This is a genomic window from Acinetobacter sp. Swhac1, from assembly GCF_013390985.1.
GTDB lineage: Bacteria > Pseudomonadota > Gammaproteobacteria > Pseudomonadales > Moraxellaceae > Acinetobacter > Acinetobacter towneri.
Window position 1 is genome coordinate 57,672 of sequence record NZ_JACASN010000008.1, and the last position, 57,671, is coordinate 115,342.

At 42.5% G+C, this 57,671-nt stretch carries 55 protein-coding genes and 1 pseudogene (1 of these 56 only partly in view); 47 read left to right on the forward strand and 9 right to left on the reverse strand.

The features are described from left to right. Window positions 1-139 precede the first annotated feature (139 nt). The 20 genes from HX743_RS05790 (at window position 140) to der (ending at window position 21,679) form a co-directional block, all read left to right on the forward strand. Window positions 140-946, forward strand: a complete 807-nt coding sequence (locus tag HX743_RS05790; RefSeq protein WP_178318742.1) for an enoyl-ACP reductase — start codon at window positions 140-142, stop codon at window positions 944-946. A 176-nt stretch (window positions 947-1,122) separates the two neighbouring features. Then, window positions 1,123-3,867, forward strand: coding sequence for a bifunctional [glutamate--ammonia ligase]-adenylyl-L-tyrosine phosphorylase/[glutamate--ammonia-ligase] adenylyltransferase (glnE, locus tag HX743_RS05795; RefSeq protein ID WP_178318743.1), 2,745 nt, complete (start codon window positions 1,123-1,125; stop codon window positions 3,865-3,867). Between the two features lie 34 nt (window positions 3,868-3,901). After that, entirely contained in the window at window positions 3,902-4,828 is a 927-nt protein-coding gene (locus tag HX743_RS05800; protein ID WP_004975074.1) for a branched-chain amino acid transaminase, read from the forward strand. A 731-nt stretch (window positions 4,829-5,559) separates the two neighbouring features. Beyond that, window positions 5,560-6,090 carry a hypothetical protein gene (locus HX743_RS05805; protein ID WP_104852478.1) on the forward strand — a complete coding sequence of 177 codons (531 nt, stop codon included), beginning with the start codon at window positions 5,560-5,562 and terminating at the stop codon, window positions 6,088-6,090. Between the two features lie 98 nt (window positions 6,091-6,188). After that, window positions 6,189-6,905 (forward strand): molecular chaperone, encoded by a 717-nt coding sequence (locus HX743_RS05810; RefSeq protein WP_104852477.1) that lies wholly within the window; start codon window positions 6,189-6,191, stop codon window positions 6,903-6,905. A gap of 3 nt (window positions 6,906-6,908) precedes the next feature. Next, on the forward strand, window positions 6,909-7,418 hold the full coding sequence (locus tag HX743_RS16350; protein WP_250316204.1) for a hypothetical protein: 510 nt from the start codon (window positions 6,909-6,911) through the stop codon (window positions 7,416-7,418). A gap of 21 nt (window positions 7,419-7,439) precedes the next feature. Then, window positions 7,440-9,218: a fimbria/pilus outer membrane usher protein gene (locus HX743_RS05815; RefSeq protein WP_250316205.1), complete on the forward strand. Its 1,779-nt coding sequence runs from the start codon at window positions 7,440-7,442 to the stop codon at window positions 9,216-9,218. A 31-nt stretch (window positions 9,219-9,249) separates the two neighbouring features. Then, window positions 9,250-9,675: a hypothetical protein gene (locus tag HX743_RS05820; protein WP_131260763.1), complete on the forward strand. Its 426-nt coding sequence runs from the start codon at window positions 9,250-9,252 to the stop codon at window positions 9,673-9,675. A gap of 261 nt (window positions 9,676-9,936) precedes the next feature. After that, window positions 9,937-11,220, forward strand: coding sequence for a glycosyltransferase family 1 protein (locus HX743_RS05825; protein ID WP_178318744.1), 1,284 nt, complete (start codon window positions 9,937-9,939; stop codon window positions 11,218-11,220). Window positions 11,221-11,245: 25 nt separating this feature from the next. Further along, on the forward strand, window positions 11,246-11,797 hold the full coding sequence (locus HX743_RS05830) for a phosphatase PAP2 family protein (RefSeq protein ID WP_004975087.1): 552 nt from the start codon (window positions 11,246-11,248) through the stop codon (window positions 11,795-11,797). Between the two features lie 101 nt (window positions 11,798-11,898). Beyond that, on the forward strand, window positions 11,899-12,099 hold the full coding sequence (gene iscX / locus HX743_RS05835) for a Fe-S cluster assembly protein IscX (protein WP_019836293.1): 201 nt from the start codon (window positions 11,899-11,901) through the stop codon (window positions 12,097-12,099). A gap of 161 nt (window positions 12,100-12,260) precedes the next feature. Continuing rightward, the gene (gene ndk / locus HX743_RS05840; protein WP_004975092.1) at window positions 12,261-12,692 is read left to right on the forward strand and encodes a nucleoside-diphosphate kinase; all 432 of its coding nucleotides are present in this window, start codon (window positions 12,261-12,263) and stop codon (window positions 12,690-12,692) included. Between the two features lie 136 nt (window positions 12,693-12,828). Further along, window positions 12,829-14,061 carry a 23S rRNA (adenine(2503)-C(2))-methyltransferase RlmN gene (rlmN, locus tag HX743_RS05845; protein ID WP_178318745.1) on the forward strand — a complete coding sequence of 411 codons (1,233 nt, stop codon included), beginning with the start codon at window positions 12,829-12,831 and terminating at the stop codon, window positions 14,059-14,061. A gap of 75 nt (window positions 14,062-14,136) precedes the next feature. Then, on the forward strand, window positions 14,137-14,925 hold the full coding sequence (gene pilW, locus HX743_RS05850; RefSeq protein WP_371971077.1) for a type IV pilus biogenesis/stability protein PilW: 789 nt from the start codon (window positions 14,137-14,139) through the stop codon (window positions 14,923-14,925). Then, window positions 14,916-15,725, forward strand: coding sequence for a RodZ domain-containing protein (locus HX743_RS05855; protein ID WP_004975098.1), 810 nt, complete (start codon window positions 14,916-14,918; stop codon window positions 15,723-15,725). The genes pilW and HX743_RS05855 overlap by 10 nt, the downstream gene beginning before the upstream one ends. 22 nt (window positions 15,726-15,747) lie before the next feature. Continuing rightward, on the forward strand, window positions 15,748-16,869 hold the full coding sequence (ispG, locus tag HX743_RS05860; protein ID WP_004975100.1) for a flavodoxin-dependent (E)-4-hydroxy-3-methylbut-2-enyl-diphosphate synthase: 1,122 nt from the start codon (window positions 15,748-15,750) through the stop codon (window positions 16,867-16,869). Window positions 16,870-16,872: 3 nt separating this feature from the next. Further along, on the forward strand, window positions 16,873-18,168 hold the full coding sequence (gene hisS / locus HX743_RS05865) for a histidine--tRNA ligase (RefSeq protein ID WP_178318746.1): 1,296 nt from the start codon (window positions 16,873-16,875) through the stop codon (window positions 18,166-18,168). Window positions 18,169-18,198: 30 nt separating this feature from the next. Beyond that, the gene (locus HX743_RS05870; RefSeq protein WP_178318747.1) at window positions 18,199-18,900 is read left to right on the forward strand and encodes a tetratricopeptide repeat protein; all 702 of its coding nucleotides are present in this window, start codon (window positions 18,199-18,201) and stop codon (window positions 18,898-18,900) included. Further along, the gene (gene bamB / locus HX743_RS05875) at window positions 18,900-20,048 is read left to right on the forward strand and encodes an outer membrane protein assembly factor BamB (RefSeq protein ID WP_178318748.1); all 1,149 of its coding nucleotides are present in this window, start codon (window positions 18,900-18,902) and stop codon (window positions 20,046-20,048) included. The genes HX743_RS05870 and bamB overlap by 1 nt, the downstream gene beginning before the upstream one ends. Window positions 20,049-20,266: 218 nt before the next feature. Further along, complete coding sequence (gene der / locus HX743_RS05880; protein ID WP_019836301.1) at window positions 20,267-21,679, forward strand: ribosome biogenesis GTPase Der; 1,413 nt, start codon at window positions 20,267-20,269, stop codon at window positions 21,677-21,679. A 91-nt stretch (window positions 21,680-21,770) separates the two neighbouring features. Here der and HX743_RS05885 read toward each other — a convergent pair whose 3' ends face one another. Then, window positions 21,771-22,544: an SDR family oxidoreductase gene (locus tag HX743_RS05885; RefSeq protein WP_178318749.1), complete on the reverse strand. Its 774-nt coding sequence runs from the start codon at window positions 22,542-22,544 to the stop codon at window positions 21,771-21,773. 107 nt (window positions 22,545-22,651) lie between these two features. Here HX743_RS05885 and mazG point away from each other — a divergent pair, with 107 nt between their 5' ends. The 9 genes from mazG (at window position 22,652) to yjgA (ending at window position 29,359) form a co-directional block, all read left to right on the forward strand. Further along, entirely contained in the window at window positions 22,652-23,413 is a 762-nt protein-coding gene (gene mazG, locus HX743_RS05890; protein WP_178318750.1) for a nucleoside triphosphate pyrophosphohydrolase, read from the forward strand. A 16-nt stretch (window positions 23,414-23,429) separates the two neighbouring features. Beyond that, complete coding sequence (locus tag HX743_RS05895) at window positions 23,430-23,897, forward strand: ComEA family DNA-binding protein (RefSeq protein WP_019836304.1); 468 nt, start codon at window positions 23,430-23,432, stop codon at window positions 23,895-23,897. A gap of 129 nt (window positions 23,898-24,026) precedes the next feature. Then, complete coding sequence (gene pcnB / locus HX743_RS05900; RefSeq protein WP_178318751.1) at window positions 24,027-25,490, forward strand: polynucleotide adenylyltransferase PcnB; 1,464 nt, start codon at window positions 24,027-24,029, stop codon at window positions 25,488-25,490. Then, the gene (folK, locus tag HX743_RS05905) at window positions 25,487-25,975 is read left to right on the forward strand and encodes a 2-amino-4-hydroxy-6-hydroxymethyldihydropteridine diphosphokinase (protein ID WP_178318752.1); all 489 of its coding nucleotides are present in this window, start codon (window positions 25,487-25,489) and stop codon (window positions 25,973-25,975) included. The genes pcnB and folK overlap by 4 nt, the downstream gene beginning before the upstream one ends. Window positions 25,976-26,024: 49 nt before the next feature. Beyond that, complete coding sequence (gene panB / locus HX743_RS05910) at window positions 26,025-26,834, forward strand: 3-methyl-2-oxobutanoate hydroxymethyltransferase (protein ID WP_178318753.1); 810 nt, start codon at window positions 26,025-26,027, stop codon at window positions 26,832-26,834. Window position 26,835: 1 nt separating this feature from the next. Then, a complete protein-coding gene (gene panC, locus HX743_RS05915; protein WP_019836308.1) occupies window positions 26,836-27,681 on the forward strand; it encodes a pantoate--beta-alanine ligase in 846 nt (281 codons plus the stop codon). A gap of 24 nt (window positions 27,682-27,705) precedes the next feature. Further along, on the forward strand, window positions 27,706-28,557 hold the full coding sequence (rapZ, locus tag HX743_RS05920) for an RNase adapter RapZ (RefSeq protein WP_178318754.1): 852 nt from the start codon (window positions 27,706-27,708) through the stop codon (window positions 28,555-28,557). Further along, entirely contained in the window at window positions 28,554-28,823 is a 270-nt protein-coding gene (locus HX743_RS05925) for an HPr family phosphocarrier protein (protein ID WP_026438354.1), read from the forward strand. The genes rapZ and HX743_RS05925 overlap by 4 nt, the downstream gene beginning before the upstream one ends. Window positions 28,824-28,825: 2 nt before the next feature. Beyond that, window positions 28,826-29,359 (forward strand): ribosome biogenesis factor YjgA, encoded by a 534-nt coding sequence (gene yjgA / locus HX743_RS05930; RefSeq protein ID WP_178318755.1) that lies wholly within the window; start codon window positions 28,826-28,828, stop codon window positions 29,357-29,359. A gap of 109 nt (window positions 29,360-29,468) precedes the next feature. On the opposite strand, the gene HX743_RS05935 is transcribed toward yjgA, so the two are convergent. Both HX743_RS05935 and HX743_RS05940 read right to left on the reverse strand, forming a co-directional pair. Further along, window positions 29,469-31,115 carry an acyl-CoA synthetase gene (locus tag HX743_RS05935; RefSeq protein ID WP_104852462.1) on the reverse strand — a complete coding sequence of 549 codons (1,647 nt, stop codon included), beginning with the start codon at window positions 31,113-31,115 and terminating at the stop codon, window positions 29,469-29,471. 468 nt (window positions 31,116-31,583) lie between these two features. Further along, entirely contained in the window at window positions 31,584-32,612 is a 1,029-nt protein-coding gene (locus HX743_RS05940; protein ID WP_004975134.1) for an AraC family transcriptional regulator, read from the reverse strand. A gap of 121 nt (window positions 32,613-32,733) precedes the next feature. On the opposite strand from HX743_RS05940, the pseudogene HX743_RS05945 reads away from it, so the two are divergent. From HX743_RS05945 to HX743_RS05980, 8 genes and pseudogenes are all read left to right on the forward strand, one after another. After that, window positions 32,734-34,517, forward strand: a pseudogene (locus HX743_RS05945) (neutral/alkaline non-lysosomal ceramidase N-terminal domain-containing protein). A gap of 125 nt (window positions 34,518-34,642) precedes the next feature. Then, window positions 34,643-35,926 (forward strand): D-arabinono-1,4-lactone oxidase, encoded by a 1,284-nt coding sequence (locus tag HX743_RS05950; RefSeq protein ID WP_178318756.1) that lies wholly within the window; start codon window positions 34,643-34,645, stop codon window positions 35,924-35,926. A 58-nt stretch (window positions 35,927-35,984) separates the two neighbouring features. Next, complete coding sequence (locus HX743_RS05955) at window positions 35,985-37,154, forward strand: alanine racemase (RefSeq protein ID WP_178318757.1); 1,170 nt, start codon at window positions 35,985-35,987, stop codon at window positions 37,152-37,154. Window positions 37,155-37,342: 188 nt separating this feature from the next. Then, window positions 37,343-39,265: a threonine--tRNA ligase gene (thrS, locus tag HX743_RS05960; RefSeq protein WP_178318758.1), complete on the forward strand. Its 1,923-nt coding sequence runs from the start codon at window positions 37,343-37,345 to the stop codon at window positions 39,263-39,265. A 5-nt stretch (window positions 39,266-39,270) separates the two neighbouring features. Then, window positions 39,271-39,819 carry a translation initiation factor IF-3 gene (gene infC / locus HX743_RS05965; RefSeq protein WP_096902435.1) on the forward strand — a complete coding sequence of 183 codons (549 nt, stop codon included), beginning with the start codon at window positions 39,271-39,273 and terminating at the stop codon, window positions 39,817-39,819. 211 nt (window positions 39,820-40,030) lie between these two features. Next, window positions 40,031-40,648: a glutathione S-transferase N-terminal domain-containing protein gene (locus HX743_RS05970; RefSeq protein ID WP_004975146.1), complete on the forward strand. Its 618-nt coding sequence runs from the start codon at window positions 40,031-40,033 to the stop codon at window positions 40,646-40,648. Window positions 40,649-40,720: 72 nt separating this feature from the next. Further along, window positions 40,721-41,005, forward strand: coding sequence for a hypothetical protein (locus tag HX743_RS05975; RefSeq protein ID WP_004975148.1), 285 nt, complete (start codon window positions 40,721-40,723; stop codon window positions 41,003-41,005). Window positions 41,006-41,012: 7 nt separating this feature from the next. Then, entirely contained in the window at window positions 41,013-41,441 is a 429-nt protein-coding gene (locus HX743_RS05980; protein ID WP_004975149.1) for a YqaA family protein, read from the forward strand. Between the two features lie 28 nt (window positions 41,442-41,469). Here HX743_RS05980 and HX743_RS05985 read toward each other — a convergent pair whose 3' ends face one another. Then, a complete protein-coding gene (locus HX743_RS05985; RefSeq protein WP_026438356.1) occupies window positions 41,470-42,228 on the reverse strand; it encodes an energy transducer TonB in 759 nt (252 codons plus the stop codon). 340 nt (window positions 42,229-42,568) lie between these two features. On the opposite strand from HX743_RS05985, the gene rpmI reads away from it, so the two are divergent. Both rpmI and rplT read left to right on the forward strand, forming a co-directional pair. Continuing rightward, a complete protein-coding gene (gene rpmI / locus HX743_RS05990) occupies window positions 42,569-42,763 on the forward strand; it encodes a 50S ribosomal protein L35 (protein ID WP_004975152.1) in 195 nt (64 codons plus the stop codon). An 11-nt stretch (window positions 42,764-42,774) separates the two neighbouring features. Further along, a complete protein-coding gene (gene rplT / locus HX743_RS05995) occupies window positions 42,775-43,134 on the forward strand; it encodes a 50S ribosomal protein L20 (protein ID WP_004975153.1) in 360 nt (119 codons plus the stop codon). A 292-nt stretch (window positions 43,135-43,426) separates the two neighbouring features. Here rplT and HX743_RS06000 read toward each other — a convergent pair whose 3' ends face one another. Next, on the reverse strand, window positions 43,427-44,455 hold the full coding sequence (locus tag HX743_RS06000; RefSeq protein WP_178318759.1) for a hypothetical protein: 1,029 nt from the start codon (window positions 44,453-44,455) through the stop codon (window positions 43,427-43,429). Window positions 44,456-44,614: 159 nt separating this feature from the next. On the opposite strand from HX743_RS06000, the gene pheS reads away from it, so the two are divergent. From pheS to HX743_RS06015, 3 genes are all read left to right on the forward strand, one after another. After that, window positions 44,615-45,595, forward strand: a complete 981-nt coding sequence (pheS, locus tag HX743_RS06005; RefSeq protein WP_004975156.1) for a phenylalanine--tRNA ligase subunit alpha — start codon at window positions 44,615-44,617, stop codon at window positions 45,593-45,595. 129 nt (window positions 45,596-45,724) lie between these two features. After that, the gene (gene pheT, locus HX743_RS06010) at window positions 45,725-48,106 is read left to right on the forward strand and encodes a phenylalanine--tRNA ligase subunit beta (RefSeq protein ID WP_178318760.1); all 2,382 of its coding nucleotides are present in this window, start codon (window positions 45,725-45,727) and stop codon (window positions 48,104-48,106) included. After that, complete coding sequence (locus HX743_RS06015; RefSeq protein WP_004649746.1) at window positions 48,103-48,399, forward strand: integration host factor subunit alpha; 297 nt, start codon at window positions 48,103-48,105, stop codon at window positions 48,397-48,399. Before pheT ends, HX743_RS06015 begins: the two co-directional genes overlap by 4 nt. Before the next feature lie 370 nt (window positions 48,400-48,769). Here the strand turns inward: HX743_RS06015 and HX743_RS06020 are convergent, their stop codons facing one another. The 3 genes from HX743_RS06020 to trxA all read right to left on the reverse strand — a co-directional run bounded on the left by HX743_RS06020 (window position 48,770) and on the right by trxA (window position 51,419). Further along, window positions 48,770-49,069 (reverse strand): hypothetical protein, encoded by a 300-nt coding sequence (locus tag HX743_RS06020; RefSeq protein ID WP_178318761.1) that lies wholly within the window; start codon window positions 49,067-49,069, stop codon window positions 48,770-48,772. A gap of 421 nt (window positions 49,070-49,490) precedes the next feature. Then, the gene (gene rho / locus HX743_RS06025) at window positions 49,491-50,759 is read right to left on the reverse strand and encodes a transcription termination factor Rho (RefSeq protein WP_004975162.1); all 1,269 of its coding nucleotides are present in this window, start codon (window positions 50,757-50,759) and stop codon (window positions 49,491-49,493) included. 333 nt (window positions 50,760-51,092) lie between these two features. Next, window positions 51,093-51,419, reverse strand: a complete 327-nt coding sequence (gene trxA, locus HX743_RS06030) for a thioredoxin (RefSeq protein ID WP_178318762.1) — start codon at window positions 51,417-51,419, stop codon at window positions 51,093-51,095. A 271-nt stretch (window positions 51,420-51,690) separates the two neighbouring features. On the opposite strand from trxA, the gene ppx reads away from it, so the two are divergent. From ppx to HX743_RS06055, 5 genes are read left to right on the forward strand one after another with little or no spacing between them, the layout of a single operon-like run. Beyond that, window positions 51,691-53,211, forward strand: a complete 1,521-nt coding sequence (gene ppx, locus HX743_RS06035; RefSeq protein ID WP_019838190.1) for an exopolyphosphatase — start codon at window positions 51,691-51,693, stop codon at window positions 53,209-53,211. A 32-nt stretch (window positions 53,212-53,243) separates the two neighbouring features. After that, the gene (locus HX743_RS06040) at window positions 53,244-54,065 is read left to right on the forward strand and encodes an acetyl-CoA carboxylase carboxyltransferase subunit alpha (RefSeq protein WP_004975170.1); all 822 of its coding nucleotides are present in this window, start codon (window positions 53,244-53,246) and stop codon (window positions 54,063-54,065) included. Further along, window positions 54,002-55,348: a tRNA lysidine(34) synthetase TilS gene (gene tilS, locus HX743_RS06045; protein ID WP_104852453.1), complete on the forward strand. Its 1,347-nt coding sequence runs from the start codon at window positions 54,002-54,004 to the stop codon at window positions 55,346-55,348. Before HX743_RS06040 ends, tilS begins: the two co-directional genes overlap by 64 nt. Window positions 55,349-55,378: 30 nt before the next feature. Further along, complete coding sequence (gene proC / locus HX743_RS06050) at window positions 55,379-56,206, forward strand: pyrroline-5-carboxylate reductase (RefSeq protein ID WP_096902428.1); 828 nt, start codon at window positions 55,379-55,381, stop codon at window positions 56,204-56,206. A gap of 42 nt (window positions 56,207-56,248) precedes the next feature. Further along, on the forward strand, window positions 56,249-56,818 hold the full coding sequence (locus HX743_RS06055; RefSeq protein WP_004975174.1) for a YggT family protein: 570 nt from the start codon (window positions 56,249-56,251) through the stop codon (window positions 56,816-56,818). 162 nt (window positions 56,819-56,980) lie between these two features. Here HX743_RS06055 and polA read toward each other — a convergent pair whose 3' ends face one another. Next, a protein-coding gene (gene polA / locus HX743_RS06060) for a DNA polymerase I (RefSeq protein ID WP_178318763.1) crosses the window boundary here: on the reverse strand, window positions 56,981-57,671 show its final stretch. The gene runs 2,069 nt beyond the window's last position; 691 of the gene's 2,760 nt are visible here — the last part of the coding sequence; the start codon falls outside the window, past its right edge; it ends in the stop codon at window positions 56,981-56,983.

The window sequence follows — 57,671 nt, forward strand, 5'->3', positions numbered from 1 at the left end:
CAATCCTATAATTTTATCTATCACTCGCTTGAATCGCCATTGAGTTTTTACATAAACGGCAAAAAAAGGCGCATTATGCAATTTCACTATGCGTTCAGAATTGGCATGATATTGCGAAATATATCAAGATGAGTTTCACATGGCACAAGGTCTTTTGGCGGGTAAGCGTTTTTTAATTGCTGGTATTGCAAGTAAATTATCTATCGCATTTGGTATTGCAGAAGCATTGCATCGTGAAGGTGCAGAATTAGCATTTACTTATCCGAATGAAAAACTCAAAAAACGTGTTGATGACTTCGCTGCACAATTTGGCTCAAGCATTGTATTGCCTTGCGATGTAGGCGTAGATGCAGAAATTGAGCAAGCTTTTGCTGACTTGGCAAAGCACTGGGATGGTTTGGATGGTTTGGTTCACTCGATTGGTTTTGCGCCTGCGCATACTTTAGATGGTGACTTTACCGATGTTACAGATCGTGATGGTTTCAAAGTTGCGCATGACATTAGTGCTTATAGCTTTATTGCGATGGCACGTGCTGCAAAACCATTATTACAAGCACGCCAAGGTTGCTTATTGACTTTGACTTATCAAGGTTCTGAGCGTGTGATGCCAAACTACAACGTCATGGGTATGGCGAAAGCATCTTTAGAAGCAGGTGTACGCTACTTGGCTTCAAGCTTGGGTGCTGACGGTATTCGCGTGAATGCAATTTCTGCAGGCCCAATTCGTACGCTTGCCGCATCAGGCATTAAATCATTCCGTAAAATGTTAGACCTCAATGAAAAAGTTGCACCTTTAAAACGCAACGTGACCATTGAAGATGTTGGTAATGCGGCATTATTCCTTTGCTCACCATGGGCGAATGGTATTACTGGTGAAATTCTGTATGTCGATGCAGGTTTTAACACGGTTGGTATGAGCGCAGAATTAATGCCAGATGCTGAATAAGCATTGCATCAAGCAGATAAAACCGAAGTTTAGGCTTCGGTTTTTTTATCGCTGCATTTTAAGTAAGAGGTATTTTGCAGATTGCTGTAATTTTATTTTCTTCTTTGACGCATCTGCTGCTATAAATAGATGGGTTGACAATATTTCAAAATAAAACTGGGTTTTAGGTCTTAAAAATGAATGCGGAACAATTGCAAAAAACGTTACATGCCAGTCAATATGCAGAACAAGTCTTGGCAAATCACGAAAGCCTGTTACAGCAGGATTATGCAATTGACCAATTTCTAAAACCGCTGAGCGCAGACTATATTCATCAATTGGTGATTTCGACTTTACAAGACATTCAAGATGAAACCTTGTGGATGAAAACCCTGCGAATTTTACGCGCGCGTTTAATGTTCCGCTGGATTTGGCAAGATGCCAACCAACTCACCGATGTGGTGACGTTGACGCAGGAACTTTCAGACTTTGCTGATATTTGTGTGCAAGTAGCCAAAGATTTTGCTCGGATTCCGTTGGTCGCCAAGCATGGCGAACCGATGGGGTATAACAGTAAAGTCCAAGACCTGATTGTGGTCGCCATGGGCAAACATGGCGCGCAGGAACTGAATTTATCCAGCGACATCGACCTGATTTTTGCCTTTGATGAACAAGGCGAAACCAATGGACGCAAGTGTATTGAAGTGCAGCAATTCTGCATTTTATGGGGACAAAAACTGATCTATCTATTAGATCATATCACCGCCGATGGTTTTGTTTTTCGTGTCGATATGCGTTTACGCCCGTGGGGCGATGGTTCTGCTTTGGCGATTAGCCATGTCGCACTGGAAAAATATTTAAGCCAGCATGGACGCGAATGGGAACGCTATGCTTGGATTAAGGCACGTATTATCACAGGTGGACAAGAAGGTTATGAACTGCTGGAAATGACCCGACCTTTCGTATTCCGCAAATATGTCGATTACACCGCCTTTGAAGCCATGCGCGAAATGAAAGCCATGATTGAGCGCGAAGTGCAGCGTCGTAATATTGAAGACAATATTAAATTGGGCGCGGGCGGTATTCGTGAAGTTGAATTTATTGTGCAGGTTTTTCAGCTGATTTACGGTGGTTCAAAACTAGAATTACAAGACCGCCAGTGTTTGGTGAGTTTGCGCCATTTGGGCGAAGCTGAATTGCTAGAGCCACAAGCCGTACTGGATTTGGAAGATGCCTATTTATTCCTACGTCGAGTAGAACATGCCATTCAAGCCTTGAATGATCAGCAAAGCCAAGCTTTACCGACTGAACCTGAGTTACGCGCACGCATTAGCGATACTTTGGGCTTTGCCGATTGGGACAGCTTTATGCAGACCCTAAATGAAAAGCGTGTCAAAGTCATTTATCAGTTTGAGCATTTAATTAAAGAAAATGAACCCGATTCTTTGCTGGAAAATTACAGTCAGCTAGAAAAACAGCTCGATGCGGTACTAGACGATCAAGCGAAAAATTTAGTGCATGAGTTCTGGTATGGACATGCCATTAAAAAACTCACCGCCAAAGCTTTACAGCGTTTAAAAACCTTTTGGCCACACTTGATTGAAGCAGTGTTGCAGTCAGAAAATCCACAAATGGCATTGATGCGTTTAATGCCACTGGTCGAATCTGTTCTGCGTCGTACCGTGTATTTGGTCATGCTGATTGAAAGCAAGGGGGCACTGCAACGCTTGGTAAAAATGGCCACAGTCAGCCCGTGGATTTGTGAAGAATTAACGCAATATCCTGTGTTGTTGGATGAATTTTTATCTATGGATTTTGAATTGCCAAAACGCAGTGATTTGGAAGATTCTTTACGCCAACAATTGCTGCGCATTGAACTGGATGAAGTTGAAGACCTCATGCGGGTGCTGCGTTTATTCAAAAAATCCAACGTATTGACAGTTGCGGCCAGCGATGTACTGGCAGAAAGCCACTTAATGAAAGTGTCAGATGCGTTAACTGATATTGCCGAAGTGACTGCAAATGCAGCCCTGCAACTGGCCTATCAAATGATTGTCAAAAAACATGGTTATCCGCTAGACAGTGAAGGACAGCGCTGTGGTTTGGAGCATAACGCTTTTGCCATTATTGGTTATGGCAAAGTAGGTGGCATCGAACTTGGTTACGGCTCAGATTTAGACGTGGTTTTTATTCACAACATGGATGAACAAGCCGATACTGATGGCATTAAACCGATCAGTGGCTTTGAATTTGCTATGCGGGTGGCACGTAAATTTGTATCTTTAATGACCACGCAAACTTTAGATGGTCGCGTTTATGATGTCGATACCCGTTTACGTCCTTCGGGAGATGCGGGTTTATTGGTGACCAGTTTACGGGCCTTTGAGCAATATCAACTGAAAAGTGCGTGGCTGTGGGAGCATCAGGCTTTAGTGCGTGCGCGCAGTATTGCGGGTGAGCAATGTTTACGTGACAAGTTTGAAGTGTTGCGTTGTCAGATTTTAACCCAGCCGCGAGATGAAGCTTATGTCCGCAGTGAAGTGCTGAAAATGCGTCAAAAAATGAAAGATCATTTGGGTTCATCTAAAGAGCAAAAAAAAGATGGAATTTTTCATTTAAAACAGGATGCAGGTGGTATCGTTGATATCGAATTTATGGCACAGTATGCGGTATTAGCCTGGAGTGGGTCGAATCCTGATCTCGCCCATTATTCCGACAACGTAAGAATCCTTGAAGATGCCGCAAAAACAGGTTGCTTATCCAGCGACGATGCGACAGCATTGATTCAAGCTTATCTCCGTGAACGAGCCGAAAGCCACCGCTTAGCCCTTGCAAATCAATCCATGCAAGTCAATGCTGCGGACTGGTACGATACCCGTGAGGTCGTTTGCAAGTTATGGCAAAGATTAATTGATCCGACTGCAATGTCTGCGTTGGATTAAAATGACTATTGTATAAACATTTGGAGTGTGTGCCATGAATTTGGCTGATCGTGATGGTTTTATTTGGCAAGATGGACAATTGGTTGACTGGCGTGATGCAAAAATTCACGTCTTAACGCATACCTTACACTACAGTATGGGTGTGTTTGAGGGTGTCCGCGCTTATGAAACGCCAAACGGAACTGCGATTTTCCGTCTTCAGGACCATACTAAGCGTTTGTTAAACTCTGCAAAAATCTATCAAATGAAAGTACCATTTGATCAAGCAGCTTTAGAACAGGCGCAAATTGATGTGGTACGTGAAAACAAACTTTCATCGTGCTATTTACGTCCATTAATTTGGATTGGTTCTGAAAAACTGGGTATTGCTGCAACCAATAACACCATTCATGCTGCTGTTGCGGCTTGGGGTTGGGGTGCATACTTGGGTGAAGAAGCGATGGCTAAAGGTATTCGCGTTAAAACTTCATCGTTTACGCATCATCATCCAAACGTGACCATGTGTAAAGCTAAAGCTTCTGGTAACTACACTTTGTCTATTCTTGCACACCAAGAAGTAGCGCAAGCAGGCTATGACGAAGCGATGTTGATGGATCCACAAGGTTATGTATGTCAAGGTTCTGGCGAAAACGTATTCTTAATTAAAGATGGCGTTTTACATACACCAGACATCGCAGGCGGTGCTTTAGATGGTATTACGCGTCAAACGGTGATCACCATTGCTAAAGACTTGGGATATGAGGTAGTTGAACGCCGTATTACGCGTGATGAATTCTACATTGCCGATGAAGCCTTCTTTACAGGTACAGCAGCAGAAGTTACCCCAATTCGTGAATACGATGACCGTGTAATTGGCTGTGGTTCACGTGGCCCAATTACTACTGAAATTCAAAAAACTTTCTTTGACGCAGTTCAAGGCAAGAATGACAAATATGCACATTGGTTGACTTACGTTAAATAAGTCACGCGTGTGTACCTGAGTCAACATGATTGACTCAGGTGTGATGACCCCGTTCAGGCAATAGTTTGAATGGGGTTTTATTTTGTCTGCTATTGCGTTATGAGTTAGCTAAACATCTTGCGAGGTTTATCTCTCACGTTACAGATATAGATGAATGATCAACTGTTTCTTCGTTGAGTTGGTGGTGTGCAAATTTGATCTTTTGGATAGATTCAGCCGCCCAAAACATGGCTTTTTTATAGCGAGAGGCAATCCCTGTAATTGGTGAGATTTGATGTTAAAAAACGCTCAGTCTGTTGAATGTGATAGGAGATAGTGAATTAAATACGTGAAAAGTGTAGTAAAAATTAGGCTAAAAACTGAATTTTGACCATTTTTTCAAAAATAAACCTACTTAAAATGTAACAAAAGTTAAAATAAAAACAATGTGTTGGTTTAAATGTAAATAAATATATTTTTTGGGTATCCCTAGAATTGGTATCACAAGTTTTAGGGAGTGGGCTGCTCCCTAGTTTTTTGCGATGTCATTTAAAACAGTACTTTAATCTCCTAATTAGCTGAATTCCAAGGTTTATTTAATATTGTGTGAATTAGGGCGTATAGATGGCTTTTTGTGAGAAATACCTAAAATGAAGAAGCTCGCTAAGGATTGAGTTTCAATAATTCTAACGATATCTCAAGTGAGTGAATGATTAAAAAATGGTTTTTTATAAGAGTTATGGAGAAGTGACATGTCTAAATTTATTAAAACTGCTGCTGCTTTGATTGTTTTCGGAGCTTTTTCAACGGTAACAATGGCGGGTAGTAATCATCATCCTAAACCAGACCCTAAGCCAACCCCAGTATGTAACGAAGGGCCATGTACAGGAAGTATTCCAATTCAAGTGATTGTGCCTAAGCGCTGTGAGCTGAAAGTGAAAACACCAAGTATCTCATTAAAAGATGGTGCACAAGCTTCTGGTCAATTTATGGTTGGGGCGAATGCAAACTACAACTTATTGGTCGATACCGACAACCGTGTTGGTGGAGGCAAAACAACCAAATCTGCAGCCAAATCAGGTAATCATGCAGTGGGCTTAACGGTTGAAACCAAACGTGCGGGTTCACCATCTTTGATTCAGTTAAACGATCAGCAAACCAATATTGCGCCAGGCAACAATGGCTGGAGTACTTACAATGTCTTGGTTAAAAGTGACGGTGTAGGTATTTCTAAACCAGCGGGTACCTATACCGATAAATACAACATTCGAGTGTCATTCTAATTCACTTGAACGCAATCTGAATCAGTTGGCTTTACCGACAGGGTGGAGTCAACTTTTTAGTCTAAAGACAAGCGTAATCAGACATTGTTGGGGGATGCATGAAAAAATTATTGAAATATGTGCTGGTCGCAAGTTGTTTATGTGCAGAGGCAGTTTATGCAAATTTGGTGATTTCACCGACTCAAATGTATTTGGGCGATAAAGCACGACAGCGCAGTGCAACGGTGGTCATGGAAGCCACAGATCTTACTGAACCGAAAAGCTTTGAAATGTCTGCCTACAAATGGTCGCAAAATGCACAGGGTGAAGATGTGCTAGAACCAGAACAAGACATCTTAATTAATCCTAAAAACTTTGTTTTACAACCGAATGCACAACAAGTGATACGCGTAGGTTTTAGCCGACCACTTTCTAAGGAAGAAATGGCGCAAGAAAAAACTTGGCGTATTGTTTTTAAAGAAATTGCCCCTGTGGTGGAAGAAGACGCTCTGCAATTTTTATTTACGATTTCTGTTCCTTTATTTGTGGGTAAGCAAGATGCCATTCAGGTGACTGCAACCCCGCGTTATCAAAACGACCATTTGTTTTTAGAGATAGAAAATCATGCTGCATCGCATGTGCAAATTTCTTCAATCAGCATTTTAAACCAACAAAAACAACCCATCGCAACCACACGTGAAATGAAATATTTGTTAAATCAACAAAAACACAGCTTTGATATGGGGCAAATCAAACTCAGTGATTTGAAAAATTACATACTCAAACTTGAAACAGATAAAAGTGAGCAAGCCATTGAGTTAAAAATGAAGGGCTAAATCATGCATAGAACTCGACTGTTTTTTGCGCTGCAATGTGTCCTGTGGGGGATACCATTACCCGCCAATGCTGCCAATACTGAAATGGCATTGAATAGTGTCTGGCTAAATGGCGTAGATCGTGTCATTGAAAGTCTAGTGTTGCAGCAGGATGGGCAACGCTATATGGAATGCGAGGTTTTGCAACAACTCGGTTTACAGCAAGACCGTTTACAAAAACACAGCGCACAAACTCAGTTCTGTTCTGTAACCACCAATGAAATTCAGTCTGAGCAAGATTTTGCGCTGCAAGCGATTAAATTAACTGTACCTGCCAGCTATTTTATAGATGCACAATTGAGCCAAACCCATGCGATTCCGTCTAAAGCAGAGTTGGGCGGTTTTTTAAATTATGATGTGCTGTATGCACGTTATGATAATTACAATGAATTAAATGGCTTGGCGGAGCTTGGTATTTTTAAAGATTACTGGATTTTTAAAAATGGCATGATGTATCGCAAAGAGGCAGAATAGGATCAAGATAAGCTGCTGCGTTTGAATACCAGTTTTGAAATTGAATTTCCATCACGTTATCAGCGTTTAACTTTGGGTGATAACACCAGCGTTTACAATCCTTTATTAGATACATTCAGATTTGGTGGTGTGTCTTTTGGTTCAAATTTTAGCAGTTATCCAGACTTTATTTATTGGAATGTACCCACTTTAAGAGGCAGTGCTGTACTGCCATCCACCGTCGATTTATACATTAATGGCATCAATCTATATCAGCAACAAGTGACGCCTGGGCACTATACCTTAAATACGGGTGCAAATATTCAGCAGTCGGGCGAGGCGCAAGTGGTCGTGGAAGATGTATTGGGAAATCGTACCGTGCAATCTTTTCCAGTTTATGTCACCACGCAACTACTCAAACCAGGACTGAACGAATACAACTTTTCTGCAGGAAAGCTGCGTTATGACTACGACTACGTGTCGGATGATTATCGGGAGTTTTTTGGCAACCTTTATTTCAGACGTGGAATTACAGACAGCACGACTTTAGGAACCAATTTAAGTTATAGCAAAGATATGCAGAATGTCGGGTTGCTATGGACGCAATCTCTCAGCAAATATGCCTTGTTAGATACGCATGCTGCGTCTAGCCACAGTGATTGGGGCGATGGTTATACCTTTGGCGCTTCGTTAAGCCGTAATGGAAGTCGGCTTGCACTTGGTGCAAGTCATAAATACTACAGTCCTGAATATCGTGGTTTGGGTTATAGCGATATGACACAAACAGTGGAATACGACAACTTAGCTTATGTCAGTATTTTCAATATTCCTTTAATCAATACCTTAAATGTGAACTATCTAGAGCGCCGTTACCATCCCAATGCAAATAATAGCTTTGCAGATAGCCAAATGCTTACAGTTGGTTTTTCTCGTATGTTTGGGCGTCAAACTTCACTGTCGTTTTCTTATGATAAAGATTTGAAAGTGCAGGATAGTGACGGGGCATATTTAACACTGAATTATCAATTTGACCAACGCCGCAGTGCGCAGCTTTCGCATAATTTTGATGAGCAAACCCAGTTGCGTTATGCACAAAGCAGTCTGACGCAAAATGGTGTGGATTACACCCTTGCTGTGCGTCACCAACAAGCAGAAGGGAACATTGGGGTAAATGCTTATACCGCCCTGAAAATGCCGATGGGCAATTTATATTTAAGCCACGATGAAAGTGAGAGCTTTAGCTACAGTCAAGCCAATTATCAGGGTGCAGTAGTGTGGTTAGACCGTAAATGGGCCATGACCAAATACGTAGACAATGCTTTTGCTTTGGTGAATGTTGGTGATATTCCAAATGTGGAAGTACAACGTGCCTTAACACCTGTTGGTAAAACCAATCAACACGGCTATGCGTTTGTGCATGACATTGTGCCTTACGTCAATTACGACGTGTCTTTTGATCAAGACCAGTTAGATATGTATGACAGCTTTGAATATTCAAGCCAAAAAGTGATTGGCATGAATCAACGCGGCTATAAAGTGAATTTCCCTGTTCAGCGTACAGGATTGATCATATTGCGTTTACTCACGCCCGATCAGCAAACATTTGTGCAGGGCAGTGAAGTGTATTTAAGTGATGATACAACTGAATTTGTACCTGTGGGCAGCGATGGAAAAGTACATTTATATGGTGTGAAAGCAGGCAGTTATACGCTGAAAGTTAAAACCAAAGGTGGAAAAATTTGCCATAGTTCGCTTGAAGTCCCTCAACTTAAAGCAGGCACTGTTCCACAAACAAGACAGTTAGACTTGATTTGTCAGTAAGTATATCAGCAGGATGATTGAGGATGAGAACATGAAAAGATTAGGGATGGTAAAAAAATTAAGTCTAGTGCTGTGTGGATGCTGGATTTGTTTTCCTGCACAGGCTTGCACCATTGGTTCGGTCAGTGAATCTTTATTGCAAATGAGCTCACAATACCGTAGCCAGACCGCAACCAGTTTTAATGTGCGCTGTGATCGAGGTTATAGCATTCAGTTCAGTAGTCGTAATTTACGTGACAAACATGGCAGCAGTTTTGTGAATAATGGCACACACCGTTTACGCACCAGTATGAGTATTATGGGAGCAAAAACAAATCTGTGGAACACGCCTATCGCAGGGCATGTTTCTACGACAGGACATAAATACAGTGTCGCGGTACGCTTGGATGAACAACCGAGTTTGACAACGCCAGCAGGTCGTTATACCGATGAGTTGTATATTAATTTACTTTTTTAGCGGGCTTAGATGTGCGGCAGTTCCAGACAAAATGCGCCGCGGATCAGGTATTCAGCAAACAAGATATTCAGCAGGCAGGTAGACAATATCTGCTTTTTTTATCTATTTTTTGCTGAATGACAGCAAAGGATATACATAAAACTAGGTATGAGTGGTCATCTAGTTGTTTAAAAAATGACAAATGTGTCACCAAAGCATCATATTACTGCAATGCTGCTGCTCTATGCTAGCAAGCATAAAATAAGAATTGAGCATAAGGCGATGAGCAATGTATTGGCAAAGCAGAGCAGTAAATTAGAGCGTTACAGCGATGCATTTAAATTTCATTTCAAACAAGATCAAAAACAAAAAAGCAGCCAGCCTACCTCTGAACTCTCAGACCTCGTCCGCCCACGTTTAAAAATTGCCCTTGTAACAGAAACTTGGCCACCTGAAATTAATGGTGTGGCACGTTCACTGTTGCAGCTTTGCAAAGGATTGCAGGAACTTGGACACAAAATTTTATTGATTCGCCCTGAACAAAAACAAGCCTGCACTCAATTCCAACCGTATCAAGAATGTCTGGTAAAAGCACAAGCCATTCCTAAATATCATAATTTACAATTTGGCTGGCCGCAGTGGTCTAAACTTTCGCAGGCTTTAGATGAGTTTCAACCTGATGTGGTGCATATCGTGACTGAAGGCCCTTTAGGGCTTGCCAGTTTACATATTGCAAAATCAAAAAATATTCCAGTATCAAGTGGTTTTCACTCCGCATTTCAAGATTTTAGCCGTTTTTTCGATTTGGCATTTTTACTCAAGCCAATTCAGCACTATCTAAAATGGTTTCATAACAATACCTCGCTGACGTGTGTGCCAAGTAGCCATACTGAAAAATCATTGCGTCAGTTTGGTGTGCAAGGGCCTTTGGTGGTGGTTGGGCGTGGTGTCGATGTTGAATATTTTTCACCAGATTTTCGTTCTACCCAACTGCGAGCCAGCTGGGGTGCCAGTGAAAATACGCGGGTGATGTTGTATGTCGGGCGTCTATCACCTGAAAAAGAAGTCAATCTTATTATTGATGCCTTTCAGCGTATGCCAAAAAATACCGAACAGCCTGTGAAATTGGTGATTGTTGGAGATGGCCCAGACCGTGAGCGTTTAGAAGCCTTGAACACTCAGGGAGATATTGTTTTTACAGGTAGTTTAAGTGGCACAGCACTTGCACAAGCCTATGCCAGTGCCGATGTATTTGCTTTCGCCAGTCAGGTGGAAACCTTTGGTAATGTCGTGTTAGAAGCCATGGCCAGTGGCTTACCTGTCATTGCGTATGATTATGCTTGTGCACGTTTACATCTAAAACCGAATGAAACAGGTTGGTTGAGTCCACTCGGTCAGCCAGAAGATTTGGTCGGTCATATCCACCGACTTCCAGATCTTACAACCCTTAGACAGATGGGCGAACACGCCCGCAAAGCGACTTTAAATATTGGCTGGCAGTATCCAGTCCAACAATTTGAGCAGGCGTTATATCAGGTGGCGAAGGAGCTACACATGCCATCTTAGCTATACGCCAAAGAGGAGAGAACTGATGAAGTTTAAAAATGCAAAAATAAGAATGCTGGATCTCGACTTAAAAGGCTGTTTGTATCTTAACCATTTTTCCCACTCTCAGCGGGTGGCACAATTTTTTAAAGTTATTAGCCGTTTGGGCGATGGTGTGTTCTGGTATGTCATGCTCGCAAGTGCATGGATGATGCAGGGCATTGGTTATAGTTTACAAATTATTTATCTGTTGTTAGGCGGATCTGTCGGCACAGGTATTTATAAATATTTAAAACAAAAAACCGTCCGTCCACGTCCGTATCAGGTACACCAAGTGATCCGTTTGGGTGAACGTCCCTTAGATCATTTTAGCTTCCCATCAGGTCACACTTTGCATGCAGTCATGACCACAACGGTTTTGGGTTATATCCAGCCAGTATTGTTGATGTTGATGTTGCCCTTTACGATTTTGGTGGCCGTTTCCCGTATGATTTTAGGCTTGCACTATCCGAGTGATGTGGCAGTCGGGGCGATGATTGGCGGTTCAGTGGCGAGTGCGATTATTTTGGCTGCACCTTATGTAAATATTGTTTTATAAGCTTGGATAAAACCAAATCGAAAATTCAGTGCAGTAATGGCAGGCAGCCCATGCGAAATTTGTTAAAGTAGTCGCTGTCTTGACTAGAATAGGGAATACACATGGGTTTACGTTGGACGGACAGCATCGACATTGCCATTGAGTTATATGAGGCGCATCCCGATGTCGATCCGCAATGGATTCGTTTTACCGATTTGCACGCTTGGGTCTGTGCTTTGCCAGAGTTTGAAGATGATCCCGAAAAATCGACTGAAGGCATCTTAGAAGCCATTCAAATGGCGTGGATTGACGAAGCACGTTAATCTAGCGGTGTGAAGCAAGATTGATTTGCCGATCAAGGTCCTGCACAATGCGCTTCATATCGAAAAAAGCAATTTTTTTACACATCAAAAGCAGAAAATAGCCCATTATTCGGTATAATGCGGCAAAATTTTCGCGTCAACATTGACTTAAGGAGCCAATCATGGCTATTGAACGTACTTTATCTATCGTAAAACCAGATGCTGTTGCTAAAAACCACATCGGTGACATCTTTGCTCGTTTCGAAAAAGCTGGTCTTAAAATCGTTGCGACTAAAATGAAACATCTTTCTCAAGCTGAAGCTGAAGGCTTCTACGCTGAGCACAAAGAACGTGGTTTCTTTGGTGACCTAGTTGCGTTCATGACTTCTGGTCCAGTCGTTGTTTCAGTTCTTGAAGGTGAAAACGCAGTTCTTGCTCACCGTGAAATTTTAGGTGCAACAAACCCTAAAGAAGCTGCACCTGGTACAATCCGTGCAGATTTCGCTGTAAGCATCGATGAAAACGCTGCTCACGGTTCAGACTCAGTTGCATCTGCAGAGCGTGAAGTAAACTACTTCTTTGCTCAAACTGAAGTTTGCCCACGTACTCGTTAATACGCAGTATTCAAACCAGATAAGTGTTATTATGCTTATCTGGTTTTTTATTCTCCGATTTTTATTTTCTGAATAAACCTTTGCTCACCTCTTGAGCTTCTCCTTTCATCTTTAGACATGGTTTAGGTATACACACATGAGTACAGAAGTCCTCGCTGCATCTGCAACAGATGTTCAGCAAGCATCTGCGTCCGCTCCTGCACAGTCTGCGACTGCAGAGAAAGTGAATCTCCTTGGCATGTCACGTCCACAAATGGAAAAATTCTTTGAAGATTTAGGCGAGAAGAAATTCCGTGCAGGGCAGGTGATGAAATGGATTCACCAGTTTTTTGTTACAGATTTTGCTGAAATGACCAATATTTCAGGCAAGTTACGTGAAAAACTGGAAAAGATTTGTGAAATTAAAGCGCCTGAAGTGGTGCATAAAAATTATTCTAAAGACGGTACTCGTAAGTGGGTATTCCGTGTCGGTGATGGTGAAGGCTCATTGGTCGAAACCGTTCTGATTCCTGCCGAAGACAAAACTGGCTCACGTAAAACCCTGTGTATTTCATCGCAAGTAGGTTGTGCACTGGACTGTTCATTTTGTTCTACGGGTAAACAAGGTTTTCAGCGTGACCTAACCCAAGCCGAAATTATTGGTCAGTTGTGGATGGCAAACTATTCCTATATGGAAGATGTGCCTGTGATTGAACGTGAGCGTTCTGTGACCAACGTGGTGATGATGGGTATGGGCGAACCGTTGTTGAATTACGATGCCGTCTTGAACGCCATGCGCATTATGCTAGATGACTTTGCTTATGGTATGTCTAAGCGTCGTGTGACTTTATCGACTTCAGGTGTTGTACCTAAAATTGACCAATTGGCACAAGATATTGATGTGGCTTTGGCAATTTCTTTGCACGCCACCAATAACGAACTGCGTGATGAACTTGTTCCAATCAATAAAAAATATCCATTGGAACAATTAATCGCAGCTTGTCAGCGTTATATTGGCAAAGGTGGCAACGAAAGTGCGCGTAAACACGTGACCATTGAATATGTCATGTTAGATGGTGTAAATGACCATCCTGAACATGCGCAGCAAATGATTAAGCTACTCAAGAACCTGCCAAGCAAGATTAATTTGATTCCATTTAACCCATTTCCGCACGCGCCGTATGGACGTTCAAGCCGAAATCGAATTATTTCTTTCCAAAAAACTTTGTCTGATGCAGGTTTTGTGTGTACGATTCGTCAGACACGTGGTGATGATATTGATGCTGCCTGTGGGCAATTGGTCGGACAAGTGGCAGACCGAACCCGTCGTGCAGAGCAGTGGAAAAAGAAAGTTGCAGCGCAAAATGAAATTATACGCTCGCAAGGATAATGACTTGTATAGATAACTAACTTGCATCGAACGAAGACGCAAAGGGGATGTCCATTGAATAAGCCTGTATTTAAAATCGCACAAATTACAACTGTTTGTATTTCGGCAATTTTTGCTGCAGCTTGTCAAACCACAGCTCCAACCTTAGGGCAAAAAGACCCTGAAAAAGCGGTGCAAGTACGTACGCAGTTGGCAGCAGAATACTTAAAAAATGGCGATTTAGACTCAGCCAAACGCGCACTTGATCAAGCTTTGGAAAGCGATTCACGTGATTCCACCGCTAATATGATGATGGGCGTGTTGCTGCAACAAGAAGGCAGCAAGCTGAATTTAGAAAAAGCCGATGCGTATTTTAAGCGTGCCATTGCCGCTGACCCAAAAAATGCACAAGCGCGTAACAACTATGGTACGTATTTATATCAAGTAGAACGCTATAATGATGCGATTGAGCAGCTCAGTATTGCAGGTGCAACACTGGGTTATGATCAACGCTTTAGAGCATTGGAAAATGTAGGTCGTATTTACTTGAAATTAGGCGATATAGAGAATGCCGAAAAGTCATTCAAACAAGCCTTGCAAGCCAATCGCGATTCTTATGTTTCAATGTTAGAGTTGTCGGAAATTTTATATTTAAGACAACAATTTGCACCCGCGCGACAATTGTATGAACAATTTGTACGTGCTGTGGGGCAAAAAAATCAGGGTGCGCGTGCCTTATGGATTGGGATTCGTTTAGCACGTGCCAATGGCGATCAATTGGGAACTCAGGTTTTAGTGAACCAGCTGCGTGCATTATTTCCCAATAGCCAAGAATACCAACGTTATTTGCAATTACAGTACAGTACTGAGGCCGTATGGAAGTAAATCCTAATTCACCGCAACCCACACAGGGGACAACGCCTGTACCCCATGCATTAGGAAATGTTCAACGTCCAGGTGAGTACCTTCGTCAAATTCGCGTCAATCAAAAACGCGAACTGGATGATGTTTCAAAAGATTTGAAAATTCCATTAAAAACGCTGATGGCGCTAGAGCAAGACGAATATACCGCTTTGCCTGAAGCGACCTTTATTAAAGGTTATTATCGTACCTATGCCAAATATTTACAGGTCGATGCTTCAGCCATTATTCAGCGTTTTGATGAAATTTATGCCAACGATACAGGGTTGTTGCCAAATCACGCCTTGAACAATTCACCCATCAAAATTATGGGAAAACTGCCAGGCTCTAACCGCGATCGCAATAAAAAGTGGCTCACACGTATCGCTGTGATTGTGGCGGTATTGCTGTTGTTGTGGGCATTGGTCGCGCTAATTCAAAACTGGATGTCGTCTGGTCAAGAGGGTGCAGAACCTGAAATTGCAGTACTGCAATCCGATGTGCAAATCATTTCTGACAATGCGACAGGCAGCACACCTGCACTTGCTTCGGGCGATCAGCTGAATTTGCAATTTGCTCGTCCAACTTCAGTGCATATTGTTGACTCTGCTGGCAATGTTTTAGCGACAGGACGTCAAGCCTCTACTTTAAATTTACAAGGCGAAGCCCCATTTCAAATTCGCTTAGATGATGCGACTGCTGTGTCATTAAGTTTGAACAATGAGTCGATTTCATTATCGCCATATACTGTGAACGGAAAAGCAGAATTCCGTTTATCTCGATAATGCAGCAAGGTAGAGCGATATCATGATTGTAAATCCAATTCAACGCCGTCCGACCCGTAAAATCCGTGTGGGTTCTGTCTATGTGGGTGGTGATGCGCCCATCAGCATCCAAAGTATGACCAATACAGAAACCTGTGATGTTGCTGCAACTGTGGCGCAAATTCAGCGTTGTGTAGATGCGGGCGTAGACATCATGCGTGTTTCTGTACCAACCATGGAAGCCGCAGCTGCATTTGGTGAAATTCGTAAGCAAGTATCTGTGCCGTTGGTGGCAGACATTCACTTTGACTATAAAATTGCATTGGCAGTTGCCGATGCAGGTGCAGACTGTTTGCGGATTAACCCAGGTAATATTGGTTCGGAAGCCAAGATTCGTGAAGTGGTGGCTGCTGCCAAACATCATGATATTTCTATGCGAATTGGTGTGAATGCAGGATCGCTAGAAAAAGATATTCAGAAAAAATATGGCGAGCCGACAGGCGCAGCATTGCTAGAATCTGCCATGCGTCATATTGATATTTTAGACCGTCTAGATTTTCAGGAATTTAAAGTTTCAGTCAAAGCATCGAATGTGTTTTTAACCATGGATGCTTACCGTTTGTTATCACAACAAATTGATAATCCATTACATTTGGGCGTAACTGAAGCAGGTATTTACCGTACAGGTACCGTAAAATCTGCAATTGCTTTGGGCGGTCTGCTCATGGAAGGCATTGGCGATACCATGCGTATTTCACTTGCGGCAGAACCTGAAGATGAAGTTAAAATCGGTTTTGATATTCTAAAATCTTTAGGTTTACGCTCTAACGGGATTAACTTTATTGCCTGCCCAAGCTGTTCACGTCAGGAATTTAACGTCATTTCTGTAATGCAGGCATTGGAGGAGCGTTTGGAAGATATTCGTACTCCAATGGATGTATCGGTCATTGGTTGTAAAGTGAATGGCCCGGGCGAAGCTAAAGAAGCTGATATTGGTGTGGTGGGCGCAAGTCCGCGTTCATTGGTTTATCGTAATGGTGAAAAGAGCCATTTAATTGATACCAATCAACTCGTTGATGAAATCGAAAGCATGGTTCGTCAGCGTGTTACAGAGCTTGAACAAGCTAAATCTAAAGAGATTATTCGTACAAATTTTTCTGAGTAAGTCATGAGTTCAATTGTTGCAATTAAAGGTTTTAATGACATTCTTCCAACGCAAACACCTGCGTGGAGACGTCTAGAGCAACATTTAGCATCTTTAATGGATGCTTATGGTTATCAACAAATTCGTTTGCCAATGGTTGAGCAAACCAATTTGTTTAAGCGTTCAATTGGTGATGCGACCGATATTGTTGAAAAAGAAATGTACACATTCTTAGACAAGGGTAATCCGCCAGAGTCTTTGACTTTGCGTCCTGAAGGTACTGCGGGCTGTGTACGTGCCATGTTAGAGCACAATTTACTACGTGGCGCGACCCCGCGTGTGTGGTATATCGGCCCGATGTTCCGCTATGAAAAGCCGCAAAAAGGCCGTTACCGCCAATTTCATCAGTTTGGTGTAGAAACCTTTGGGGTTGCAACGCCAGACATGGATGCCGAACTGATTTTAATGACCGCACGGTTATGGAAGCGCATGGGCGTTGCCGATAAAGTTCGCTTAGAGTTGAATACTTTGGGTGAGTCGGATGAGCGTGCTGCGTATCGTGCTGCTTTGGTTGAGTTTTTAGAAGCTCACAAGGCCGATTTAGATGAAGATTCTCAGCGTCGTTTAAGTACTAATCCACTGCGTATTTTGGACTCTAAAGATGCTAAAACACAAAGCATCTTAGAAAATGCACCGAAATTACATGATTTTATGGGTGAAGATACCCTAAATCACTTTGCCCAGTTACAGCAATATTTAACAGATGCAGGCATTGATTTTGTAATTAATCAAAAATTGGTACGTGGTCTAGATTATTACAATAAAACCGTTTTTGAATGGACAACCACGCATTTAGGTTCGCAAGGCACAGTTTGTGCAGGCGGGCGCTATGATGGTTTGGTTGGGCAGTTGAAGGGTAAGGCAGATCAGTCCGTACCTGCCGTGGGCTTCGCCATGGGCATTGAGCGTTTATTGTTGTTGCTTGAGCAAGTCGAAGACAATACGCCTGTACGTGATTGTGAAGTATTCTTGTTGGCAGATCCAACAACTCAAGGCAAGGCGTTGGTTTTAGCTGAGCAAATTCGTGACCAATTCGAACAAGCGGGCAGCCAGATTCGCTTAAAAGTTGGTTCACAAGGCTCAATGAAAAGCCAAATGAAAAAAGCCGATCAATCAGGTGCAATCTATGCCTTGATTTTTGGTGAGCGCGAAGCGGAAGCACAGCAATTTGCAGTGAAAACCTTGGCAACTGCTGAGCAAACGACTGTTGCAGTGACCAAAATTGCGCCTTTCATCATTGAAAAATTTTCTTCACAATAAGCCAAATAACATAAGGAAAAGGGTAATCCAATGAGCGCATTGAGTGATGACGAACAACTTGATAGTTTAAAATCGTTTGCGAAAAAATATGGTTCAGCCATGATTAGCGGGATTTTAATTGCGTTGATTGCCTTTTTCGGATGGCAATATTGGCAGAAAAAAACCTTGGCAGAGCAGCAAATGAATACTGCGAAAGTGCAACAATTGATGGATGATGCACGTACAGCAGAAGGCAATCCAGATGCCTTTAGTCAATTGTCTGCCACTGCCGATAAAATTGTGAAAGAAGCCCCCGATTCTGCGCAAGCTATTCAAACCCAATTCTTAATGGCTAAACTCGCTTACGATCAGCAAGATTTTGCTGCTGCAGAAAAAGCTTTAAAGAAAGTTGAAAACTCTAAAGTGAAAGACCAAGGCTTAGTGCAATTGGTTAAGTTGCGTTTGGCTTATGCACAGTTGGCGCAAAAGAAATACGATGAAGCCATTCAAAGTTTGGCAGCGGTGACTGATCCTGCATTTAAAGCGACTGCAGATGAAGCGCGTGGCGATGTTTATGTCGCGAAAAATGACCGTGAAAATGCTAAAAAAGCGTATCAAAGTGCGTGGGATACTTTGGTGGAACGTAAGCAAGAACGTCAAATTTTACAAATAAAACTCGAAAGTGTTGGTGTTTTGGTGGATGATCCTGAAATTGAACGCCCAGTATTAGACACACAAGTGGATGAGAGCTAATGAATAGAAAGTATAAAATACCGTTTGCACTGACCGTTTTAACCCTTGCTTTGGCGGGGTGTTCCACCAATAAAATTAAAGTTGCAGAAGTTAAGCCCAATCCACTGCCAAAACTTGAGCAAGCACAAAGTCTAGTTCCTGTGTTTTCACAAAGCGTTGCATCGACTACAGCAGCCGATCCATTGCGCCTGCAATTGGATGCTGAAAACGGTGTAATTTATACTGTTGATCCTAAAGGTGAGATGGCTGCCTATCAAGGCAAGCAGCGACTTTGGCAAAAACAAGTGTCTAAGCAAGGCTTAACTGCAGGTGTCAATGCTGCTGATGGCATTGTGGTTGCAGGAAACAGTAAAGGACAATTGTTTGCTTTAGATCAGCAAACAGGTGAGCAAAAGTGGGTTGCACAGTTAACAGGTGCAATTCTTGCGCCATCGTTAATTCAGGCGGGTCGTGTGGTGACTGTAAGTAATGACGGCACGGTATATGCACACAATGCCGAAACAGGTCAGTTGGTGTGGACTTACAACTTGCCAAACGTGCAATTTAGTTTGCGTGGTATGGCTGCACCTGTGGCGCTCGATTCACGTACTGTACTGATTGCTTCTGCAAATGCCTATGTCTATGCACTGGATATTGTTACAGGCGTACCACGTATGCAGCGCCGCGTTGCCATTAGTGAAGGCCGTTCAGACATTCAACGCTTAAATGACATTGATGGTGACCCTGTGGTTGCAGGTCAATTCTTGGTGACGACAAGCTACCAAGGTCAGGTCACTGTATTGGATTTGGCTTCACAACAAGTGATTTGGAGTGAAGATGCAAGTAGTACCAAACGCCCAGAAGTCGCGGGGAATGGTGTATTTGTCAGCACTGCAGATGGCAAAATTGCAGCTTATGAAATCACATCTGGGCAAGCACTTTGGGAAAATGACAGTTTACTGAACCGTCGTTTATCTAATCCTGTATTGTTTGGAAAATATTTGGTGGTCGGTGATTTAGATGGTGTCTTACATCTCATTGATCCAAGCTCAGGGCAACTGGTTGGACGTTCAAAAACCAATGGCGAAGTCCGTTCTTTGCGTGTAATAGACAATCAACTCTATGTCGCAACGCAAAAGGGCGCATTAAGCGTTTGGCAGAACCGCTAATTTTGTTCTGACTTTTATGCTAAAATAGTTGTCCGTATTTTTACGCGGGGTAATTGAATCATCAATGCCCCGTGTTTTTATTTAATAGGGTGGTCGATGTTCTCTTTGTCGTTTGCGTGGTCGCAACGCTGAATCCAACATCCATACTCTGTTCTTTCTTCCACAGTTTCGGATGTACAGACCATTGAAACTGACTGATCTTGAATAAAGGTTAATCTATGAAACCCGTAATTGCGCTCATTGGTCGTCCGAATGTCGGAAAATCAACGCTGTTTAACCAGATTACCAAGAGCCGTGATGCACTTGTTGCCGACTTTGCAGGTCTGACACGTGACCGCAAATATGGTGATGCAAGCTATCAAAATAAATCTTTCATTGTGGTCGATACCGGCGGTATTGGCGAAAGTGAAGGTGGCATCGACTCTTATATGGCTGAACAATCTAAAACAGCCATCCACGAAGCCGATATCATCATTTTTGTGGTCGATGCACGTGCAGGCTTGTTAGCATCGGATGAGCAAATTGCGCGTGAATTGCGTACTTTGGGCAAAAAAGTATTCTTGGTGGCGAACAAAGTAGATGGCGTACATGCCGAAGCCGCTTTGGTTGAATTCTTTAAATTGGGAATGGGGGAGCCATTGCAAGTGGCTGCTAGTCATGGTCGAGGCGTTCAGCAAATGCTGGAAGACGTTTTGGCAGATGTTCCTGAAGATGAAAATCCAGATGCACATGATCAAGATACAGGTTTGCGTTTAGCCATTATTGGACGTCCAAACGTGGGTAAATCGACACTAGTTAACCGTTTATTGGGCGAAGAACGTGTGGTGGCATACGATCAGCCAGGAACGACCCGTGACTCTGTCTATATTCCGTTTGAGCGCAATGAACGTAAATACACCTTGATTGATACTGCAGGTGTGCGTCGTAAAGGTAAGGTCGATGAAATGATCGAGAAGTTCTCGATTGTGAAAACCTTGCAAGCCATGAAAGATGCACACGTGGTGGTGATTGTGGTGGATGCACGTGATGGCATTGTCGAGCAAGATTTGCACTTAATTGGTTACGCGCTTGAAGCAGGGCGTGCCATGGTGATTGCGATTAACAAATGGGACAATATGTCCGAATATGATCGCAAACAATGTAAATTAGATGTTGAGCGTCGTTTTGACTTTATTCCATGGGCAAAAATTCACCTAATTTCTGCCTTGCATGGTACAGGTGTGGGCGATTTATATCCTTCTATTCACCGTGCTTATGAATCATCGCACTTAAAAGTGTCACCTGCGAAACTGACCCAGATTTTGAATGATGCAACAGATGCACACCATCCACCTAAGGTTCAAGGTCGTGCCATCAAAATGCGTTATGCACACATGGGTGGACAGAACCCGCCAACCATCGTGATTCATGGGAATAAGGTCGATAAAACCCCTGCAGATTACCGCCGCTATTTAGAAAATGTGTTCCGTAAAGTCTATAAGCTAGAAGGCACACCTGTAAAAATTGAATTTAAAACCTCTGAAAACCCATTTGAAGGACGTAAGTCACAAGTAGATGAGCGCACAGCGGCACGTCGTCGTCGTTATGTGCAGAAGTTTAAGAAAGCCGAGAAGAAGTTTAAGCGAGGTTAAGGCTTAAACTTTGATGAGTTTGATAAAAAATCCCGAATGTGAATTCGGGATTTTTTTTGAGCGACTTAATTTAAATATGATAGATGTAGAATTAATGCCGCTTCGCTAACAAGCTATTCGACAAACGATTTAACCATTGCGGGCTAATACTTGAAAGTTGCATCAGGGTTTTGGCTTTTAAACCGACTGCACGATGCGTATTGGTCAGAATCGAATCTTTAACCGTCGCTTGTTGATATACCACCTGAGCAACATCTTCTGTTGATAAATGCACACCCATGTTTTGAATGGTGGCTGCATCCATATCTTTAACCATTGCGGTTTGTACAAATAGCGGCATGACATCTAAGACCCGAATGCCGTATTTTTGCCACTCTATATCTAAACCTTCCGTAATGCCACGCACTGCAAACTTGGAAGCAGAATAAGAAATTAAATCGGCTTGTCCATAAATCGCAGATGCAGAAGATAGGTTAATCACCCGCGCAAAACTGGCTTGTTTTAAATAAGGCAAAGCCGCATGACAGCCGTTCAACACACCATTTACATTCACCGCCATAGTTCGATGATGCGCTTCTATGGGCGTGTCTTCGAAAGCACCTGAGTAGAGGATTCCAGCATTATGCACCAAAATATTCAATTCACCTGCCCATTGGAGAAAATCAGATAATGCAGCTTGCCAACTGGCATAGTCCGCCACATCAAGTAAACCTGCATGTGCACGCTCACCCAATTGGTCTGCCAATTGCTGCGCTTGTGCGAGATGAATATCATAAATACCAACACGGTAACCTTGTTGATAAAACAATTGTGCGATTGCCGCACCAATGCCTTGTGCAGCGCCACTAATCAAGATACTGTGCATTTGAACTTGCTCCCTGATCTTATTTTTGTTGTGCATATCGTCTTTGCTGTCTGAGCATAACAAAAAATAGCTACATTCGTGCAATAAATTGAAATAAGGAACAACCCATGCAGCAATTGCTTTCAATCATGCAACAGTTACGTCAACAATGCCCGTGGGATCAAAAACAAACCCCAGAAAGTTTGACTCAATATGCGATTGAAGAAGCGTATGAAGTTGAAGCGGCGGTACGCTCAGGCAAGGTGGATGATGTACGTGATGAGCTAGGTGATTTGTTGTTGCAAGTGGTGTTTCAGGCACAAATGTATAGCGAGCAAGGTGCATTTAATTTTCAGGATGTGGTGCAAGCCATTTGCGATAAATTGATCCGTCGGCATCCGCATGTGTTTCAGGCTGAGCAGTTTGCGAAGCTCAGCGCAGAAGATTTGGCTGCCTTATGGAAAACCATCAAACAACAAGAAAAACAGGGTAAAGCAAAGTCCCGTTTAGATGAAGTGAAACACGCACCCGCCTTGGTGCAAGCACAGCAAATTCAACAGCATGCGGCACAATTGGCCTTTGATTTTCATACTGTGCAAGATGCTTTTGGTAAGTTAGAAGAAGAATTGCAAGAATTACAACAGGCGATTCAGCAGCAACAATCCGACGAAATACGGGATGAATTTGGTGATTGTTTGTTTTCTTTAATCAATGTTGGGCGTAAACTTGGCGTGTCCAGTGAGATGGCATTATTGGGTACGATTCATAAATTTAGAACACGCTTTGCTTTCATTGAAGATCAGGCCAAATTACAACAAAAAACAATAGAAGATATGACTTTAGAAGAAATGGATCAACTTTGGGAGCAGGCAAAACAACAATTAAAATGACAGGTTTTGCGGCAACATGAATATATCGCAGCAGTTAAAAGCATCTTTTCGCTTTTTTTCTTTCGGATGGCAGTGCTGGCTTGCATTGCTGTTATGCATTATCAGCGCATGGAGTGCAGCACAAAATGTGCAGTCCAGGCCTGCTCAGGTGAATGGTCACAGCTATGATCAAAATTATTTAAAATGGAAAGCGCAGCAAACCGCGCAAGATCAGCGTTTAAGCGCGACTCAAGCCACATCATCAACCACCGAACATTATTTAGCGCGTCCTACTCAGCAAAGTGCGCATTCAAATCAGGTGCGTTTAAATAGTGCTTCACTAGAACAATTGCAGCAATTGTCTGGGGTGGGTATGAAAAAAGCACAAGCGATTGTGGAATACCGAAAACAAAATGGAAAATTTCAAAGTATTGAAGAACTTCAGCAAGTCAAAGGGATTGGACCTGCCTTATTTGCCAAGAATAAGCATAAGTTGGCATTGTAGCTGCAAGCAGAATTTTAGCACTGCACATTGCAAAATTAGCGTGTGAATCAAATTGCCCTTTGATTGTGTTAGGGATATGATTAGCAACATCTTATCTGTTTTACGTTCAGACGTAGGAGACAGCGTCTTTTGCAAACTTTGCGCGCGTCAAAATGTGGTTTATCTACCGCTCAATTACCTTCTTCCATTTTAGATGTTCTAGATGCTTTAACCAAAGCAGGCTATGAAGCCTATATCGTCGGTGGTGGAGTTCGTGACTTAATGTTAGGGCTAAATCCGAAGGATTTTGATGCCGTAACCAATGCCACACCCTCACAAGTGAAAGAAGTTTTCGGACGACGTTGCCGAATTATAGGACGACGTTTTGAGCTGGCGCATGTCTATGTAGGGCGTGAACTGATTGAGGTGGCCACTTTCCGTGCGCCACCGAAAAAAGCTGTGACGTCTGCGGCGGGGATGATTCTGCGCGATAATAACTGGGGCACAATCGAGCAAGATTCTGCCCGTCGTGACTTTTCAATCAATGCGTTGTATTACCAGCCACGTAAAGGCATCGTGCTCGATTTTTGCAATGCGGTAGATGATATTAAGCACAGAAACTTGCGCTTATTGGGCGATCCAACCATACGTTTTGAAGAAGACCCAGTGCGTATGCTGCGTACTTTGCGTTTTGCTGCTAAATTAAATTTCAATATTGATCCAAAAATTCTTAAAATTTTTACGCCTGAAATGACGCAGTTATTGCGTGATGTTTCGCCACACCGTTTATATGATGAGTCGCAAAAACTCTTTACGATGGGACATTTAAACAAAGTCCTGCCGATGTTGATTGAGTTTGGTATTTGGCGTCAGTTATTTGCTGATATCAAACCAGACATCAACTCATTTATTGAACGTGCAGCAAAAAATACCGATCAACGGATTGCGATTGGTAAAACCATCAACCCTGCATTTTTCTATGCGGTGCTGTTGTGGCAACCATTTTTAGAGCGTTGTGACTTTTATCTGTCTAAAGGTGTAGTGGCCGCCGAAGCGCGAGCACAAGCTGGTTTAGATGTACTAAAACGTCAGGCGACACGTACCATTATTCCGCGCTTTGCTGAAACTTTTATTCGTGAAGTGTGGGAAATGCAAACCCGTTTATTGCAACCGAAACCACAGCAAATTGAAGCATTGTCTGGGCATGCACGTTTCCGTGCAGGATTTGACTTTTTATTACTGCGTGAAAAAGCAGGTGATAGCTCGACTTTAGGGATGGGACAGTGGTGGGATGCCTACCAACTCATGAGCACCGATGAAAAAGAACGTGCGATTGCTCAATACAATCGACTACGAGCCAAGAGCCGCCGTAAAACAGCGCAAGAGCCTGTTGATGTGACACCAGCAACACATGCCACTGATTTAATTGAACCTTTGGTGAATGAGCCTGAGCCTCGTAGTCTTCGGGCCCGTAAAGCCAAACAGTATGAAGAAAATCGAGCACAATTGACTGCTACAGCAAGCAGTTCAGGTATTGGTGCAGATCATCCAATTTTAAAACGTAAACGTGTGCAACGTGATTTAAGCCAAGTGATTTTTGGGCCAACACAATGAGCAACATCACCTATATTGGTTTAGGCAGTAATTTGGGCGATTCGCGTCAAATTTTGACTGAAGCGGTGCAAAAACTGGCAACACTAGGGCAAGTGCAGACATCTAAACTGTATCAAAGCCCACCCATGGGACCGCAAGATCAGCCGAATTATTTGAATGCTGTGGTACGTTTAGATACCGAACTTGAAGCGTTGGCATTGTTAGATGAATTACAGCGTTTTGAACAAGAGTCAGGTCGGGTACGTTTACGCCATTGGGGTGAGCGTACGCTAGATTTAGACTTGTTGATTTATGCTGATGCCAATATTCAAAATGAACGTCTGACTGTACCGCATGTAGGGGTATTAGAACGTGATTTTGTCGTCATCCCGCTGTTAGATTTAGATGCTAACTTAAGTGTCAAAGGACAATTATTAAAACACTCACCATTGCTTGAACATCCGAGCTTAACTGTTGTGGATGCAGGCAATTGGGCAGGGCTATAAAGTTTTAAATTAAGCATGCGTGATGCTTTTTCCATAGAGGAATATTTTCATGATTAGTTTAAGTGACCTCAGAAAATTTAAAGCGGAAGGTCGAAAATTCTCCTGCTTAACTTGCTATGATGCAAGCATGGCGAAAGCAATGGAAATTGCTGAAATTGATACGATTTTAATTGGTGATTCTTTGGGTATGTCTATTCAGGGACGTGACTCAACCTTGCCTGTCAGCGTGGCGGATATGGCTTATCACACTGCGGCGGTGCGTCGTGGTAATCAACACGCTTTTATTTTGACTGACTTACCATTTATGAGTTATGCCACCTTAAATGATGCATTGCAAAGCTCCAAAGAAGTGATGCAGGCGGGTGCGCAAATGGTCAAAATGGAAGGTGGTGCATGGCTCAGTGAAACCGTTGCAACACTGACTTGTAATGGTATTCCTGTCTGTGTGCACTTAGGTTTAACGCCACAATCGGTGCATGTATTTGGGGGTTATAAATTACAGGCACGTACCCGGGAAGCTGCAGACAAACTAATTGCTGACTGTAAAGCTGTTGTAGAAGCTGGTGCGGCGATTCTATTATTAGAATGTGTGCCAGCTCAGCTAGGTCAAGAAATTTCTGCCTTGTTCCCTGAAATTCCAGTAATTGGAATTGGCGCGGGCGCAGACACTGATGGTCAGGTATTGGTGGTGCAAGACATGCTGGGGCTGACTTTTGGTCGTGTCGCAAAATTCGTGCGTAACTTCATGAAAGAACAAGCGGGTGAAAATGCGATTTTAGATGCGTTTAAAGCCTATCATGCTGCAGTTCAAGATGGTTCTTTCCCAGCACGTGAACAAACTTTCCAAGTCGAGTTGTAATATGAAAACTGAAACCACAATTCAAGGCTTAGCGGCTTCATTACAGCCTGCACGCGCTGCACGAAAAACCATTGGTTTTGTTCCGACCATGGGCAATTTGCACGAAGGGCATTTAACCTTAGTGCGCGAAGCGAAAAAAATATGTGATGTGGTGGTGGTCAGTATTTTTGTCAATCCAATTCAATTTGGGCCTAATGAAGATTTTGATAGTTATCCACGAACTTTAGACCAAGACAGTCAATTGTTGGCAGAGGTTGGTTGCGACATTATTTTTGCACCTTCTGTTGAGCAAATGTATGGCAACAAACCACGTTTGACCAATATTTCAGTGAGCGAGATTACGGCAGACTTATGTGGTTTGCAGCGTCCTGGACACTTTGATGGTGTTGCGGTGGTCGTGACCAAATTATTCAATATGGTACAGCCAAACTATGCTTTCTTTGGTGAAAAAGACTATCAACAATTGGCAGTCATTCGCCAGTTTGTACGCGACTTGAATATTCCGCTAGAGGTGATTGGTGTGCCAATTGTTCGTGCGGCAGATGGTTTGGCACTCAGTTCACGCAATGGTTATTTGAGCGCAGAACAGCGTCAAATTGCACCGACAATCTATCAAAGTTTAAAGGCTGCTGCACAAGCATTACAACAAGGTGAAACTTTGTCACAAGTGTTAGCGAATATTAAAGCAACATTGACAGCGGCAGGCTTTGTTGTGGACTATGTAGAGGCGCGTACAACAGAACTGCAGAAAATTGAAGCATTTAGTGAAGATCTGGTGTTGTTCGTTGCGGCAAAATTGGGCAATACACGTTTAATTGATAATTTGCAGGTCAAACATTCTGCATAGCTGGCAATAGAAGGGTTGCATGCCATGAAACGTATTTTGATCGTAACAGGTCAATCGGGTTCAGGAAAATCTTCGGCATTACAAGTGTTGGAAGATTTGGGTTATTACTGTATTGACAATTTACCTTTGGCATTGCTTCCTGAAATTGTGGATAAACTGGATCAGGAAAATAACTTAGAACAGTTGGCATTGGGGGTAGATGTACGCAGTACCCGTGCCGACTTGCAAGAGTTTGATTTGGTATTTGAACAACTGCAAAAGCATGGTTCAGTCGATATTATTTTTCTGACCACGCAAGATCAGGAATTGATTGCCCGTTTTAGCGCATCACGCCGTCCGCATCCACTCTCTAATCGTTTTAAAAGCTTAAATGAATGTATTCAAGAAGAAAAAAACTTGTTGATGCCGATTCAGTTCCGCTCTACGGTTCATATTGATACCACTGACAAAAGTGTGCATGATCTAAAACACGTATTGTTGTCTAAGCTTGGACAAACCGACAATCTTATTGTAATTTTACAATCCTTTGGCTATAAGCACGGAATTCCTTTAGATGCCGATTATGTGTTTGATGTGCGCCATTTGCCTAATCCACATTGGGATTTGGAGCTCAGGAAATATTCAGGCTTAGATGCCCCTGTGCAGGAATTTTTGCAACAAAGTTCACAAACGCATGAAATGTTTCAGGACATTCAGCAGTTTTTAGAAAAATGGTTGCCAGCCTTTGCCGAAGGGCATCGACACTACATTACCATTTCAATTGGCTGTACGGGTGGGCAACACCGTTCCGTTTATATCGTAGATAGACTAAAAAAAGCACTTGAGGCAAAATGGTCTATTCAAGTCTTACACCGAGAAATGAAGCACTGGTCATGATTGACACAACTGTTGACGTAATTAATAAACTAGGTTTACATGCACGGGCATCTGGGAAACTGATTGAAGTGACCACCAAATTTCGTTCGTCAATCCAAATTGGTAAAGGCGACAAATTGGTTGATGCCAAAAATATTATGTCCTTGCTCATGTTAGGTGCAGGCAAGGGAACTACTTTACGCTTGGTGATTGATGGTGCAGATGAAGAAAAAGCTTTATCTGATATTCAAGCACTGTTTGCAGCAAAATTTTACGAGGCAGATTAATCGTGGCACGTCGACCGCAACGTTTTACCGAAGATGACTTTGAATCTTTAGAAGGGCGTGCAAGTAAAACCGAACAGAAAAAAGCCGTACAACGTATGGCCGCGCTTGGCGAACAATTGGCGCAGTTAAGCGCCAAACAAATTCAGAAACTTCCAGTAGAAGAGCGTTTAATTGATGCTTTACTGGAATTGCAAAGCATTACTTCACATGAAGCACGTCGTCGTCAGTGTCAGCGTATTGGTAAATTGTTGCGTAATGAAGATGAAAGCGTAATTTTGTCTTATTTGACACCGCAACAAGGTGCGAAAAAAACCGCACAGTTACAGCGTTGGGTGGAACGAATTATTAAAGACGGCGACCCTGTGATTAATGATTTTGGTAAAACCTATAAAGCGGCTGAACGTCATACACTGCGTCAGCATGTGTTGCGTATCCACCGTGATATGAAACAGGAAGTGTCTGCGGAAGAGCTTGAAGCATCTAAGCTCAAGTTGTTTAACTATGTGCAGCAAGTGGCTTTATTGTCAGAAAGCTAGATTAGCGTACCTTATCTAAGAAGATAGATAGCGTGAGCTGATGATTGCACAAAAAAACGACTCATGACGAGTCGTTTTTATTTGGTCTTAATATAGAGATTTTCAAATTTTAGCCAAACTCACCGACTGAACGCTCTTTGGCCCATTCACGCAGTACAAATTTTTGTAATTTACCTGTCGATGTTTTTGGAATTTCAGTAATCACCACATCCTTTGGTACTTTAAAACGCGCCAAATGTTGACTGCAATAGGCAATAATTTCTTCAGGGCTGACCTGCTTGCCTTCTTTCAGTTCAATAAAGGCACACGGGACTTCCTGCCAACGTGGATCTGGTTTTGCCACCACTGCGGCTGTCAAAACTGCAGGATGTTGATACAGCACCTCCTCCACTTCGAGTGAAGAAATATTTTCACCACCTGAAATAATCACATCTTTAGAGCGGTCAGTAATTTTGGCGTAGCCATCGGGTTGGCAGACAGCTAAATCGCCCGTATGGAACCAGCCACCTGCAAATGCTTCTGCGGTGGCTTCTGGGTTTTTCAAATAACCTTTCATCACGATATTGCCACGGAACATAATTTCGCCCATGGTTTTGCCGTCTTTTGGTACAGGTTGCATGGTTTCTGGGTCTAAAACTTTCATGCCATCTTGCAGCGGATAAGGCACGCCTTGACGCGAATGTAATTGTGCTTGTTCTTGAATGGATAGGTCGCTCCAGCCTGCTTGAGAAGCACACAGCGCAGATGGGCCATAGGTTTCAGTTAAGCCATAAACGTGAGTTACGTTAATGCCAATATTGCGCATACCTTCAATAATTGCTGCTGGCGGTGCAGCACCCGCAACCATCACTTCAACACGGTGATCAAACTGGGTCTTTTTCTCCTCAGGGGTGTTGATGAGCATCGACAAGACAATTGGCGCACCGCAGAAATAATCGACTTTGTGCTCTGCAATTAATTTAAAAATCAGTTCAGGGTCGACTTTACGTAAGCAGATATTGGTGCCACCGTTGGCTGCCATCGTCCATGCAAAGCACCAGCCATTACAGTGGAATAGGGGCAGTGTCCATAGGTAGGTTGCACGTGGGGTCATCCCGCAGGCAATAATATTACTGGCTGCATTAATGTAGGCACCGCGATGATGATAGACCACGCCTTTCGGGTTGCCTGTCGTGCCAGACGTATAGTTCAGGCTAATTGCATCCCATTCATCTTGTGGCAAATGCCATTCAAAATTTGGGTCACCTGCAGCCAGCCAAGTTTCGTATTCAATCTGTCCGATGCTAAGGGCATTGGCAGCATGCTCATATTCTGCATCGTTGACATCAATCACGTAAATTTCATGATTGACCATCGCTAAGGCTTCTTGTGCCAAAGCCGCAAATTCAGGGTCAACCAAAAGCACTTTGGATTCTGCATGATCGAGCATAAACGCCAGTGTTTTGGCATCTAAACGAGTGTTTAGTGTGTTCAGCACTGCACCCGCCATTGGCACAGCAAAGTGTGCTTCTAGCATGGCGGGAACATTCGGAAGCAGCACCGAAACAGTGTCATTTTTGCTGATGCCTAAATTTTGAAGTTGATGTGCAAATTGGCAGCAGCGCAAATAAGTTTCGCGCCAGGTAATTTGACGTGAACCGTGAATAATCGCGTTTTGGTGCGGGTAAATATAAGCTGCCCGTTCTAAGTAACGTAACGGGGACAAGGCGACAAAGTTCGCAGGGGTACGCGGTAATTCATCGTATGCGCTGACCATTGTTATTCTCCATAATATGTGTCGTTATTTTATCCATCAGAGGGTCTGCTGACATTTCATGCATGACTTGCGCTGTAGGCTAAAACTGAGCAGATCAGGCATGAAACGCGGGGAATAGTGGGTCTATTGCCAAGTTTCATAACGCAATCTGGGAAAGTTTTAGCCACAGCCTTTCAGGACGAGCATATTTTTTGCTGTTATTGCGTTATGAGTCAGTCATTTAGAATGCTAAATTTCCAGCCTCATGCCTTATATCAGCTAAAAAATATGCGTTGTCGCAAACATGGATGAATTGTCAACAGACCCTAAAAGATAGGGATTTTATGGCAGCTTTGCAGTTATGCTTTAGTCGAAAATCTGTTGTTTTTGTTTTGAATCGCTTGTAAGTACATTTAAAAAATAGTTTAAGTAAAATTTAGCAGCTATTTTTTATTCAATAAAAATAGTAGCTTATTGGAAAATATTAACTTATTCTGTCATTTGGCTTTTATAGAGTGATGGGCTGAGACCTGTCCAACGCTTAAATGCACGTCGAAATTCGCGTAATTCACTAAAGCCAAGTTGTTGGCTAATTTCAGTCATGCTCAAAGGCTGTTGTAGCAGTTGTTTAGCTTTATTTTCCAAAACGTGTTGGCGCAGGTTTTGGAAGTTGCAGCCTTCGGCAAGTAATTGTCTGCGTAAATGTCTTTCGCTCATTTGAAAATGTTGTGCCGCTTGGTGCATATCAAAGTGCTGAGGTAAATGCTGTTCGATTAGATAACTCAACACGTGTGCATATTGCTGTTGATTAATCGCCTGCATATCCTGATACGCTTGTTGGCAGACACGCAGGGCGGTGCTGTAATTGGCGGCACTAGAGGTTTTAATTTGGCGTCCTAAAATCTCTGGTCGGAACACCAAAGCATTCATGTATGATGAAAAGTGCAGAGGACATTGATAATGCACCTGATAAGCCTCTAAATAGTCGGGTTGGGCAAAACTAAAATGCACTTCGACCAAATCTTGATGATTGCCAAGCATGACGTCTAAGCAGCTAACAATACTGGAGAGGACTTCATCGCAAAAAAAGCGCAGTAAGTTCCCCGTGGGATAACGCTCTTTCATCACCAGTGTAGGAGAGGTCGAGGAAAAATCGTACTCCAAATCCATCACACTGCCTGAAATGGGATGGTACTGCAGTCCTGTCTGTAAGGCTTCTACAACATTTTGACTGGACACCATGGCAAAACCGAGCATGCCCATGGAAATCAGCCCCTTGTCACGTCCAATTTCTAAGCCTAAATGTGCACATTGAGTGTCTTGCAGGGCGCGTGTCACCACTTTGCAAATATCTTGAAATGAAACAAAACCATTGCCTTGGACGATTTGATCAAGATCTTGAGAAATTCCCTGAAACCATGGTTGATAGGGGATCTGTTGTTCTTTGGCGTAATGAATCAGACCTGACAATAAGGCAGGCGGCACGTGCTGCAGCAAGTAGTTTGAAGTTGCTGACATAAGTCCGATTATCCCCCCATGCCATTGTCGCTTTGACCCTTATTTGCCGTGATGCAATTTTGTTTAATGGCGTTGATCAGCGTCATGACTGATTGTATAGATGAAAAGGAATACGATTGCAATGTATTTGGTGGGTTGGGATAAACAGGAAATTCATATTCAGCCAAAAGGGCTTGCCATGTTTGGTTATGGCAACTGGAAACATCGTGCCTATGAACAACGAACAGCTTTATTTGCCCGCAGTATTTGTATTCAAACCTTAGACAATGACTTATTAGTTTTTTGCTGTCTGGATATGGGGTGTGTGACCTATGCCATGCGTCATTTAGCGATACAGCGTTTACAGCGTAAACTGGGGGAGCGTTTTCAGCCGCAGCGTTTGGTATTGATGGCAACGCATACTCATTCTGCACCTGGCGGTTGTGCACATGAAGCGTTGTACAATATGCCCACACCTGGTTTTGTGCCTGAACATTTAAATGCAGTGGTCGATGCGATTGTGGGCAGTGTGCTCAAAGCTTTGGCGACCCAGAAAAAACCGATATTTATATGAGCAATGGTCGTTTTGCAGAAGAAACGCCAGTGGCATGGAATCGCTCTTTAACAGCGTATAACCGTAATCCTGATGTATCTCGTAGAACGCTGGAACAGGCACATTTGGCCTTAGATCGTGATATGCAATTGCTTGGTTTTTATCGCGAAGGTAATTTACAGGCAGTTTTTTCTTTATTTGGGGTGCATGCTACCTGTTTAAGCAGTCGTTTAAGCGCTCATGATGGTGATAACAAAGGTTATGCCGCACTTTGTACCGAGCGTGCACTGCAACAACGTGGGGTCAAAAATCCTGTGGCAATTTTTGCCCAAGCCGCAGCGGGTGATGTTTCTCCACATTATCATGGCCCTGAGCAGTCACAGGTACGTGCTGCAATGCGCGATGAAAAAGAATACGAATATACACAGCAAAATGGTCGCTATCAAAGTGAATTGGCACTGAAAGCTTTGGCACATAGAGGTACGCCGTTAATGGGAGCTTTAGATGCTGTGTGCCATTATGTCGATTTAAGCAATATTGAAATTCCAGTTGAATTTGCGATGGGGCAAACAGATGCAAAAACCAGTGCAGCCTGTCATGGTGCAGCATTTTTTGCAGGAACACCTGTAGATGGTGCAGGTGTGGCACAACCGATTTTTAAAGGTATGCAATGGTTAGCGTAGCGAGTGAAAAAGAAAAAGTTGAGTAATCCTCAAGCTGCAGATTATACCTATTATCAACAGCTATATGCCTCACAAGGCCCCAAAGATATTGTGCTGGAATGTGGTTCTAAAACCATTTTTGGCAAGCCACTGAATCATTATCCTAAATTTTTAGACAAACTGATTGCAGAAATGAACAAGCAGGCCAGTGTAGGCGCAATTGATCATAGCTTGTTGGTACCGAATGTAGTGCCATTACAATTAATTAAAATTGGCGACTTAACCTTGCTGTGCTGTCCTGGGGAAATTACTACTGTTGCAGCTAAGCGGCTCAAAGTAACCGTACAACAAGAATTGGAATCGACTCAAAAAGTATGGTTGGCTTCATATTGCAATGATTATATGGGCTATGTGACCACCTTCGAGGAATATCAACAACAAGCCTATGAAGGTGGTCACACTTTATATGGACAGTGGACTTTGGCAGCGTTGCAAACTAAATTTCAATATTTCGCAGAGCAATTGAATTTGCCTATTCCACAACGCGATACAGCATCGTTATTACCGCCCGCTGTACCTTTGGATGAATTAGAAAAAAGAACATATCGTGACAGTTTGAAAGCTAATGCGCTAAATGAATTGTGGTTTTTTTATACATTGTTCCATGTGAAACATATTCTAAATCATGTACTAGTCAGGAGGTTAATCTAAATCAATATGGATAGAGAGGTCATTTATCTCATCCATGTGTCTCTATTTTTTTAATGCGGTACTTTAAAAAGTAACGCAAAACAAACTGCAATAAAAATAAATGCCACGCAGAAAAAGGAAGGATTATGAAACAGCGTTGGAGTAACTGGTCTGGAAAGCAAACAGCCTATCCAGACTTTTTACAGCCGAAAAATGTAGATGAACTGAAAAAAATTGTGCGAAAGCACGACAAAATTAGAATGGTCGGAGCAGGGCATTCCTTTAGCCCCTTAGCCACAACCGATGATGTGATGGTGAATTTAGATCATATTCAGGGGGTGCATCAATTTAATGCACAAAAGCAGCAATGCACCTTACATGCAGGGACTCGGCTGTACAAACTGGGTGAATGTCTAGCTCCGATTCATCAGGCGCTGCAAAATCAGGGCGATATTGATCATCAGAGTTTGGCTGGTGTGGTTGCAACAGGAACACATGGCACAGGTGTGGATTTACCTTGTCTATCGGCTTTGGTGACTGATTTTGAACTGCTCACAGCAGAGGGTGAGGTGTTGCAATGTTCACCTGAACACAATGCTGAAATTTTTCAGGCAGGTCGGGTCGCGCTGGGCAGTTTTGGGGTGATGACCAAAATCACTTTACAAAACCGTTCGCGCTATAAACTCAAAGAGCAGCTACGTTTATGTGCCTTGAGTGATATTTATCAATATATAGACCGTTGGAAGCATCAACATCGCCATATTGAGTTTTGGGCATTTTTACACAGTGATCAGGTGATTTTAAAAACCTTAGATGAGAGCCGAGGATTGACGGATCCTCGTCCGCAACATTGGTTATCAGAAGACCGTTTATTAAATTTTTGTTCGGAAATAACCCGTGTTTTTCCACAGTTAAATCTGTATTTACAATCTTTGTTGGGCGTGTTTATCAAACCGAGTACTCATGTCGATTGGTCGAGTCAAATTTTCCCAACGCCACGCAATACCAAATTTAACGAAATGGAATACCAATTGCCTGCCGAGCAAGGTTTGGCGTGTTTAGAAGAATTATTGGCGGTTTTGAAACAACAGCGTGTCGCCATGTTTTTCCCAATCGAGTTTCGCTATGTCAAAGGCGATGATATTTGGCTGAGTCCTTTTTATGGACGGGATTCGGTGTCTATTTCAATCCACCAATTTTATAAACAAGATTGCCAACATATTTTTAAATGGGTCGAACCGATTTTACAAAAATATCAGGGACGTCCACATTGGGGCAAATTGCACAGTATGCAAGCGGATCAATTACGTGAGTTATATCCAAAATGGGATGATTTTATGCAACTTCGTGAGCAGCTTGATCCACAGCAAAAATGGATTAATCCATATTTAAGACAAATTTTCACGATTCCAAGTTTGAGTGCGGCGTGATGTTCAATAAACAACTCAAGCAATCGCAAAATAAGAGCATTCAATTAGGGAGCGTGACATGCAAAGTGATTATTTTCAGCAACTCACCCACAGTTTGCAGCAACAGGGTACAGGAACACCGCAACTGATTGTGGATATGGCACGTTTTCAGCATAACTTGGATTATGTTGCAGCCCATTTGCCTGCACGGTTGCAACCACGACTGGTGGTGAAATCGCTAGCGTGTTTGGAGATATTGCAACACGCAAGCCAAAGTCTGAATACGCAGCGTTTTATGTTGTTTCATCTGCCACATTTGTATGAAGTGATGCAGCACTTTCCACAAGCAGATGTACTGTTTGGCAAGCCAATGCCAATACGTGCGGTAGATGCTTTTTATCAGCAGGTGATGGCGTCTGCTGAGAATATCCAATTGCATTTACAATGGTTGGTTGATCAACCTGCACGTTTACAACAGTATTTACATTTGGCACAACAACGCCAGCTTTGTTTGAATATTAATCTTGAAATTGATATCGGTTTGCATCGTGGTGGGGCGCAAGATCATGCTGGATTTATGCAAATGCTGGAATTGATTCAGCAGCATCCACAACATTTAAAACTGTCAGGTTTGATGGGGTACGATGCGCATGTGGTGAAATTACCAAATGTATTTCATGCACAAGCCAAAGCCTATCAACACTCACAGCAGCAATATAGAAATTATAAACAACTGATTCAGCATCATTTTCCAAAGTTGTGGCAGGATGACTTGTGTTTTAACGGTGGTGGTAGCCTGACATTTATGCAGCATTGTCAGCACAGTGAATGTAATGATCTGGCTTTTGGTTCGATGTTGCTTAAACCCAGTGATTTTGATTTAAAAATCTTGTCAGATTTGCAATCGGCTTTGTGGATTGCAACACCTGTTTTAAAGGTATTGGCTGCGGTACAAGTGCCAGGCTTAGATCGTTTGCAGTCCTATTTGCCACAATCCAATCAAGCCGTTTTTGTTTATGGTGGCTATTGGATGGCAGATTATGTTTATCCTGAGAGCAGTCATCCACATGCTTTATACGGACGCAGTAGCAATCAAGAGTTGATTCAAGTACCCAAACAGCATCGCATCCAAATAGATGATTATGTATTTTTACGCCCGCAACAGAGTGAGGCGGTGTTGCCACAGTTTGAAGCGGTGTATGCCTATCAACATGGACAATTCACGCCGTGGGCAACCTTTAGGGAATAAAAACAGCTGAAATGCCGATTCTTTGGCTTTTTTAGTACACAAAGGTTTAAACCTGTACGCAAGCCGTGTAAAATTTAAGGCGCTTTTTATTTATACACCGTTTTTATCTTTTGAGGGTCTCCCTTAATCATAATCTCGCGGTGATATGCTCCATGGTACGGGGCATCACTCCTTAAGGATTTTTATCTATGCCTATTATCACTTTGCCAAATGGCGATCAAAAACAGTTTGATCAAGCCGTATCTGTGATGGAAGTTGCTCAAAGCATCGGTCCGGGTCTTGCCAAAAATACAGTTGCTGGACGTGTGAATGATCGTTTGGTCGATGCCTGCGATTTAATTACCGAAGATGCAACCCTACAAATTATTACGCCTAAAGATGAAGAAGGCGTAGAGATTATCCGTCACTCATGTGCGCACTTAGTGGGGCATGCGGTAAAACAGCTTTTCCCTGAAGCGAAAATGGTGATTGGCCCTGTCATTGAAGAAGGTTTCTACTATGACATCTGGATGCCTCGTCCATTTACGTTAGATGATTTGGCAGCAATCGAAGAGCGTATGAAAAAGCTCATCGACCAAGATTATGATGTTGTGAAAAAAATGACCCCGCGTGATGAAGTAATTGCAGAATTCACAGCGCGTGGCGAAGAATATAAATTACGTTTGATTGCAGACATGCCAAACGAAACTCAAATGGGTTTGTACTATCATCAAGACTATTTGGATATGTGTCGTGGTCCACACGTTCCAAACACTAAATTCTTAAAATCATTTAAATTGACCAAAATCTCGGGTGCTTACTGGCGCGGAGATGCGAAAAACGAACAGTTACAACGTATTTATGGTACGGCTTGGGCAGACAAAAAGCAGCTCGCAGCGTATATCAAACGTATTGAAGAAGCAGAAAAACGTGACCACCGTAAAATTGGTAAAGCTTTGGACTTGTTCCACATGCAGGAAGAAGCGCCGGGCATGGTGTTTTGGCATCCAAATGGTTGGACGATTTACCAAGTACTTGAGCAATACATGCGTAAAGTACAACAAGACAACGGTTACTTAGAAATTCGCACCCCGCAAGTGGTCGATTTCACCTTATGGGAAAAATCAGGACATGCTGCCAACTATGCAGATAACATGTTTACTACCCATTCTGAAAACCGTAACTATGCAGTAAAACCAATGAACTGCCCATGTCACGTACAAGTCTTTAACCAAGGGCTAAAGTCGTATCGTGATTTGCCAATTCGTCTGGCAGAATTTGGTTCATGTCACCGTAACGAGCCATCAGGTTCACTGCACGGCATTATGCGCGTACGTGGCTTTACTCAGGACGATGCACACATTTTCTGTACCAAAGAACAAATTGGGCCAGAAGTTGCAGACTTCATTCAACTGACTTTAGATGTTTATAAAGATTTCGGTTTTGAAGAGGTGCAAATGAAACTGTCTACACGTCCTGAAAAACGTGTGGGAGATGATGCACTTTGGGATATGGCAGAAAAATCTTTGGCTGATGCCTTGGATGCTGCAGGTCTGGAATGGGAGTTACAACCGGGTGAAGGTGCGTTCTACGGCCCGAAAATTGAATTCTCACTGAAAGACTGCTTAGGTCGTGTGTGGCAATGTGGTACAATTCAGTGTGACTTTAACTTGCCTGAGCGTTTAGAGGCATCTTATGTCACTGAAGACAATGATCGTGATCAGCCTGTAATGTTGCACCGCGCAATTCTTGGCAGCTTTGAACGATTTATTGGTATACTTATTGAGCACTATGCAGGCTTTATGCCACCATGGTTAGCGCCAGTGCAAACTTGTGTCATGAATATTACCGATTCACAAGCTGCTGCAAGTGAACAGGTCGTCGCAAAACTTAAAGAAAACGGTATTCGTGCTATTTCTGACTTGAGAAATGAGAAAATCGGCTTTAAGATTCGTGAGCGTACATTAGAGCGTATTCCATACTTACTGGTACTTGGGGACCGTGAAGTGGAAGAAGGAACGGTAAACGTCCGTACTCGCTCAGGAACAAATTTGGGTACTATGTCAATTGATGCTTTCATTGACCTAGTGAAAACAGCCGTCGCAGAACGCGGCCGGTATATTGTGGAGTAACAGCGATTAAACAGCCTGACCGTAATCAACAGGGCGGAAAATCTAACCGTCCTGCTTTGAATGATGAAATTCGTGCAAAAGAAGTCCGTCTTGTAGACGAAAATGGTGAGCAAAAAGGTATTGTAAGCTTGGCTGATGCATTACGCGCAGCAGAAAGCGTTGACCTTGACTTGGTGGAAATTGTGGCAAATGCCGAACCACCGGTGTGCAAAATCATGGACTTTAACAAGCATTTGTTTGATCTAAAGCAAAAGCAGAAAGAAGCGAAGAAAAAACAGCATCAAGTACAGGTGAAAGAAATCAAGCTCCGCCCTGCGACTGATGTTGGTGATTACAACGTAAAATTACGTGCAATTATCAAATTCCTTGAAGAAGGGAACAAGGTAAAAATCACTTTACGCTTCCGTGGTCGTGAAATGGCTCACCAACAGTTAGGTTTGGCTCAATTGCAAAAAGTTGAAGCAGATGTAATTGAATATGGTGTAGTTGAACAAGCACCAAAAATGGAAGGTCGTCAAATGGGTATGTTGCTTGGTCCTAAAAAGAAAAAGTGATCCCATCTTGAACAAAAGAAGCACTGCACCTTGGCGGTGCTTTTTTTTGCGTGATGAAAGTGAGCATCTATGTTTCATGTTTATGAGATATGCCATTCGATAAAAAAACTCTACGCAGCGACACGCAACAAACGCTTAAAAATATGCTATAACTAAAACCGCAGTAGAAGAATGCTGGTCAAAAAGCAAAAAAAGTAATGAAGGATAAAACATGATTGATCTTTATTATTGGGGCACCCCCAACGGTCATAAAATTAGTATTGCACTTGAAGAAATGGGTTTGGAATATCAAATTTTCCCCATCAATATTTCAGAAGATGATCAATTTCAGCCAGATTTTTTAAAAATTTCGCCCAATAATAAAATTCCTGCAATTGTCGATCAGAACGGTCCGCGTGGTGAGCCAATCTCTGTGTTTGAGTCGGGTGCAATTTTGCAATATCTAGGGCGCAAAACTGGCATGTTTTATCCTACCGATGAACAGGAGCGTGTTGAAGTAGAGCAGTGGCTCATGTGGCAAATGGGTGGTTTTGGTCCAATGTTAGGACAGAATCATCATTTTAGCCGTTATGCACCAGAGAAAATTCCTTATGCGATTGAACGCTATATCAATGAATCCAAGCGTTTGTATGGCGTGTTAAATAAGCAGTTGATGGGGCAAAAGTACGTGGCGGGCGAATATTCAATTGCTGATATGGCTATTTTGCCGTGGGCGTTACGTCATGACTGGCAAAATATTTCGCTGGAAGATTATCCGTATGTACAAGACTATATTACACGGCTGACTGCGCGCCCTGCAGTGCAGAAAGCACTCGCGATTCAAGTTTAAATCTACTTTTATGCTAAGATGCCAGCCACCTGATACCTCACTTTTTCAGGTGGCTTTTTTATTGGATGAGCTATGCAAGAATTTTTTTTAAACTTTACCAAGATTGTTGAGCAAAATGCCAAAGTGTATTGGAGCATTATTTTGGGCATTGTGTCTTGCTTGATCTTATTTGTGATCGAAGCATTTCATGTGCAGAATATGATTGCGGCTTTAAATAGCACAGATCAACAGGTTTTACGTGCTGCGATTGAGCCTGTTACTCAGCGTTATACATGGGCACGTGCGGCACTTATTTTGCTTAGTATTGTTTGGGCGAACTGGGAATATCGTAAAACCAAGCAGGCTTTAGGGCTTTAAATCGTCTATGCTTTGGACGCTGTTTGGTTTATTTTTATCTGCATTTGGTGCGGCAACTTTATTGCCTTTACAGTCCGAAGCTGTGTTGTTGGGGCTGTTATATGAAGGCAGCTATGCACCCATTTGGCTGATTAGCATTGCCAGTCTAGGCAATATTTTAGGTTCTTGTGTGAACTGGTATTTGGGACTCAAGATCGAACATTATAAAGATAAAAAGTGGTTTCCTGTTTCGGCTACACAATTAGAAAAAGCACAGCACACCTACGCCAAATATGGGTTTTGGTCTTTACTGCTCAGTTGGGTGCCGATTATTGGTGATCCAATTACGCTGATTGCAGGTTTAATGAAAGAACATTTTGCCCGTTTTGTGTTGATGGTGAGTCTAGCCAAAATCGGGCGTTATCTGTTTATTTATTTTGTTTATACATGGGTTTAAGCAAGCAACCCCTATTATCTATAGACACTTATGACTGTTCTTGAGCATCACACGTGTTTAAATCAAAATAAATTTCATCTTTTAATTTTGACTTTTTATACAGCCAAAATTGACGCGGTACATCTACTTGAGCAGCTTTCACTGCAGCTAAAACTTGTTGATCAAGTGCGTATTGTCCCGAACCTTGTGTCAATTTCACACGTTTCACTTCGCCATGCTTATTTACTTTGAATTGAAACTTTAACTTACGTGAGTGATTTTTTAAATCTTCCGCACTTAAGTTTAATTGTGGTTGACTACGATACTTAAATTGAACTTTTTGCTGTTGTTGCTGTGCTAACCATTGTTTAGATTGAAAATCAAACTGGCAATCTTCGTGCTGGTTATCCTGAAATCTTAAATTAAAGCTTTGAAAACCAATGGTCGGTACGGCAGTATCTTCTACATAGGTCGGTTGAATTTCAGCAGTGCGAACCGCTTGTAATAAGGCATCATCTAATTTTTTCAGCCCTGTACTTTCTTGAATAGTGGCTTGACTGATTTTGCCGGTTTCATCTGCATAAATACGCACAATTGCAGCTCGGTTTTGTTGATTTAAATCTTCATTTTTATATTTGGGTTGTGGAAACTTGCGCCATGCTAAGCGTGTGGTGAGATGAGCAGGCAAGGCAGCACTTTTTTGTACTTCGAGTGTGGCTTTTGGTGTCGATTTCTGCTGCGGTGGTTTTGCAAAAAGATGCGTCGCACTGAGTCCAAGCAATAGAGTTATATATAAAGATGTTTTCATCATATTACGGTCTTTTTTATCTCACACAAGACGAGGCGAAGTATTGATGGAATTGTGGATAATCGCAAGGGTAATCCGCAACTTATTGCAAGTTTTTAGGGTGTTGATCTGCACAATTTTTGACAGAGCTTTAGCTTTATTTTGAATTGTAGTGGGTGTTCACAATTCCAGTATTTTTTCCTGAGTTGAATTACGGCAAATGAGTGAGGTAATGATCATTTTTTATTTAGCCAATATGCTTTTGTTTTAAGCAAAGATGCTTTAGAATACTCGCTCCCTTACCTGCAGGTCGTTTTTGCAATGGTGCAGACGTGCCGAACAGGTGTTTAAAGAGGTTGTTATGGCTAAGTTAAAAACTCGCCGTGGTGCAGCTAAACGTTTCAAAGCGACTGCTAACGGTTTCAAGCGTAAACAAGCGTTCAAACGCCACATTTTGACCAAAAAATCTGCTAAACGTATCCGTCAATTGCGCGGCTGTGTAATGGTTCACGTGAGTGACGTTGCTGCTGTTCGTGCTATGTGCCCATACATCTAAGGAGATTATAAATGGCTCGTGTAAAACGTGGTGTACAGGCTCATCGCCGTCATAAAAAAATTCTTGCTCGTGCTAAAGGTTACTATGGTGCTCGTTCACGCGTATATCGCGTAGCGTTCCAAGCGGTAATCAAAGCAGGTCAATACGCTTACCGTGACCGTCGTCAAAAGAAACGTCAATTCCGTGCTTTATGGATTGCGCGTATCAATGCGGGCGCTCGTCAAAATGGTTTATCGTACAGCCGTATGATCGCTGGCTTGAAAAAAGCACAAGTGATTATCGACCGTCGCGTACTTGCTGACATCGCTATGCATGACGCAGTTGCATTTGCTGCTTTAGCTACAAAAGCTAAAGATGCATTAGCTGCATAAGTCTTTATGACTTAAAAGAAAGACCGCATTTGCGGTCTTTTTTTATGCCTGAAATTTAGGGTCTCTGCCAAGTTTCATAACTCAATCTGAGAAATTTTTAGCCACAGCCTGAGCAAAAACAAGCACTGCTTTGTTTGCAGCGGAAGGCGCAGCGAAGGACAAGCATATTTTTTGCTGCTATTGCGTTATGTGCCGGTCATTTAGAATGACTAAATTTCCTGTCCCATGCCTTATATCAGCTAAAAAATATGCGTTGTCGCAAACATAGACGAATTGTCAACAGCCCCTAAGCTTATAAACCAAAATAATAGGCAGCTGCACAAATAACCACAGTCATTAAAATCAGTTTAATCACGGCAGATGTACCCACTTTATGCGTAGCTGCAGGTGTTGGTATTTGTGGTGAAGCGATGTTTTGTACTTGGCTAGGCGTTGATTCAAAAGGATCAGGTGTTTGCACTGGCGTGAGCTGTGCGGTCTGATAATGGTTCGCAACCTTGGTGATAAATTTGGCGTGTAAATCTTCAAGTTTCTGAGAAAAATGACGTAAATTGAGTTGTTCGCTTGGTTCAAGTTCTGTGCCATCGGCATGATAAGGATGCTGGATTTTATTCTGAATGTGTTGATCCAGTGCATCTAAACGATACAGCATCTGATGTGCATAGGCAGCAGGGTAGTCTGCGGGAATTAACGCCAAAGTTGGGTACATGCTTTCAGTTACGTTTTGAGTAAGATCTACACCGAAATAAGGTTTAGCGCTTTGCTCTGGTTCAACAAACTCTGTAGCACAAGGATTTAAAAATAACTCGGAGCGAATAAAGCGATCAATTTCATCCCAGTTTGGAGAGGCAAAATCTGTATCGAGCTGTCTGGCAAGTTTGTGATTTAATTGATAACGCCACATGACTTCTTGACGTAGCTCGCTCTGTTGGGAAACAGGCGCCATATAATCTTGTTCTGCGGTATACCATTCTGCAAGCTCTTTTCCGAAAATCCAAGCAGATTTGTGCTGTGCCTCGTGACTCACAATAAAGTGTGCAAAAGGCAATAACTCTACATTTGGATTGGGGTTTTTTTCATCATTTAAAATACTTGCCTGATGTAGGCTTAAACGTCGCACACCTTGTTGTTTAAGATGCTCTAACCAGATTTGAAAGTGTTGTGCCAGTAAATGTTGTGACAATAAATCACGAAACTGAATTTGATGCTGGTTAAACACTTGATGCTTGAGCCAATGATTAAAACTTAAATCTTGAGCCAAATATTCATTGCCATAAGTCACAAGGGCAAGTTGCTGTTTCCAAATCTGATCGAGCGCCATAATGTTGAGATCTCGTGGTGATTGGCTTTATCTTATACTTTTTGTATTTCAAGATGCTAATCTAATTTTCATTACATCGAAGCTTCATCAAAGCGACTAAAAACTGTTAGAATACGGGGTTTTTAAATTATTTCTAAATTGTTGCTTTTGAGAGTTACTATGTCACTGGAAGCCCTGACCAATGAAGCGCTCGCTGCAATTGCAGCAGCAGAGGACCTTGCTACACTCGACCAGGTGCGAGTGCAATTTACGGGGAAAAAAAGCCAGCTTGCGGAACAATCCAAAGCACTGGGTAAAATGGACCCTGAACAGCGTAAAGAATTTGGTGCACAAATTCATGCTGTGCGTGAAGCAATCAATGCGGCATTAACTGCACGTCAAACTGAATTACAACAAGCGGCTTTGGCACAAAAACTGGCGAATGAAACCGTTGATATTACTTTGCCAGGTCGTGGTCAAAGCATCGGCAGTATTCACCCAGTTACGCAGGTACAGGAACGTATTTGCCAATTCTTTACCAAAGCAGGTTTTACCGTGGCAACGGGCCCAGAAGTTGAAGATGACTATCACAACTTTGAAGCGTTGAATATTCCAGGACATCACCCTGCGCGTGCCATGCACGATACTTTCTATTTTGATGTGAATCATTTATTGCGTACCCACACGTCGGGCGTACAAATTCGCACCATGGAAAATCAACAGCCGCCTATTCGTATTGTTTGTCCAGGTCGTGTGTATCGCTGCGACTCAGACCAAACACACTCACCAATGTTCCATCAAATTGAAGGCTTATACGTCGCAGAAAATACCAGTTTTGCAGAACTCAAAGGTTTGTTGATTAACTTATTAAATGAATTCTTTGAAAAAGACTTAAAAGTACGTTTCCGCCCATCTTATTTCCCATTCACAGAGCCAAGTGCTGAAGTGGATATTATGGATGAACGTGGTCGCTGGTTGGAAGTTTTGGGCTGCGGCATGGTGCATCCAAACGTGTTACGCGCTTCAGGCATCGACCCAGAAAAATATAAAGGTTTTGCCTTCGGTTTAGGGGTAGAGCGTTTTGCGATGTTGCGTTATGGCATCAATGACTTGCGTATGTTCTACCAAAATGATGTGCGTTTCTTGCGCCAGTTTGCTTAAAAACAAATTTATACCTCTCCCTGACCTCTCCTAAAAGGAGAGGGGTGTCCATATATGACACAGGATGCTTCTTCTTTGAAAAGAGGGAGTAGAGGGGATTCAAAATTTAGATTTATAGGTTTTATATCAATGAAAATTAGCGAAAATTGGCTACGCACGTGGGTTAACCCAGCCATTGACAGCGATACTTTATCGAATCAACTCACGATGCTGGGTCTAGAAGTTGATGATATGTCACCAGCAGCAAAGCCATTTACAGGCGTTGTGGTGGGTGAAGTCTTAACGGTTGAACAGCATCCAGATGCAGATCGTTTACGTGTGACTACGGTAAATATTGGTTCAGGTGAGCCGTTGCAGATTGTGTGTGGTGCGCCAAACGTGCGTGTAGGTATGAAAGCACCTGTGGCAACCATTGGTGCGGTATTGCCAAGCGACTTTAAAATCAAAAAAGGCAAACTACGTGGTGTGGAATCACAAGGGATGCTCTGCGGCGCATCAGAAATTGACCTTGAAGATAAACTTGATGGTTTATTGGAACTGCCTGCAGATGCACCTGTAGGTGTGAATGTACGTGAATATCTTGATCTAGATGACCATGTCATTGATATCAGTATTACTCCAAACCGTGGTGATTGTTTCAGTATTCGTGGTATTGCCCGTGAAATTGGGGTGATTAACCAATTGCCAGTGAATACACCTGACATTCAGGCAGTAGCGGCAACTATTCAGGATGAAAAAACTGTACAAAGTTTGACGGAAGGCTGCCCACGTTATTTAGGTCGTGTGATTAAAAATGTAAATACCAAAGCCGCTACACCTGAGTGGATGGAGCGCGCGTTGGCACGTTCAGGTATCCGTCAGCACAGTATTTTGGTTGATATTACCAACTATGTCTTGATTGAATTGGGGCAGCCAATGCACGCTTTTGATGGTGCTAAAATTCAAGGTGGCATTCAAGTTCGTCAAGCGACTGCAGCAGAAAAATTGGTGCTATTAAACGAGCAAGAAGTTGAGCTGCAAGATGATGTGATGGTGATTGCCGATGACGCAAAAGTATTGGCGATGGCGGGCATCATGGGTGGTTTATCTTCTGCGGTAAGTGATGAAACCACAGAAATTTTCCTTGAATCCGCTTTCTTTGCACCATTGCATATCGCAGGTCGTGCACGTCGTTATGGTTTGCATACCGATGCCTCACAGCGTTATGAACGTGGTGTCGATTTTGAATTGCCATTATTGGCGATGAACCGTGCATCACAACTGATTGCAGAATTTGCTGGCGGCGAATTTGGTCCAATTACAGTGGCAGAACAAGCAGCACAATTGCCAACACGTGAAGCAATTGCGTTAAATCAAGCGCAAATCGATCAGCTCTTGGGTTATCACGTTGATGCTACATTTATTACCGATGCTTTAACTCGTTTAGGCTGCGAAGTTACTGTTCAAGCTGAAGGTCAGTGGAGCGTTGTACCACCATCACATCGTTTTGATATGGCAATTTACCAAGACTTAATTGAAGAAGTTGCTCGTATTCACGGTTATGACAACATTCAAATCAGTTTGCCTGTGATTGATGTGCAATTAGCAAAATACCAAGATCAGTTTGAAGTTGCGCAATTACGTCAAACCGCAGTGACTTTAGGTTATCAAGAAGCAATTAGTTTTAGCTTTGCCGATGCAAAATTGGAAAAACAATTAAACCCTGCAGTGAATCCGTTGGCATTGGCGAATCCAATTTCAAGCGATTTGGCAGTAATGCGCTCAACGTTGTTATCCAGCTTAATTCCATGCGTTCAGTACAACGTGAATCGTCAACAAAACCGTGTGCGTTTCTTTGAGTTGGGTTTACGTTTTGATTATCAACATGCAGCAAGCATTCATGACTTGAAGCAAATTCCAACTTTGGCATTGATTGCGGTGGGTGCTAAACATGCAGAATCTTGGCATGCTAAAGCTCAGCCTATGGATTTCTTCGATTTTAAAGGCGATATTGAAGAAATTTTAGCTGCAGGTCGTGTGCAGGTAGAGTATGTTCGTTCAGAGCGTACTTGGTTGCATCCTGGACAATCTGCTGAAATTTTGGTAGATGGTCAGTCTATTGGTTACTTTGGTCGTTTACATCCATCTTTAGAAGATGAGCTGGATTTAGGCACGGCTTGGGTAGCAGAACTCGATCAAACAGCAGTTTTGCAAACTTATGTATCTAATTTTACAGAATTATCACGTTTTCCATCGGTTAGACGTGATATTGCGCTTTTAATTAGTGATAAGATAAATGTAAGCGAAATTCAGCAACTTATTGAAAAAACGGGTGGAGCGCTGTTAGACTCAACTTGGTTATTCGATGTGTATACTGGACAAGGTGTTGAACAAGGCAAGCGTTCTTTGGCTTTTGCTCTGTTATGGCAACATCCAACACGTACACTTGAAGATGCTGAAATTAAATCTGGTATGGATAACATTCTGCAAGTGTTGGAAAACACTTACCAAGCGACATTGAGGGCTTCATGACAGCATTAACAAAAGCAGAAATGGCTGATCATTTAAGTGAGCTCACGAGTTTAAACCGCCGTGAAGCGAAACAAATGGTCGAGTTATTTTTTGATGAGATCAGCCAAGCACTGATCTCTGGCGAGCAAGTTAAACTTTCAGGGTTTGGGAACTTCGAGTTACGTGATAAACGTCAACGACCTGGTCGCAACCCGAAAACAGGCGAAGAAATTCCAATTTCAGCCCGCCGTGTAGTCACATTCCGCGCAGGGCAGAAATTCCGCCAGCGTGTGGGAAATGAGCAGATCGATTGATCTGCTTTTTTTTATGCTTTTTATAAGAGATTTTAGAAAGACGCTGTGATTTAGCAAGACATAGTGATTGATCTTGCAATTGAGAGACTTGAATCAAACTATGGATATGAATGAAAACACTGTAGAGCTGAACAAGACGCTACCTAAGAATTGAGCGTGGAGATGAGAAACCAAAAGGTTATATCGAAATAAATGCCGAATGGGGTTAAGTGTTTTGGTTAAATGCTTTTATATGCTGAATCATCTACTTGAAAAAGATGGATTGAGCGATTTGGAGATATTGTGCTGAGTAAAATAAATTTTAGACAAAATATTCAGAAATAAAAAAGAGAGCCATCGGCTCTCTTTTTGTACTGCATAATCGTATCGATTATTGAGCAGCAGCTTCAGAAGCAGCAGCAGCAGCGTCTACAGCAGCGTCAGCAGCATCAGTTGCAGCAGCAGCAGCAGTGTCAGCAGCATCAGCAGCAGCGTCTACAGCAACTTCAGCGTCAGAAGCAACTTCAACAGCAGCAGCGTCAGCAGCAGCTTCAGCTTCAGATGCAGCTACAACAGCTTCAGATGCAGCAGCGTTAGCGTCAGCAGCAGCTTCTTCAGTTTTTTTAGCACAACCAACGAAAGCTAAAGTAGTAGCAACTGCAGCAGCAATAGCGATTTTTTTGAATAACATGGCATCACTCTCTAAAATATGAGATTAAAAAAAACCGAAGTTAGTCTGTTGTATGCTTTTATTATTCCTAAATTTTGTTAGGCACTAACAACGCAGGCGCAGTCTAACTGGTCTGCGAATATGCTATCACTGCGCTTTTTGAATTGCTACTAGGTTGATTGAAAAAAAGGCAAAAAAACGCGAAAAATACCTGCGTTTTTAACAGAAAATAACAATTAATTTGGCATTTTAGATTGGAGAGTTGCGCGTTAACTGGCTAAAAACTAAAAGGTTTTTACTAAATATTTTTTTATAATCATTTACTTAAAAATAAGTTTACATATACCACGTGCAATTGTGTCTTTATGTAAATTTTGTCAACCAAATAAAAAAGCCATCGTTATAAGATGACTTTTTTAGGTGTTCTAATATTTATAGCAGTTTAATTGGCAGCTTTACGTTTCATTTGATCAAAGAAATCGTCATTGGTTTTGGTTTCTTTCATGCGATCAAGCAAGAATTCCATTGCCGCCAATTCATCTTGAGTGTGTAACAATTTACGTAAAATCCAAACCTTACGTAGATTATCTTCACTCATTAAACGCTCTTCACGACGCGTGCCTGATTTCTTGATGTTCATGGCAGGGAAAACACGTTTTTCTGCAATACGACGGTCTAAGGTAATCTCTTGGTTGCCTGTACCTTTAAACTCTTCGTAAATCACTTCATCCATTTTACTGCCTGTTTCAATCAGTGCAGTTGAAATAATGGTTAGAGAACCACCTTCTTCAATATTACGTGCAGCACCAAAGAAACGTTTTGGACGTTCTAGAGCATGTGCATCTACACCGCCCGTTAAAACTTTGCCTGAAGATGGTACAACGGTGTTATAGGCACGAGCCAAACGGGTAATTGAATCAAGTAAGATCACGACATCTTTTTTGTGCTCAACCAAACGTTTGGCTTTTTCAATCACCATTTCAGCCACTTGAACGTGACGTGCAGGTGATTCATCAAAGGTTGATGCAATCACTTCACCGCGCACGGTGCGTTCCATTTCCGTCACTTCTTCAGGGCGTTCGTCAATCAGAAGGACGATTAAGAACACCTCAGGATTGTTGCGCACAATCGACTGGGCGATGTTTTGCAGCAACATGGTTTTACCCGCTTTAGGCGGAGCGACAATAATTGAACGCTGACCTTTACCAATTGGGGCAACCAAATCTACTACACGAGCAGTTAAGTCTTCAGTTGTTCCATTACCCAGCTCCATTACCAATTGTTCTGTTGGGAAAAGTGGAGTCAAGTTTTCAAATAAAATTTTATTACGTGAATTTTCAGGGGTGTCGTAGTTAATTTGGTTTACTTTAAGTAAAGCAAAATAACGTTCACCTTCTTTAGGTGGGCGAATGGTCCCTGTAATTGTGTCACCTGTTCGTAGGTTAAAGCGACGAATTTGTGAAGGGCTGACATAAATGTCATCTGGCCCAGCTAGGTATGAACCAGCAGCAGAGCGTAAGAAACCAAAACCATCAGAGAGAATTTCTAGAACGCCATCACCAAAAATCTCTTCACCATTCATGGCATGGCGCTTTAAGATGGCAAAAATAATGTCTTGCTTGCGGTTACGCGCCATTCCTTCAAGGCCCATAAACTCGGCAATCTTGATGAGTTCGCCAATCGGTTTTTTCTTGAGTTCGGTTAAATTCATAGAGGTTCTGATAGAATTAAAATTCTGAGGTACAGGTTAGAGAGGGAGCAACATTTAGCCGCATTCATACAATAAAATGAAAGCAATTGTATTTGCACAATAACGATTCAGAGCACTGATTCATTGTTTGATTGAAAAATGTGAAAAACAATTTCTGTTGCCGAGCGGCATTTTTGTGTTGTGTCTTTTCAGAAAGAGGATGAAAGATCCTGCGTTTCCTGAGCATGCAATATAAGAGAGAAACGTCTACTTGTCAATTTGTAGGCAAAAAAAATACGCCAACGCGTGGCGTATTTTTTTCATCATTACTAAATAGACGATGGATCAATCGACTTAGATATTTTCGTCAATAAATGCAGTTAATTTAGATTTAGGCGCTGCACCAACTTGCTGTGCAACCACTTCGCCATTTTTGAACATCAATAAAGCTGGAATATTGCGGATGTTATAGTTCACTGCAGTTTGTTCGCAAGAAGTCACATCAACCTTTACAATTTTAACTTTGCCTTCGTATTCGTTTGCAAGTACTTCAAGTACAGGTGCAATTGCTTTACATGGCGCACACCAGCCAGCCCAAAAGTCAACCAATACAGGAGTATCCGATTGAAGAACATCTGCTTCGAAGTTTGCATCAGTAGTGTTTACGATGTTGCCAGACATGGATTACGCTCCAAATAATTTATAAGATAGCTTTAATTAGTATTACATAGCCATCTTGAACAAAGTAGGGGAATGTGTGGATTTTCCATTCAAAATATAAATTTGTCTAATTGATCGTGACGATAACACTAAACGAAAATGCTAATTCTGTAACACAATTGTCATATATGCAGAAAATTTAAAGAGTCATTAAATTGTGCTGATAAATGGCTTTTAAATTAGGTTTATGTGAATTACTCTAGGCACAATTCTGTCTAGGTTTGTTTGAAGAATGTCTGATTTTTTAATTGATGAAGAGTTACTCGCAGCCATCGATATGGGGTCGAATAGTTTCCACTTGGCGATTGCACGGGTGGATCATGGTGAAGTAAAAAAAGTGGCATCAATGTCAGAAAAAGTACAGTTGGCTGCAGGTTTAGATGAAAATAAGAATTTGACCGAAGCAGCTCAACAACGAGGTTTGGCTTGTTTGGCGCGTTTTGTGGGGCGTTTAACTGCAGTACAGTCAAACCGTTTGCGTATTGTGGCAACCAACGCATTGCGTCAGGCCAAAAATGGACATGAGTTTATTCAAAAAGCCGCAGAAATTTTGCCTAAACCTATTGAAATTATTGCAGGGCGTGAAGAAGCCCGTTTAATTTATTTAGGTGTATCGCACACGATGGCGAATAGTGGGCGTCGTTTGGTGATTGATATTGGCGGTGGTTCGACAGAACTGATTATTGGCGAAGAGTTTGAGCCAATTCATACTGAATCTTTACAAATGGGTTGTGTGGCCTATACCCAAGCCTATTTTGCCGATGGTGAAATTAGCAAAAGTAGTTTTGAAAAAGCAGTAGTTGCAGCGCGTAAAGAGCTGTATTCGATTGCTAACACTTATAAAGAAGCAGGCTGGGATACGGTTGTAGGTTCAAGCGGTACAATTAAAGCCTGTCGTCAAATTACGGTAAATATGGGTTGGAGCAATGAGCAGGAAAATCTGACTCGTGAAGGTTTAGAAAAACTCAAAGACCGTTTGCTCAAGTTTAAACACGTATCAGAAATGGAATTTGATGGTCTAAAAGAAGACCGCCGAGCAGTTTTGCCAGCAGGTTTGGCCATTTTATATGCCGTATTTGATGTATTAGATATCGATAAATTGGTGTATTCCGATGGTGCCTTGCGTGAAGGCGTAATGTATGACTTGTTAGGACGTTTCCAGCATGAAGACATTCGTGATCGCAGTGTACAGGCCTTAATGGGACGTTATAACTCAGACCCGAAACAGGCTGGACGCGTGGTCAAAACTGCGCAACATTTGTTTGATAGTGTGGCAGAACCATTAAAACTAAATAATGAAGATAGTGACTTATTGCGACGTGCTGCGTACCTGCATGAAATTGGTTTAGCCATCAGTCACAGCAGTTATCATCGTCACGGTGCATATTTATTGCAACATTCGGACATTCCCGGTTTCTCACAAATTGACCAAAACTATCTCTCGCATTTGGTCGGCAACCATCGTCGAAAGTTGCGCCAAGACGCGAAAACAGAAGCACTGAAAGCGGGTGGCAATAAAATTGTTTACTTAAGTTTGTTGCTTCGCCTTGCAGTTTTGGTCAACGCAAGTCGTAGCGATGCGATGCTTCCTGCCATTGAATTAAGCATCCGCAATGCGCAACAATGGCAGCTCAGCGTGTCGGGTGATGCCAAACAATGGCCATTGCTTGTCGCTGAATTGCACGATGAACAAGTGCAATTCAAGAATTGGGACATTGAATTGAATATTCAGTCGGAACAATTTGTCGATTAAGATTTGGTTAATTTAGGGATAACAGTCGACTTATGAAAAAAGCTGCTCAATCTAAAGCATGGAAAACCGTGCAAATTGCACGTCATCCTGAACGTCCGCAATTTCTAGACTATGTGGGTGAAATTTTCACTGAATTTGATGCCTTACATGGCGATCGTTTATTTGGTGATGATGGTGCAATGATCGGTGGATTGGCACGCTTTGATGGTCAGCCTGTCATGGTGATAGGTCAACATCGTGGTCGCAGTACCCGCGAAAAATTACAACACAACTTCGGGATGTGTAATCCAGAAGGCTACCGTAAGGCACAGCGTCTTATGGATATGGCAGAGCGTTTTAATCTGCCAGTTTTCACTTTTGTTGATACGATGGGTGCATACCCAGGTGTAGGTGCAGAGGAACGTGGTCAGGCAGAAGCGATTGCGACCAGCTTAGCGCAATTGTCGAACTTAAAAGTACCTGTAATTGCTACAGTATTGGGCGAAGGTGGTTCAGGCGGTGCGTTGGGTATTGGCGTGGCTGACCGTGTGGTAATGTTGTCACACAGTATTTACTCTGTTATTTCACCAGAAGGTTGTGCGTCTATTCTGTGGAAAACTGCAGAAAAAGCCGAACAAGCCAGTGAAGCATTGGCATTGACTGCAGAAAAACTGCAAAAGATTGGTATTGTAGAATACGTGGTTGATGAAGGTGAGGGTGCGCATTTAAACCCTGAACAAGTCATGCACAGTCTGAAAAATGTGTTAAAAGAAGCTTTGGATGAATTGCAAGCGATGGATGCAACACAACGATGCGAAGAACGTTACCAGCGTTTAATGAAGTTTGGCAGCGACAATTTAGGTCTAGCGTCTTAAGCCAATTACAGGCTTTTTCTGCACAGACAAAATTTTTAATCGGATGTAGTGGCGGCATGGATTCCATGCTGCTACTGCATCTTTTGTCGTTTTTGTGCCCTGAAAAAGTACGCGCGATTTATATTGATCACCAATTGCAAAGTCCAAGCGCAGCGTGGGGCACATTGGTGCAAGCCACCTGCCAAAATTTAAATGTGCCGTGTGTGCTGCAAAAAGTCAGTGTGTCTGAGGGTAATTTAGAAAATCAGGCACGTCAGGCGCGTTATCAGGCCTATATGCAGCACTTAGATAGCAACGAAGTTCTAGTATTGGCGCATCATCAGCAAGATCAGGCAGAAACCGTATTGCTGCGTTTGTTTTCAGGCGCAGGTGTGCAAGGACTTGCTGCCATGCAAGCTGTCGATGTGCGTGATGACATCAGTATTTGGCGTCCGTTATTGGATATTTCGCGTGAGCAGATTTGCCAATGGAGTGCTGAATTAAAGCTCGATTATGTGCAAGACCCAAGCAATCAGGATGTGCATTATGACCGAGCTTGGGCAAGAGAAATATTGTGGCCTGTCGTGCAACAGCGTTTTCCTAAAATGCAGCAAGCTGTGACGCGTACTGCAAACTTGATGCAAGATACTGAAAACATTTTGGCAGAAGTTTTGGCGCAGGATTTAGCTGCATGTGGCACAGACTCGCAGTTGAATTTAATTCAGTTACAACAATTGTCTTTGTCACGGCAACGTCAGCTATTATCGGCATGGATGAAAGGACAGGCACAATATCGCCCAAGTTTTGATATGGTCGAACGCTTGCAACGTGAGGTGATTCAAGCCAAAGCCGATGCACAAGCGGCATTACATTGTCAGGATTATTATTATCTGCGTTATCAGCAACAATTATTTCGTTTGCCGAAAGCGGAGTATTTAGCTGCAGAACATTTTGAGGCAGAAGAACAAGTGTTATGTTTGCAGGCAGATCAGACTTTTCAAGTGTGGTCTGGCTGTTATCAACTGCAACAAGCCAAAGTCGGTTTATCTGCAACTTTGCTGAATCGTCCGTTAACTTTACGGCCACGTTTGGGTGGTGAAAAAATTCATTTGTATGGTCGGGTGGGCACATGGCCACTGAAAAAAGCCATTCAGGAAGCACAAATTTTTCCGTGGACGCGTCATACAATTCAAATATTAAGCCTAGATAATGTTATGCTAGGCGTTTTTAGCCCCAAAGGCTTTTGGCTTGCACAGTCGGACTATTGTGTCGCAGATGGATGGCAACCGAATTTAGTCTCTTAACGACAAAGAACTCAACGAAGAGCGTGAATCATGAGTGCAGTATTGAATTGTAATATTAGTTTCATTGGCGGTGGCAACATGGCGCAAGCCTTGATTGGTGGTTTGATTGCCAGAGGTTTGCCGCCAACCCGTATTACAGTTTCAGACCCTGTAGAACAAGTGCGTGAATTATTAAAAGAAAAAGATGTGCATGTCACTGAGGATAATTTGGCCGCGATTGCAGATGCAGATATTGTGGTATTTGCAGTCAAACCACAGGTTTTGGCACAAGTATTGCGTCCATTGCACGGTCAGTTTGAAGATAAACTGGTGATTTCGATTGTTGCGGGCGCAGAAATTGCCACGATTTCTGAGTTATTACGTACAGAACGTGTAGTGCGGGTAATGCCAAATACGCCTGCTTTGGTGCAAACAGGTGCACATGGTTTGTATGCAACCGAACAGGTCAATAGCACTGACCGTGAATTGGCAAGTCAGGTTTTGGCAGCGACAGGTTTAACTATTTGGGTAAACTCTGAGGCGCAAATTGATGCTGTGACTGCAGTATCTGGTTCAGGGCCAGCATATTTCTTCTATTTGATGGAAAGTATGATTCGTGCAGGCAAGAACTTAGGTTTAGATGAAAAAGTGGCGACAGCACTGACGTTACAAACTGCTTTGGGTGCAGCACAAATGGCAATTACCAGCTCGAATACACCTGCAGAATTACGCAAAAATGTAACTTCACCAAATGGCACGACCCAAGCGGCAATTGAAGTGTTTGATCATGCGCAAATTTCACAAAATATTCAGGCGGCATTGGCTGCTGCTAAAACGCGTAGTCAAGAATTAGCGCAAGAGTTGAGTGATAGTATTTAATTATTGAAAAACAATGAATTTAAATTTTAGGAAAGTTTAAGTATGGGTGCAAATTCTGCGCTAATTTTTGGCATTATCATTAACGTAGCGATTTTGCTCGTATTCTTCCGTTTCTTAATGCAATTGGCAGCGGTGAGTCCTTATAACCCTGTGGTGCTTTCAACCATTAAAGCCACCAAAATTGTAGATGTATTTGGACGTATTTTTCCAACGGTTGGCAAAGGTCGAGTTAACTCTGCAGCCTTGGCTTTGTTGGTGGTGTTGTATCTACTCAAAATTTTTGGTGTTATGTATCTCAATGGTGCGATGCCGAATAGTCCAATTCACTTACTGATTCTGACTTTTGTGACCATGATTCAGGATTTAATCCGTTTCTGTCGTTATTTGATTTTTGCCACCATTATTTTGAGTTGGGTGGTGATGTTTACTCAATCTCGTGGCCCGTATATTGAGGTGATTCAAGAGTTGGCAGAGCCGTTATTAGCACCATTTCGTCGTTTATTGCCGAACATGGGCATGATTGATTTGTCGCCAATTATTGCATTTTTGGCTTTATATATCGCTGAAATTATTATGAATCAGGTAGCGATTGTATTGCTGACAGGCTTATAAGTCGCATTATCCTAAAACATTAAAAAGGACTCAAATCGAGTCCTTTTTTTGTAGTTTAAGTTTGGGCTGACGACGTTAATGAGTCTTCAGAAATACAAATAACCTGCATCCTGACCTCCTTCTAGGCGAAGGAAGGTGCTGAAAAAAGAGAGCGCAACGACTTTAGTGCGCTTCATCCCAGTTATTGCCTTTTCCGACTTCCACCACCAATGGTACAGAAATTTCCACCACAGATTGCATGACTTCTGCCAACTTCGGCGCGAGTTCATCTGCCGCATCTGCATCGACTTCAAATACCAATTCATCGTGTACTTGCAGCAACATTTTGGCTTGCGCTTGCGGTAACATTTTGTCGACTTCAATCATCGCCATTTTAATAATATCAGCTGCAGAGCCTTGTAATGGCGCGTTAATTGCCGCACGTTCTGCCGCTTTACGTACCATCATATTACGTGCAGCAATATCTGGCGTATAGAGGCGACGACCTAAAATAGTTTCTACAAAACCTTGTTCTAGCGCGACTTGGCGGGTACGTTGCATATATTCATAAATGCCCGGATAACGCTGGAAGTATTGCTTGATGTAGTTTTGTGATTCTTCACGGGTAAACCCAAGCTGACGAATTAAGCCAAATTCCGACATGCCGTAGAGCAGACCGAAGTTTACAGCTTTGGCCTGACGACGCTGATCTGAGGTTACGTCTTCTAAGGCAATACCCAAGACTTCTGCCGCAGTACGGCGGTGCACGTCTTGTCCATGGTTAAAGGCATCGAGTAGGGCATCATCTTGTGAAAAATGTGCCATTAAACGCAATTCGATTTGCGAGTAGTCGGCTGCCAACAACACGCGACCT

Excerpts from the sequence above, each read along its gene's own strand:
- HX743_RS05790 (WP_178318742.1), top strand. The coding sequence starts at position 140 with ATGGCACAAGGTCTTTTGGCGGGTAAGCGTTTTTTAATTGCTGGTATT.
- glnE (WP_178318743.1), top strand. The coding sequence starts at position 1,123 with ATGAATGCGGAACAATTGCAAAAAACGTTACATGCCAGTCAATATGCA.
- HX743_RS05800 (WP_004975074.1), top strand. The coding sequence starts at position 3,902 with ATGAATTTGGCTGATCGTGATGGTTTTATTTGGCAAGATGGACAATTG.
- HX743_RS05805 (WP_104852478.1), top strand. The coding sequence starts at position 5,560 with ATGTCTAAATTTATTAAAACTGCTGCTGCTTTGATTGTTTTCGGAGCT.
- HX743_RS05810 (WP_104852477.1), top strand. The coding sequence starts at position 6,189 with ATGAAAAAATTATTGAAATATGTGCTGGTCGCAAGTTGTTTATGTGCA.
- HX743_RS16350 (WP_250316204.1), top strand. The coding sequence starts at position 6,909 with ATGCATAGAACTCGACTGTTTTTTGCGCTGCAATGTGTCCTGTGGGGG.
- HX743_RS05820 (WP_131260763.1), top strand. The coding sequence starts at position 9,250 with ATGAAAAGATTAGGGATGGTAAAAAAATTAAGTCTAGTGCTGTGTGGA.
- HX743_RS05825 (WP_178318744.1), top strand. The coding sequence starts at position 9,937 with ATGAGCAATGTATTGGCAAAGCAGAGCAGTAAATTAGAGCGTTACAGC.
- HX743_RS05830 (WP_004975087.1), top strand. The coding sequence starts at position 11,246 with ATGAAGTTTAAAAATGCAAAAATAAGAATGCTGGATCTCGACTTAAAA.
- iscX (WP_019836293.1), top strand. The coding sequence starts at position 11,899 with ATGGGTTTACGTTGGACGGACAGCATCGACATTGCCATTGAGTTATAT.
- ndk (WP_004975092.1), top strand. The coding sequence starts at position 12,261 with ATGGCTATTGAACGTACTTTATCTATCGTAAAACCAGATGCTGTTGCT.
- rlmN (WP_178318745.1), top strand. The coding sequence starts at position 12,829 with ATGAGTACAGAAGTCCTCGCTGCATCTGCAACAGATGTTCAGCAAGCA.
- HX743_RS05855 (WP_004975098.1), top strand. The coding sequence starts at position 14,916 with ATGGAAGTAAATCCTAATTCACCGCAACCCACACAGGGGACAACGCCT.
- ispG (WP_004975100.1), top strand. The coding sequence starts at position 15,748 with ATGATTGTAAATCCAATTCAACGCCGTCCGACCCGTAAAATCCGTGTG.
- hisS (WP_178318746.1), top strand. The coding sequence starts at position 16,873 with ATGAGTTCAATTGTTGCAATTAAAGGTTTTAATGACATTCTTCCAACG.
- HX743_RS05870 (WP_178318747.1), top strand. The coding sequence starts at position 18,199 with ATGAGCGCATTGAGTGATGACGAACAACTTGATAGTTTAAAATCGTTT.
- bamB (WP_178318748.1), top strand. The coding sequence starts at position 18,900 with ATGAATAGAAAGTATAAAATACCGTTTGCACTGACCGTTTTAACCCTT.
- der (WP_019836301.1), top strand. The coding sequence starts at position 20,267 with ATGAAACCCGTAATTGCGCTCATTGGTCGTCCGAATGTCGGAAAATCA.
- HX743_RS05885 (WP_178318749.1), bottom strand. The coding sequence starts at position 22,544 with ATGCACAGTATCTTGATTAGTGGCGCTGCACAAGGCATTGGTGCGGCA.
- mazG (WP_178318750.1), top strand. The coding sequence starts at position 22,652 with ATGCAGCAATTGCTTTCAATCATGCAACAGTTACGTCAACAATGCCCG.
- HX743_RS05895 (WP_019836304.1), top strand. The coding sequence starts at position 23,430 with ATGAATATATCGCAGCAGTTAAAAGCATCTTTTCGCTTTTTTTCTTTC.
- folK (WP_178318752.1), top strand. The coding sequence starts at position 25,487 with ATGAGCAACATCACCTATATTGGTTTAGGCAGTAATTTGGGCGATTCG.
- panB (WP_178318753.1), top strand. The coding sequence starts at position 26,025 with ATGATTAGTTTAAGTGACCTCAGAAAATTTAAAGCGGAAGGTCGAAAA.
- panC (WP_019836308.1), top strand. The coding sequence starts at position 26,836 with ATGAAAACTGAAACCACAATTCAAGGCTTAGCGGCTTCATTACAGCCT.
- rapZ (WP_178318754.1), top strand. The coding sequence starts at position 27,706 with ATGAAACGTATTTTGATCGTAACAGGTCAATCGGGTTCAGGAAAATCT.
- HX743_RS05925 (WP_026438354.1), top strand. The coding sequence starts at position 28,554 with ATGATTGACACAACTGTTGACGTAATTAATAAACTAGGTTTACATGCA.
- HX743_RS05935 (WP_104852462.1), bottom strand. The coding sequence starts at position 31,115 with ATGGTCAGCGCATACGATGAATTACCGCGTACCCCTGCGAACTTTGTC.
- HX743_RS05940 (WP_004975134.1), bottom strand. The coding sequence starts at position 32,612 with ATGTCAGCAACTTCAAACTACTTGCTGCAGCACGTGCCGCCTGCCTTA.
- HX743_RS05950 (WP_178318756.1), top strand. The coding sequence starts at position 34,643 with ATGAAACAGCGTTGGAGTAACTGGTCTGGAAAGCAAACAGCCTATCCA.
- HX743_RS05955 (WP_178318757.1), top strand. The coding sequence starts at position 35,985 with ATGCAAAGTGATTATTTTCAGCAACTCACCCACAGTTTGCAGCAACAG.
- thrS (WP_178318758.1), top strand. The coding sequence starts at position 37,343 with ATGCCTATTATCACTTTGCCAAATGGCGATCAAAAACAGTTTGATCAA.
- HX743_RS05970 (WP_004975146.1), top strand. The coding sequence starts at position 40,031 with ATGATTGATCTTTATTATTGGGGCACCCCCAACGGTCATAAAATTAGT.
- HX743_RS05975 (WP_004975148.1), top strand. The coding sequence starts at position 40,721 with ATGCAAGAATTTTTTTTAAACTTTACCAAGATTGTTGAGCAAAATGCC.
- HX743_RS05980 (WP_004975149.1), top strand. The coding sequence starts at position 41,013 with ATGCTTTGGACGCTGTTTGGTTTATTTTTATCTGCATTTGGTGCGGCA.
- HX743_RS05985 (WP_026438356.1), bottom strand. The coding sequence starts at position 42,228 with ATGAAAACATCTTTATATATAACTCTATTGCTTGGACTCAGTGCGACG.
- rpmI (WP_004975152.1), top strand. The coding sequence starts at position 42,569 with ATGGCTAAGTTAAAAACTCGCCGTGGTGCAGCTAAACGTTTCAAAGCG.
- rplT (WP_004975153.1), top strand. The coding sequence starts at position 42,775 with ATGGCTCGTGTAAAACGTGGTGTACAGGCTCATCGCCGTCATAAAAAA.
- HX743_RS06000 (WP_178318759.1), bottom strand. The coding sequence starts at position 44,455 with ATGGCGCTCGATCAGATTTGGAAACAGCAACTTGCCCTTGTGACTTAT.
- pheS (WP_004975156.1), top strand. The coding sequence starts at position 44,615 with ATGTCACTGGAAGCCCTGACCAATGAAGCGCTCGCTGCAATTGCAGCA.
- pheT (WP_178318760.1), top strand. The coding sequence starts at position 45,725 with ATGAAAATTAGCGAAAATTGGCTACGCACGTGGGTTAACCCAGCCATT.
- HX743_RS06015 (WP_004649746.1), top strand. The coding sequence starts at position 48,103 with ATGACAGCATTAACAAAAGCAGAAATGGCTGATCATTTAAGTGAGCTC.
- HX743_RS06020 (WP_178318761.1), bottom strand. The coding sequence starts at position 49,069 with ATGTTATTCAAAAAAATCGCTATTGCTGCTGCAGTTGCTACTACTTTA.
- rho (WP_004975162.1), bottom strand. The coding sequence starts at position 50,759 with ATGAATTTAACCGAACTCAAGAAAAAACCGATTGGCGAACTCATCAAG.
- trxA (WP_178318762.1), bottom strand. The coding sequence starts at position 51,419 with ATGTCTGGCAACATCGTAAACACTACTGATGCAAACTTCGAAGCAGAT.
- ppx (WP_019838190.1), top strand. The coding sequence starts at position 51,691 with ATGTCTGATTTTTTAATTGATGAAGAGTTACTCGCAGCCATCGATATG.
- HX743_RS06040 (WP_004975170.1), top strand. The coding sequence starts at position 53,244 with ATGAAAAAAGCTGCTCAATCTAAAGCATGGAAAACCGTGCAAATTGCA.
- tilS (WP_104852453.1), top strand. The coding sequence starts at position 54,002 with ATGCGAAGAACGTTACCAGCGTTTAATGAAGTTTGGCAGCGACAATTT.
- proC (WP_096902428.1), top strand. The coding sequence starts at position 55,379 with ATGAGTGCAGTATTGAATTGTAATATTAGTTTCATTGGCGGTGGCAAC.
- HX743_RS06055 (WP_004975174.1), top strand. The coding sequence starts at position 56,249 with ATGGGTGCAAATTCTGCGCTAATTTTTGGCATTATCATTAACGTAGCG.